The 54,660-nt window shown below is 67.4% G+C and carries 53 protein-coding genes (2 of these 53 only partly in view); 27 read left to right on the forward strand and 26 right to left on the reverse strand.

The annotated features are described in order from the left end of the window. The 3 genes from ilvD to HMPREF1224_RS25685 all read left to right on the forward strand — a co-directional run. On the forward strand, positions 1-881 hold the 3' end of the coding sequence (gene ilvD / locus HMPREF1224_RS25675; protein WP_003084436.1) for a dihydroxy-acid dehydratase. The gene continues 958 nt to the left of window position 1, outside the view; only the last 881 of its 1,839 coding nucleotides appear in the window; its start codon lies beyond the left edge, outside the window; the stop codon is at positions 879-881. 229 nt (positions 882-1,110) lie between these two features. Next, the gene (locus HMPREF1224_RS25680) at positions 1,111-2,496 is read left to right on the forward strand and encodes a nucleobase:cation symporter-2 family protein (RefSeq protein ID WP_003102887.1); all 1,386 of its coding nucleotides are present in this window, start codon (positions 1,111-1,113) and stop codon (positions 2,494-2,496) included. 138 nt (positions 2,497-2,634) lie between these two features. After that, positions 2,635-3,108: a metallophosphoesterase family protein gene (locus HMPREF1224_RS25685; RefSeq protein ID WP_003102894.1), complete on the forward strand. Its 474-nt coding sequence runs from the start codon at positions 2,635-2,637 to the stop codon at positions 3,106-3,108. Positions 3,109-3,123: 15 nt separating this feature from the next. Here the strand turns inward: HMPREF1224_RS25685 and HMPREF1224_RS25690 are convergent, their stop codons facing one another. The 3 genes from HMPREF1224_RS25690 to HMPREF1224_RS25700 all read right to left on the reverse strand — a co-directional run bounded on the left by HMPREF1224_RS25690 (position 3,124) and on the right by HMPREF1224_RS25700 (position 5,844). Continuing rightward, complete coding sequence (locus HMPREF1224_RS25690; protein ID WP_003084430.1) at positions 3,124-3,630, reverse strand: dihydrofolate reductase; 507 nt, start codon at positions 3,628-3,630, stop codon at positions 3,124-3,126. Positions 3,631-3,712: 82 nt separating this feature from the next. Next, positions 3,713-4,753 (reverse strand): hypothetical protein, encoded by a 1,041-nt coding sequence (locus HMPREF1224_RS25695; protein WP_003112968.1) that lies wholly within the window; start codon positions 4,751-4,753, stop codon positions 3,713-3,715. Next, complete coding sequence (locus tag HMPREF1224_RS25700) at positions 4,750-5,844, reverse strand: hypothetical protein (protein WP_003102900.1); 1,095 nt, start codon at positions 5,842-5,844, stop codon at positions 4,750-4,752. The genes HMPREF1224_RS25695 and HMPREF1224_RS25700 overlap by 4 nt, the downstream gene beginning before the upstream one ends. 209 nt (positions 5,845-6,053) lie before the next feature. Between HMPREF1224_RS25700 and HMPREF1224_RS25705 the strand changes: the two genes are divergently transcribed. Then, a complete protein-coding gene (locus HMPREF1224_RS25705) occupies positions 6,054-7,205 on the forward strand; it encodes a glycerophosphodiester phosphodiesterase (protein WP_003102904.1) in 1,152 nt (383 codons plus the stop codon). Between the two features lie 36 nt (positions 7,206-7,241). On the opposite strand, the gene HMPREF1224_RS25710 is transcribed toward HMPREF1224_RS25705, so the two are convergent. Then, positions 7,242-7,604: a hypothetical protein gene (locus HMPREF1224_RS25710; protein ID WP_003102907.1), complete on the reverse strand. Its 363-nt coding sequence runs from the start codon at positions 7,602-7,604 to the stop codon at positions 7,242-7,244. Positions 7,605-7,794: 190 nt separating this feature from the next. Between HMPREF1224_RS25710 and HMPREF1224_RS25715 the strand changes: the two genes are divergently transcribed. Genes HMPREF1224_RS25715 through HMPREF1224_RS25725 form a run of 3 tightly spaced genes read left to right on the forward strand, consistent with a single transcriptional unit; the run spans position 7,795 to position 11,384 of the window. Continuing rightward, positions 7,795-9,180, forward strand: a complete 1,386-nt coding sequence (locus tag HMPREF1224_RS25715) for a DUF2868 domain-containing protein (RefSeq protein WP_003112967.1) — start codon at positions 7,795-7,797, stop codon at positions 9,178-9,180. Continuing rightward, entirely contained in the window at positions 9,173-10,552 is a 1,380-nt protein-coding gene (locus HMPREF1224_RS25720; RefSeq protein WP_010793547.1) for a GTPase/DUF3482 domain-containing protein, read from the forward strand. The genes HMPREF1224_RS25715 and HMPREF1224_RS25720 overlap by 8 nt, the downstream gene beginning before the upstream one ends. A 34-nt stretch (positions 10,553-10,586) precedes the next feature. Then, positions 10,587-11,384, forward strand: coding sequence for an FkbM family methyltransferase (locus tag HMPREF1224_RS25725; RefSeq protein ID WP_003112965.1), 798 nt, complete (start codon positions 10,587-10,589; stop codon positions 11,382-11,384). Between the two features lie 26 nt (positions 11,385-11,410). Here HMPREF1224_RS25725 and HMPREF1224_RS25730 read toward each other — a convergent pair whose 3' ends face one another. From HMPREF1224_RS25730 to HMPREF1224_RS25740, 3 genes are all read right to left on the reverse strand, one after another. Beyond that, positions 11,411-12,205 (reverse strand): thymidylate synthase, encoded by a 795-nt coding sequence (locus tag HMPREF1224_RS25730; protein WP_003110588.1) that lies wholly within the window; start codon positions 12,203-12,205, stop codon positions 11,411-11,413. A gap of 205 nt (positions 12,206-12,410) precedes the next feature. Further along, a complete protein-coding gene (gene lgt / locus HMPREF1224_RS25735) occupies positions 12,411-13,211 on the reverse strand; it encodes a prolipoprotein diacylglyceryl transferase (RefSeq protein ID WP_003112963.1) in 801 nt (266 codons plus the stop codon). Between the two features lie 9 nt (positions 13,212-13,220). Then, positions 13,221-14,024, reverse strand: a complete 804-nt coding sequence (locus tag HMPREF1224_RS25740) for a sulfite exporter TauE/SafE family protein (RefSeq protein WP_003110587.1) — start codon at positions 14,022-14,024, stop codon at positions 13,221-13,223. A 121-nt stretch (positions 14,025-14,145) separates the two neighbouring features. Between HMPREF1224_RS25740 and HMPREF1224_RS25745 the strand changes: the two genes are divergently transcribed. Continuing rightward, positions 14,146-14,901 (forward strand): NRDE family protein, encoded by a 756-nt coding sequence (locus HMPREF1224_RS25745; protein ID WP_003112962.1) that lies wholly within the window; start codon positions 14,146-14,148, stop codon positions 14,899-14,901. Positions 14,902-14,904: 3 nt separating this feature from the next. Here HMPREF1224_RS25745 and HMPREF1224_RS25750 read toward each other — a convergent pair whose 3' ends face one another. From HMPREF1224_RS25750 to HMPREF1224_RS25760, 3 genes are all read right to left on the reverse strand, one after another. Then, a complete protein-coding gene (locus tag HMPREF1224_RS25750) occupies positions 14,905-15,942 on the reverse strand; it encodes a sensor domain-containing diguanylate cyclase (RefSeq protein ID WP_003112961.1) in 1,038 nt (345 codons plus the stop codon). 118 nt (positions 15,943-16,060) lie between these two features. Continuing rightward, positions 16,061-18,340, reverse strand: a complete 2,280-nt coding sequence (gene ptsP, locus HMPREF1224_RS25755; protein WP_010793548.1) for a phosphoenolpyruvate--protein phosphotransferase — start codon at positions 18,338-18,340, stop codon at positions 16,061-16,063. 22 nt (positions 18,341-18,362) lie between these two features. Continuing rightward, positions 18,363-18,842, reverse strand: a complete 480-nt coding sequence (locus HMPREF1224_RS25760) for an RNA pyrophosphohydrolase (protein WP_003084400.1) — start codon at positions 18,840-18,842, stop codon at positions 18,363-18,365. 203 nt (positions 18,843-19,045) lie between these two features. Between HMPREF1224_RS25760 and HMPREF1224_RS25765 the strand changes: the two genes are divergently transcribed. Then, a complete protein-coding gene (locus tag HMPREF1224_RS25765) occupies positions 19,046-19,699 on the forward strand; it encodes a histidinol-phosphatase (RefSeq protein ID WP_003110585.1) in 654 nt (217 codons plus the stop codon). A gap of 49 nt (positions 19,700-19,748) precedes the next feature. Next, a complete protein-coding gene (locus HMPREF1224_RS25770) occupies positions 19,749-20,987 on the forward strand; it encodes an MFS transporter (protein ID WP_003112960.1) in 1,239 nt (412 codons plus the stop codon). Here the strand turns inward: HMPREF1224_RS25770 and HMPREF1224_RS25775 are convergent. From HMPREF1224_RS25775 to ilvA, 4 genes are all read right to left on the reverse strand, one after another. Further along, positions 20,960-21,427: a DUF2269 family protein gene (locus tag HMPREF1224_RS25775; RefSeq protein ID WP_003084393.1), complete on the reverse strand. Its 468-nt coding sequence runs from the start codon at positions 21,425-21,427 to the stop codon at positions 20,960-20,962. The two genes, HMPREF1224_RS25770 and HMPREF1224_RS25775, sit on opposite strands and share 28 nt — an antisense overlap. Beyond that, complete coding sequence (locus tag HMPREF1224_RS25780) at positions 21,424-22,695, reverse strand: SDR family oxidoreductase (RefSeq protein ID WP_010793549.1); 1,272 nt, start codon at positions 22,693-22,695, stop codon at positions 21,424-21,426. The genes HMPREF1224_RS25775 and HMPREF1224_RS25780 overlap by 4 nt, the downstream gene beginning before the upstream one ends. A gap of 50 nt (positions 22,696-22,745) precedes the next feature. After that, positions 22,746-23,213, reverse strand: a complete 468-nt coding sequence (locus HMPREF1224_RS25785; RefSeq protein WP_003112958.1) for a DUF2269 domain-containing protein — start codon at positions 23,211-23,213, stop codon at positions 22,746-22,748. A gap of 119 nt (positions 23,214-23,332) precedes the next feature. Further along, positions 23,333-24,871, reverse strand: a complete 1,539-nt coding sequence (gene ilvA / locus HMPREF1224_RS25790; protein ID WP_017001827.1) for a threonine ammonia-lyase, biosynthetic — start codon at positions 24,869-24,871, stop codon at positions 23,333-23,335. Between the two features lie 234 nt (positions 24,872-25,105). Between ilvA and rpiA the strand changes: the two genes are divergently transcribed. The 3 genes from rpiA to HMPREF1224_RS25805 all read left to right on the forward strand — a co-directional run bounded on the left by rpiA (position 25,106) and on the right by HMPREF1224_RS25805 (position 28,478). After that, the gene (rpiA, locus tag HMPREF1224_RS25795) at positions 25,106-25,777 is read left to right on the forward strand and encodes a ribose-5-phosphate isomerase RpiA (protein WP_003084386.1); all 672 of its coding nucleotides are present in this window, start codon (positions 25,106-25,108) and stop codon (positions 25,775-25,777) included. Between the two features lie 122 nt (positions 25,778-25,899). Further along, complete coding sequence (locus HMPREF1224_RS25800) at positions 25,900-26,232, forward strand: YegP family protein (protein WP_003117874.1); 333 nt, start codon at positions 25,900-25,902, stop codon at positions 26,230-26,232. 302 nt (positions 26,233-26,534) lie between these two features. Beyond that, a complete protein-coding gene (locus HMPREF1224_RS25805) occupies positions 26,535-28,478 on the forward strand; it encodes an autotransporter outer membrane beta-barrel domain-containing protein (RefSeq protein ID WP_019396259.1) in 1,944 nt (647 codons plus the stop codon). A 39-nt stretch (positions 28,479-28,517) separates the two neighbouring features. Here the strand turns inward: HMPREF1224_RS25805 and HMPREF1224_RS25810 are convergent, their stop codons facing one another. Further along, positions 28,518-29,483: an SdiA-regulated domain-containing protein gene (locus HMPREF1224_RS25810; RefSeq protein WP_003118774.1), complete on the reverse strand. Its 966-nt coding sequence runs from the start codon at positions 29,481-29,483 to the stop codon at positions 28,518-28,520. A 327-nt stretch (positions 29,484-29,810) separates the two neighbouring features. Here HMPREF1224_RS25810 and HMPREF1224_RS25815 point away from each other — a divergent pair, with 327 nt between their 5' ends. From HMPREF1224_RS25815 to aphB, 6 genes are all read left to right on the forward strand, one after another. Further along, positions 29,811-30,860, forward strand: coding sequence for an ABC transporter ATP-binding protein (locus tag HMPREF1224_RS25815; protein WP_003112954.1), 1,050 nt, complete (start codon positions 29,811-29,813; stop codon positions 30,858-30,860). After that, on the forward strand, positions 30,857-31,786 hold the full coding sequence (locus HMPREF1224_RS25820; protein WP_003112953.1) for an ABC transporter permease: 930 nt from the start codon (positions 30,857-30,859) through the stop codon (positions 31,784-31,786). The genes HMPREF1224_RS25815 and HMPREF1224_RS25820 overlap by 4 nt, the downstream gene beginning before the upstream one ends. Further along, positions 31,783-32,571 carry an ABC transporter permease gene (locus HMPREF1224_RS25825; protein WP_003112952.1) on the forward strand — a complete coding sequence of 263 codons (789 nt, stop codon included), beginning with the start codon at positions 31,783-31,785 and terminating at the stop codon, positions 32,569-32,571. Before HMPREF1224_RS25820 ends, HMPREF1224_RS25825 begins: the two co-directional genes overlap by 4 nt. Before the next feature lie 47 nt (positions 32,572-32,618). After that, positions 32,619-33,662 (forward strand): ABC transporter substrate-binding protein, encoded by a 1,044-nt coding sequence (locus HMPREF1224_RS25830; RefSeq protein WP_010793551.1) that lies wholly within the window; start codon positions 32,619-32,621, stop codon positions 33,660-33,662. Positions 33,663-34,082: 420 nt separating this feature from the next. After that, entirely contained in the window at positions 34,083-35,477 is a 1,395-nt protein-coding gene (locus HMPREF1224_RS25835; protein WP_003112951.1) for an APC family permease, read from the forward strand. A gap of 15 nt (positions 35,478-35,492) precedes the next feature. Beyond that, positions 35,493-36,527 carry an acetylpolyamine amidohydrolase AphB gene (aphB, locus tag HMPREF1224_RS25840; RefSeq protein WP_003112950.1) on the forward strand — a complete coding sequence of 345 codons (1,035 nt, stop codon included), beginning with the start codon at positions 35,493-35,495 and terminating at the stop codon, positions 36,525-36,527. An 80-nt stretch (positions 36,528-36,607) separates the two neighbouring features. Here the strand turns inward: aphB and HMPREF1224_RS25845 are convergent, their stop codons facing one another. The 4 genes from HMPREF1224_RS25845 to HMPREF1224_RS25860 form a co-directional block, all read right to left on the reverse strand. Beyond that, a complete protein-coding gene (locus HMPREF1224_RS25845) occupies positions 36,608-36,958 on the reverse strand; it encodes a NirD/YgiW/YdeI family stress tolerance protein (protein WP_003084357.1) in 351 nt (116 codons plus the stop codon). A gap of 83 nt (positions 36,959-37,041) precedes the next feature. Continuing rightward, on the reverse strand, positions 37,042-38,031 hold the full coding sequence (locus HMPREF1224_RS25850; protein WP_003121726.1) for an SdiA-regulated domain-containing protein: 990 nt from the start codon (positions 38,029-38,031) through the stop codon (positions 37,042-37,044). A 98-nt stretch (positions 38,032-38,129) separates the two neighbouring features. Beyond that, a complete protein-coding gene (locus tag HMPREF1224_RS25855; protein WP_003110705.1) occupies positions 38,130-38,795 on the reverse strand; it encodes a fumarylacetoacetate hydrolase family protein in 666 nt (221 codons plus the stop codon). 91 nt (positions 38,796-38,886) lie between these two features. Continuing rightward, a complete protein-coding gene (locus HMPREF1224_RS25860) occupies positions 38,887-40,281 on the reverse strand; it encodes an FAD-binding oxidoreductase (RefSeq protein WP_003112948.1) in 1,395 nt (464 codons plus the stop codon). 203 nt (positions 40,282-40,484) lie between these two features. Here HMPREF1224_RS25860 and serA point away from each other — a divergent pair, with 203 nt between their 5' ends. Beyond that, complete coding sequence (gene serA, locus HMPREF1224_RS25865; RefSeq protein WP_003112947.1) at positions 40,485-41,714, forward strand: phosphoglycerate dehydrogenase; 1,230 nt, start codon at positions 40,485-40,487, stop codon at positions 41,712-41,714. A gap of 57 nt (positions 41,715-41,771) precedes the next feature. Here the strand turns inward: serA and HMPREF1224_RS25870 are convergent, their stop codons facing one another. Continuing rightward, positions 41,772-42,209 (reverse strand): DUF4399 domain-containing protein, encoded by a 438-nt coding sequence (locus HMPREF1224_RS25870; protein ID WP_003084345.1) that lies wholly within the window; start codon positions 42,207-42,209, stop codon positions 41,772-41,774. Positions 42,210-42,501: 292 nt separating this feature from the next. On the opposite strand from HMPREF1224_RS25870, the gene HMPREF1224_RS25875 reads away from it, so the two are divergent. Further along, positions 42,502-43,272, forward strand: a complete 771-nt coding sequence (locus HMPREF1224_RS25875) for a cystine ABC transporter substrate-binding protein (protein ID WP_010793552.1) — start codon at positions 42,502-42,504, stop codon at positions 43,270-43,272. A gap of 71 nt (positions 43,273-43,343) precedes the next feature. Beyond that, positions 43,344-44,036: an amino acid ABC transporter permease gene (locus HMPREF1224_RS25880; protein WP_003084339.1), complete on the forward strand. Its 693-nt coding sequence runs from the start codon at positions 43,344-43,346 to the stop codon at positions 44,034-44,036. 2 nt (positions 44,037-44,038) lie between these two features. On the opposite strand, the gene HMPREF1224_RS25885 is transcribed toward HMPREF1224_RS25880, so the two are convergent. After that, complete coding sequence (locus tag HMPREF1224_RS25885; protein WP_003112945.1) at positions 44,039-44,533, reverse strand: 2-thiouracil desulfurase family protein; 495 nt, start codon at positions 44,531-44,533, stop codon at positions 44,039-44,041. A gap of 265 nt (positions 44,534-44,798) precedes the next feature. Here HMPREF1224_RS25885 and HMPREF1224_RS25890 point away from each other — a divergent pair, with 265 nt between their 5' ends. Beyond that, positions 44,799-45,353 (forward strand): DUF6160 family protein, encoded by a 555-nt coding sequence (locus HMPREF1224_RS25890; RefSeq protein ID WP_003162092.1) that lies wholly within the window; start codon positions 44,799-44,801, stop codon positions 45,351-45,353. Positions 45,354-45,374: 21 nt separating this feature from the next. Here HMPREF1224_RS25890 and HMPREF1224_RS25895 read toward each other — a convergent pair whose 3' ends face one another. Next, positions 45,375-46,073 (reverse strand): 2OG-Fe(II) oxygenase, encoded by a 699-nt coding sequence (locus HMPREF1224_RS25895; protein WP_019396258.1) that lies wholly within the window; start codon positions 46,071-46,073, stop codon positions 45,375-45,377. A 48-nt stretch (positions 46,074-46,121) separates the two neighbouring features. Between HMPREF1224_RS25895 and HMPREF1224_RS25900 the strand changes: the two genes are divergently transcribed. Then, positions 46,122-46,874 (forward strand): hypothetical protein, encoded by a 753-nt coding sequence (locus HMPREF1224_RS25900; protein ID WP_003084320.1) that lies wholly within the window; start codon positions 46,122-46,124, stop codon positions 46,872-46,874. Between the two features lie 19 nt (positions 46,875-46,893). On the opposite strand, the gene HMPREF1224_RS25905 is transcribed toward HMPREF1224_RS25900, so the two are convergent. After that, positions 46,894-47,835, reverse strand: a complete 942-nt coding sequence (locus HMPREF1224_RS25905; protein WP_003084318.1) for a phospholipase BipL — start codon at positions 47,833-47,835, stop codon at positions 46,894-46,896. A 76-nt stretch (positions 47,836-47,911) separates the two neighbouring features. Here HMPREF1224_RS25905 and HMPREF1224_RS25910 point away from each other — a divergent pair, with 76 nt between their 5' ends. Together HMPREF1224_RS25910 and HMPREF1224_RS25915 are read left to right on the forward strand one after the other, a co-directional pair. Continuing rightward, the gene (locus HMPREF1224_RS25910; protein WP_010793554.1) at positions 47,912-48,523 is read left to right on the forward strand and encodes a DUF6436 domain-containing protein; all 612 of its coding nucleotides are present in this window, start codon (positions 47,912-47,914) and stop codon (positions 48,521-48,523) included. A 104-nt stretch (positions 48,524-48,627) separates the two neighbouring features. Beyond that, positions 48,628-49,131, forward strand: a complete 504-nt coding sequence (locus HMPREF1224_RS25915) for a hypothetical protein (RefSeq protein WP_010793555.1) — start codon at positions 48,628-48,630, stop codon at positions 49,129-49,131. Here HMPREF1224_RS25915 and HMPREF1224_RS25920 read toward each other — a convergent pair. Continuing rightward, the gene (locus tag HMPREF1224_RS25920) at positions 49,110-50,162 is read right to left on the reverse strand and encodes an AraC family transcriptional regulator (RefSeq protein WP_003112941.1); all 1,053 of its coding nucleotides are present in this window, start codon (positions 50,160-50,162) and stop codon (positions 49,110-49,112) included. The genes HMPREF1224_RS25915 and HMPREF1224_RS25920 overlap by 22 nt on opposite strands. A 110-nt stretch (positions 50,163-50,272) precedes the next feature. Between HMPREF1224_RS25920 and hacB the strand changes: the two genes are divergently transcribed. Then, positions 50,273-52,660: an N-acylhomoserine lactone acylase HacB gene (hacB, locus tag HMPREF1224_RS25925; protein ID WP_010793556.1), complete on the forward strand. Its 2,388-nt coding sequence runs from the start codon at positions 50,273-50,275 to the stop codon at positions 52,658-52,660. 177 nt (positions 52,661-52,837) lie between these two features. On the opposite strand, the gene HMPREF1224_RS25930 is transcribed toward hacB, so the two are convergent. Together HMPREF1224_RS25930 and HMPREF1224_RS25935 are read right to left on the reverse strand one after the other, a co-directional pair. Then, the gene (locus HMPREF1224_RS25930; protein ID WP_003084307.1) at positions 52,838-53,707 is read right to left on the reverse strand and encodes an ABC transporter permease subunit; all 870 of its coding nucleotides are present in this window, start codon (positions 53,705-53,707) and stop codon (positions 52,838-52,840) included. Between the two features lie 82 nt (positions 53,708-53,789). After that, on the reverse strand, positions 53,790-54,660 hold the 3' portion of the coding sequence (locus HMPREF1224_RS25935; protein WP_003121722.1) for an ABC transporter permease subunit. Its footprint extends 11 nt past the window's final position; the window shows 871 of its 882 coding nt (coding positions 12-882); its start codon lies off the right edge, out of view; the stop codon is at positions 53,790-53,792.

The following is a 54,660-nucleotide window of genomic DNA, read 5'->3' on the forward strand; positions in this document are numbered from 1 at the left end:
ACATGGAAGACGTGCATCGCGCCGGCGGCATCTTCTCCATCCTCGGCGAACTGGCCCGCGGTGGCCTGCTGCACACCGACGTCCCCACCGTGCACAGCCCGAGCATGGCCGACGCCATCGCCCAGTGGGACATCACCCAGACCCGCGACGAAGCCGTGCACACCTTCTTCAAGGCCGGTCCGGCGGGCATCCCGACCCAGACCGCGTTCAGCCAGAACACCCGCTGGCCGAGCCTGGACGACGACCGCGCCGAGGGCTGCATCCGCAGCGTCGAGCATGCCTATTCCAAGGAAGGCGGGCTGGCCGTGCTCTACGGCAACATCGCTCTCGACGGCTGCGTGGTGAAGACCGCCGGGGTCGACGAGTCGATCCACGTGTTCGAAGGCAGCGCGAAGATCTTCGAAAGCCAGGACGCCGCGGTGAAAGGCATCCTCGGCGACGAGGTGAAGGCCGGCGACATCGTGATCATCCGCTACGAAGGACCGAAGGGCGGGCCGGGCATGCAGGAAATGCTCTATCCGACCAGCTACCTGAAGTCCAAGGGCCTGGGCAAGCAGTGCGCCCTGCTCACCGACGGACGCTTCTCCGGCGGCACCTCGGGCCTGTCCATCGGCCACGCCTCCCCGGAAGCCGCCGCCGGCGGCGCCATCGGCCTGGTGCAGGACGGCGACAAGGTGCTGATCGACATTCCCAATCGCTCGATCAACCTGCTGGTCAGCGACGAAGAACTCGCCGCACGCCGCGCCGAACAGGACAAGAAGGGCTGGAAGCCGGCCGCGCCGCGTGCCCGCCGCGTCAGCACCGCGCTCAAGGCCTACGCCCTGCTCGCCACCAGCGCCGACAAGGGCGCGGTACGCAACAAGGCGCTGCTGGACGGCTGAATCGTCCAGCGACGAAAAAAGCCCGGTCCCGCGCCGGGCTTTTTCATTCACGCGTACGCGCGCCGAATGGCGGATAATCGCAAGCGGTCATTCGCCCTACCGCTCACCCACGCTCCAACCGCAGGGCGCATACGCCACCGGCGTTATCCGCCGACATGCGGCGCAGCCAGGCCTGGGCGAGACCGTGTTCGCCCAGTAAAATCGCGCTCTTTTTCCCCGGACCGCCACCATGAGTTCCCTGCAAAGCCCGTCGGACGCCAGCGCCCGCAACGACCTGGTCTATGGCCTGGACGACCGTCCCAGCGCTCCCATCGCCCTGCTCGCCGCCCTCCAGCACCTGCTGGCGATCATCGTGCCGATCGTTACCCCCGGCCTGCTGATCTGCCAGGCGCTGGGCGTATCGCCGCGCGACACCAATCTGATCGTGTCGATGTCGCTGGTGATCTCCGGCATCGCCACCTTCGTCCAGTGCAAGCGCTTCGGCCCGTTCGGCGCCGGACTGTTGATCGTCCAGGGCACCAGCTTCAACTTCGTCGGCCCGCTGATCGCCGGCGGGGCGCTGATGGTCAAGCAGGGCACGCCGGTGGAAAGCGTGATGGCGGCGATCTTCGGCGTGGTCATCGCCGGCTCCTTCGTCGAGATGGGCATCTCGCGCATACTGCCGTTCGTCAAGCGGCTGATCACCCCGCTGGTGACCGGCATCGTCGTGCTGATGATCGGCCTGACCCTGATCAAGGTCGGCCTGATCAGCATGGGCGGCGGCTTCTCGGCGATGTCCAACGGCACCTTCGCCAACGGCGAGAACCTGCTGCTGTCCGGCGTGGTGCTGGGCATCATCGTGGTGCTCAACCGCATCCCGGTGGTATGGATGCGCAGTTGCGCCATCGTCATCGCCCTGGCCGTCGGCTACGCGCTGGCCGGCTACCTCGGTCGCCTGGACTTCACCGGCATGCACCAGGCCGAGCTGTTCCAGGTACCGACCCCGCTGCACTTCGGCCTGGACTTCTCCTGGCCGCTGTTCATCCCGATGCTGGTGATCTACCTGGTCACCTCCCTGGAAGCCATCGGCGACGTCACCGCCACCAGCAAGGTGTCGAAGCAACCGGTGGAAGGCCCGCTGTGGATGCAGCGGATCAAGGGCGGCGTGCTGGTCAACGGCGCCAACTCGTTCCTCGCCGGTATCTTCAATACCTTCCCCAGTTCAGTGTTCGCCCAGAACAACGGGGTGATCCAGCTCACCGGCGTGGCCAGCCGCTACGTCGGCCTGTGGATCGCCGCCATGCTGGTCCTGCTCGGCCTGTTCCCGAGCGTCGCCGGGGTCATCCAGGCGGTGCCGGAACCGGTACTGGGCGGCGCGGCGATGGTGATGTTCGGCGCGGTGGCCGCTTCGGGCATCAACATCCTCGCCGGCATCCAGCTGGACCGCCGTGCCCTGCTGATCATCGCCGTATCCCTGGCCCTCGGCCTGGGCGTTTCGCAGGTGCCGGAGTTCCTCGCGCACATGCCCGCGGCGCTGCGCAACGTGCTGGAATCCGGGGTCGCCACCGGCGGCATCTGCGCCCTGCTGCTGAACTGGTTCCTGCCGGAAAGCCCGGTCCAGAAGGCCGGACACTGATAGGGGCGGCGCCACCTCCGGGTGGCGTCGCGGTTTTCGCCGAAGGGTTTTCGTACCCGGCCAATGGTTGGGTATGATCGACGGCATGGCCATGCCCGTCGGCCACCCTCTTCCATCCCGCAACCCGGACCCGCGCCCATGCCCCAGTCCCGCCGCCCGTTGCGCATCGGCCTGATCGCCGACACCCATGGCCTGCTCCGGCCCGAGGCGCTGGAACGGTTGCGCGGCTGCGACCAGTTGATCCATGCCGGCGACATCGGCAAGCCGGAAATCCTCGCCGAGCTGGAACGCCTGGCGCCGCTCTCGGTGGTGCGCGGCAACAACGACACCCAGGACTGGGCGGCGGACATCCCCGAGCGCCTGCTGCTGAAGATCGGCCGGCTGACCCTCTATGTGCTGCACGACCTCAAGCGACTCGACCTCGACCCGGCCGCCGAAGGCATCGACGTGGTGGTCGCCGGACATTCGCACAAGCCGCTGAAGGAAGAGCGCGACGGCGTGCTCTACCTCAACCCGGGCAGCGCCGGGCCGCGGCGCTTCAGCTTGCCGATCGGGATCGGCGTGCTGGAAGTGGCGGGGAAGAAGATCGAGGCGGAGCTGATCACCCTCTGACCCCGCCTGGAACCGTCAGCGGCGCTCCCATACCTCGAAGGCGTAGGCAGGCGCATCGTCAGCCGCGGCGTGTTCGATGCTCGACGCCAGGCGCCAGGCCGCACCATCGATCTCGGGGAAAAAGGCGTCGCCCTCCGGCGCCAGGCCAACCCGGGTCAGGTAGAGACGCGCGGCGCGCGGCAAGGCCTCGGCATAGAGCTGGGCGCCGCCGATCAGCATCAGTTCGTCGGCGTCCTCCGCCTGCGCCCACGCCTCGGCGCGCGCCAGCGCGGCGTCCAGGCTGGCGAACACTTCCGCACCCTCCAGTGCCAGGCCGGCCTGGCGGCTGACCACCAGGTTTAGCCGGCCCGGCAGCGGCCGACCCAGCGAGTCCCAGGTCTTGCGCCCCATGATCACCGGCTTGCCGAGGGTCATCGCCTTGAAATGCTTGAGGTCGGCCGGCAGGCGCCAGGGCAGGCGGTTGTCGATGCCGATCGCGCGGTTCTCGCCAAGGGCGGCGATCATCGCCAGCGGTCGTGCCATGGGGTTACCTCATCGTGGAAGGACAAAGGCGCGAGGATAAACACTCGCGCCGGCGGACTCCAGGCCAACTGTGCGGGCCGGCCTACAAGGGATTGGCATACGGCGGCACCTGCATGAAGAAGGTGCCATCCTCGTTGACCTGGGTGGTGCCGGTCGCCAGCACCTTGCGGTAGTCCTGCAGGTTGAAGGTCAGCACCTGGTCCGGGGTCTCGGTCTTCAGCAGCACCTGGGCGTAGGTGATGAGGATTTCGAAGATCTTCAGGTCGCCCGACTGTAGCCAGAGGAAGGATGGGCCCGCCGCGGCCGGCGGGCTGAACACCGGCGACGGCTGGCCGGGCGCCTGGGAGAAACGCAGGTGCAGCCCCTGGTCGTCGAGCCAGGCCTCCTGTACGTGGCCGTCGATGCCCAGCAGCGGGAAGACCTTGCGGTAGTCCAGGCGCATGGCGCTGCCCACCAGGCTCGCCCCCGGCCGATCGAGGCTGACCAGCGCCGACATCGGCAGGCCGACCAGGCTCATCGCCCCGTACAGCGGCAGACCGATCACCCTCAACTGGTCGGGCCGATAGACCAGCGCGCCGCTGGCCGCGTCCACCTCCACGCCGCCGCCCAGCCGCAGCGGCAGCCAGGGCCCTACGCCGAGCGGACGCACCCGCCCCTCCACCTCCAGGCGTCCCGCCGCACTGCTCATGCGGAAGTCCTTCAACATGGTCCCGTCGTAGGCGAGGATGTGCTCGTTGAACAGGTTGGCCAGTTGCCGCGGGCTGAGCAGCACCTCGCCCTCCATCACCTGGAAATGCATGTCCTGCGGACGGTCGAAGTCCACCGGCTGGCCGGCCCGGTTCGGCACCAGCCAGCCCTTCACCTCGGGCACGTGGAAACCGATGTTGCCGCGCAGGTACATGTCCACGTTGCGCAGCAGTATGCCGACGCCATCCTGGCCGGAATCCGCCGGCCCGGCCGTACGCATGGGCAGCGGCACCGGCGCCGGCGGGACCTGCCGGTACCAGCCCTCGCGCAGCAGGGCCAGTTCGCGCTGCTGCCGGTCGATGGCGCTTTCGGCCTGGGCCGCGCTGGCCGCCAACAGGCAACAGCCAAGCAGTACGCCCCACGGACGCCGGCTCACAGCCGTGCCTCCAGCGGCGCCGGCGCCTTCACCGGCGACACGGCGATCTGCACCATGCCGTCCTCGCGCAGGCGGATCACGCCGTTCTGCAGTTGCCGCCGGTAGTCGTAGAGATTGAACAGCAGCGGCTGCCCCGGGCTGAGGCTGGTGAACAGGGCATAGGCCTTGACCAGCACGGTGCGCGCCATCTTGATATCGCCGCCCTCGATGAACATGTAGCTGTCCGGCGCCCGTAATGCCGGCCATTGCAGGTCGGCCAGGGAGTCGCCGAGGGCGAGTTGCATGCCGCCGTCGGCCAGGGCCAGGCGACTGACGCGGAAGTCCAGGCGCGGCGGCGGGAACAATCCGTCGAGGTCGACGCGGATGCGGTTGCCGACCAGTTCCATGTGCCGGGTCTTCAGCTTCAGCACCTCGGACATCTCGATCGAGGCCGCCGCCAGCGACGAAGTGACCTCGACCCCGTCGACGAAAATCCGCCGGGGTACCAGGGTCACCTCCAGCGGACCGCTCAGCTCGATCTCGGTGAGCATCCGCAGCGGCCGCCAGCGCCCCTTGCGCAACAACTCGCCACGCACTTCCTGGCCGTCCTTGCGGGTGTTCATACTGAGGTTGCGCACGGCCGCGCGGGACGCAGCGAGGTCCTGGTTGAGCAGGGTCGCCAGGGTGGCGTCGCTGACGAATATCTCGCCGGCCTGGATCCGCGCCACCATCGCCGTCGGATCGTCGAGCGACAAGGGCGCGCCGGGACGAGTCGGCTCCATGCGGATCAGCATGCGCTGGATGAAGAAACCGATGTCGTCGTGCAGGCGGAAGTCGGTATCGGCGATCCACAGTCGCGAACTCGCCGATCCCGAGCCGCGGGCGCCGACGCTCGCCTCCAGCGTGCGCGGCGGCACGGCGCTCATCAGGCTGTCCGGCTGGCGTCCCCAGTCATCGGTAGCGGCCGTCGGCACACGCGCTTCGACACGGGCCGGCGGCGCCACGGCCTGGCCGCCGCCGTGGGCATCGAAGGCCAGCCAGGCGCCCAGCAACAGGCAGGCCAGTTGCAACGACAGGCAGGGAAACGCGGAGGCAGGTTGCGCGGAAGCCATCACCGATCCTCTTATTGTTATGCGAGCGCCGTCACCCTATACCCTGCCCCGGCCGTCCGCCCCTTTCGTTGGATTGGCCGGGAAAACGCCGACGTCGTCACGCTGGCGGCGATTGTCACGGGAATGTCGCGAAACGGGCAAAGAAGTATCACCTGGCTGCGTCAATCTGCTGGACTGGAACACTCCCGAACCGCCGACGAGGACCCGTCATGCAACCAGCCTTCCTGCGCCGCCACCTCGGCGCCGCCTGCCTGATGCTCGCCGCTGGCCTGGCCAGCGCCGCCCACGCCGACACCGGCAACGTACAACGCGCCATCGACTGGGCCCAGGGCCAGGCCTCCGTTCGCCACCCGGCCAGCGACGAACGCTCGCCGCTGGTCATCGCCCACCGGGGCGCCAGCGGTTACGTACCGGAACACACCCTGGGCGCCTACGCCCTGGCGGTGATGATGGGCGCCGACTACGTCGAGCCGGACCTGGTGATGACCCGCGACGGCAAGCTGGTCGCCCGCCACGACAACGAACTGGGCCTGACCACCGATGTCGCCCAGCACCCGGAATTCGCCGACCGCAAGCGCACGCAGAAAGTCGACGGAGTGGAACTCACCGGCTGGTTCAGCGAAGACTTCACCCTCGCCGAACTGAAGACCCTGCGCGCCATCGAGCGCATCCCCACGATCCGCCCGGGCAATGCGCGCCTGGACGGCACCTTCGAGATCCCCACCCTGCAGGAGATCATCGACCTGGTGAAAAGCCTGCAGATCAGCCAGCAGCGCACCATCGGCCTGTACCCCGAGATCAAGCACGGCACCCACTTCCAGCGCCTCGGCCTGGCCATGGAACGCCCGCTGGTGAAGACCCTGCACCGCAACGGCTACCTCGGTCCGCGCGCGCCGGTATTCATCCAGTCCTTCGAGGTGAACAACCTGAAGGAACTCAAGCGCCTCACCGGCATCCGCCTGGTGCAGCTCTACGGCAGCGGCCAGCCCTACGACCAGCAGGCTGCCGGCGGCAGCCTGACCTACGCCGAGATGGCCACCGCCAAGGGCCTGCGCCAGGTGGCGCGCTACGCCTACGGGGTCGGTCCGGACAAGAGCTACGTGATTCCCCGCGATGCCAACGGCAACCTCGGCCAGCCGACCCGCTTCGTCGGCGACGCCCACGCCGCCGGGCTGAAGGTGCATCCCTACACCTTCCGCGCGGAAAACAGCTTCCTTCCGGCGGAGTTCCGCAGCGCCGACGGCAACCCGCAGTCGCGCGGCGACCTGGCCGGCGAGATCAGGGCCTACCTCGACGCCGGCATCGACGGCCTGTTCAGCGACCAGCCGGACGTCGCCGTGCGCCTGCGCGAGCAGCGCTGACGCAGCCCGACCGGCGCTCGTACGCGGGCGCCGGCCTCATGGACACTCGATGTAGCCGTCGAAGGGCTGTGCCTTGCCTTTCTCCAGTGCCTGCCGCCTGATGTTCCGGCAGATCCGCCGATCGCGCTCGTGCATGGCGTCGATCGACGGGTTGCCAGTGGGTTCCATGCCCTTGTGGTCCTTGACGCCAAAGGTCACCAAGGGCTGCTCCGGCTCCACCCGGAAGCGCGACGGCGTTTCCTTCTCCTCCTTGCGCGACGGCGGATCCGCCGCCAGGGTCGGCAACTGGTCGGCCTGCACGCCATAGCGTTGCAGCAAGGAGCCATCGGGCAACTCGTCGGCCAGCGCGCCCGCCATCCCCAGCAACAGCGCCAGGGGGTATCGGCGTACTACCTTCATCTCAGTGTTCCTCTCGCTACCGGCGCCGAACGCTTTCGCCACGGCGCCAGTCAAAATCCCACACCCCGCCGCCAGCCGGCTGGCAAGCCAGCATGAGCCGCCGGGGCGCTTTTGCTATGTTTGGCGCTGATCAGACGCCGTTGGCCGGGCACGATTCACGCTCGGCAGGGAAATCGACACAGGAGGTGACTTGAGTCACACGACGCATCCCGGCCTCGACGCCCTCTGGCTGACCGAGGCCGTTCGCCTGCGCGAGGAGCAGGCCGGTCCGCTGGAAGACAGCGAGGCGGTTCGCCAGGCGCTGGCCCAGGGCGGTTCCCTGCCGCGCCGTATTCTCACCCGCGCCCACTGGCTGGGCCGCCGCGAGGGCCTGCTCGACGCCCTGCGGACCTGGCGCCAGGGTTCGCGGCTGGCGCTGGCCCTGCTGCTGGTGCTGGCCCTGGCCAGCGGCGCCGGACTGGCCTTCGCCGCGCTCGGCGATGGCCAGCGCCCGGTCAACGTGTTCTGGGCGCTGGCCAGCCTACTCGGCCTGCACCTGCTGACCCTGCTCGGCTGGGCCCTCGGCCTGCTCGCCGGCGGCGAGGCCGCGGGCGCGCTCGGCCGGCTCTGGCTGTGGCTCAGCGGCAAGCTGGCGCGCGATGCCCGCGCCGCGCACCTGGCGCCGGCGCTATTGGTCCTGCTCGGCCGGCGCCGGCTGGCGCGCTGGGGCCTCGGCGCGCTGGTCCACGGGCTCTGGCTGCTCGGCCTGCTGACCGCGCTGGCCATGCTCCTCGGCCTGCTGGCGACCCGCCGCTACGGTTTCGTCTGGGAAACCACCATTCTCGGCAGCGATACCTTCATCGCCCTTACCCAGGCGCTCGGCGCCCTGCCGGCGTTGCTTGGCTTCCCGTTGCCGGACGCCGAGCTGATCCGCGCCAGCGGCGACGCCGCCCTGGCCAGCGAAGCCGCACGGCACGCCTGGGCCGGCTGGCTGGTAGGCGTACTGCTGGTCTATGGGGTCCTGCCGCGCGCGCTGCTCGGTCTGCTCTGCCTGTGGCGCTGGAAACGCGGCCTGGCCCACCTCGACCTGGACCTCGACGACCCAGGCTACAGCCTGCTGCGCGAACGCTTGATGCCGGCCAGCGAACGCCTCGGCGTCAGCGACGCGGCACCGGACTGGCTGCCGGAGCCGCAGGGCGGCCAGTCCGGCCAGGAAGCCGCCGGAGCGGTGCTGGTGGCGGTGGAGCTGGACGATCGCCGGCCCTGGCCGCCGAAGCTCGCCGAAGGCGTCGCCGACGCCGGCATCCTCGACGACGGCCAGCAGCGCCGTCGCCTGCTCGAACAACTGACCCGCTACCCGCCGGCGCGCCTGGCCATCGCCTGCGACCCGCGTCGCTCGCCGGACCGCGGCACCCTGGCACTGCTCGGCGAACTCGCCCGCTGCGCCGCCAGCACCCGCATCTGGCTGCTCCAGGCTCCGCCCGGCGAAGCGCTCGACAGCGACCGCCTGGGTGACTGGCACGCCGCCCTGGAACGCCTGCAACTGCCGCACGGCGAGACCTCGCCGCTGGCCTGGCTGGAGACCGGCCATGACTGAGCCGCTGATCCTGGCCGTGGTCGGCCACACCAATACCGGCAAGACCTCGCTGCTGCGCACCCTGACCCGCGACCGCGGATTCGGCGAAGTCTCCCATCGCCCCAGCACCACCCGCCACGTCGAGGGCGCCAGGCTGTCGGTGGACGGCGAAGCGCTGCTGGAACTCTACGACACGCCCGGCCTGGAAGACGCCATCGCCCTGCTCGACTACCTGGACGCCCTGGAGCGCCCCGGCGAGCGTCTCGATGGCCCGGAACGCATGGCGCGGTTGCTGGACAGCAACGAAGCGCGCGGGCGTTTCGAACAGGAAGCCAAGGTGGTCCGCCAGTTGCTCGCCTCCGACGCCGGGCTCTACGTGATCGACGCCCGCGAACCGGTGCTGGCCAAGTATCGCGACGAACTGGCGGTGCTCGCCGGCTGCGGCCGGCCGCTGCTGCCGGTGCTGAACTTCGTCGCCAGCCCGCAGCATCGCGAGGAGGAGTGGCGCGCCGCCCTCGCTCGCCTGGGCCTGCACGCCCTGGTGCGTTTCGACAGCGTGGCGCCGCCGCTGGACGGCGAACGGCGCCTCTACGAGAGCCTGGCGCTGCTGCTGGAGCGCGCCCGGCCGCAACTCGACCGGCTGATCGCCGACCATGAGACCCAGGCCGCCGCGCGCCTGCGCGCCGGGCAACGGCTGATCGCCGAATTGCTGGTCGACGTCGCCGCCTGCCGGCGCCTGGTGCCCGGCGGCGAAAGCGCCGTGCAGGAAGCCACCCGCGACCTGCACCAGCAGGTGCGCAAGCGCGAGCAGGCCTGCGTGGAAGCGTTGCTGCGGCTCTACGCCTTCGCCAGGGACGACGCCCGCGCCGCCGACCTGCCGCTGCTCGACGGCCGCTGGGGCGACGATCTGTTCAATCCGGAGACCCTGCGCCAACTCGGTATCCGCCTCGGCGGCGGGGTTGCGGCCGGTGCCGCGGCCGGCGCCGGCATCGACCTGCTGGTGGGCGGCGTCACCCTTGGCGCCGCCGCCGCCCTCGGTGCCCTCGCCGGCGGCGCCTGGCAGACCGTCGGCCACTACGGCTCGCGCCTGCTCGGCAAGCTCAAGGGCGCCCGCGAGCTGACCGTCAACGACGCCGTGCTGCGCTTGCTCGCGCTGCGCCAACGGCAGCTCCTGGCAGCCCTGCAAACGCGCGGCCACGCGGCGGTCGAGGCGATCCGCCTGGAAACCCCGGAGGACAAGCAGTGGCGCGAAGGCAAGCTGCCGGAAGCGCTGCGCAAGGCGCGCGCGCATCCGGAGTGGTCGTCGCTGAACGGCAGGCGGGTGGGCGGCAGCGACCGCCAGGAACAGATCGACGCGCTGGCCGAATTGCTGGAGAGCGGGCGCAGGGAATGACAGACTGGGCGACGATCGCCCAAGAGGTAGGCCCATGCCCTTCGTTTCCTACGCGCAGAACCTGGAAGACGTCCGACTCTGGCGGGCCCTGAAACTCTTCCCCAGGGGGTTCTACATCGACGTCGGCGCCAACCACCCGCGGATCGACTCGGTCACCCTGGCGTTCTACGAGCGCGGCTGGCGCGGCATCAACATCGAACCGCTGCCCCACCTGCACCGCGAGCTGGAGCGGGAACGGCCGGAAGACCTCAACCTGAACCTCGCCATTGGCGAGCGCGAAGGCCGCGCCACGCTCTACGAGATGGCCGCCTCGGGTCTCTCCACCCTGGACCCCGAGCTAGCCCGCCAGCGCCAGGCCGAGGGCTGCACGGCCACCCCGCGCGAAGTGAAGGTCAGCACCCTGGACGCGATCTGCGCGGCCCATGTCGAAGGGCCGATCCACTTCCTCAAGATCGACGTCGAAGGGCTGGAAGGCGCGGTGCTCCGCGGCCTCGACCTGAACCGCTGGCGCCCGTGGCTGATCCTCGCGGAAACTCCATTCGACCACGACCCCGAGTGGAAAGCGCCGCTGCTCGCCGCGGGCTACCGTTTCGTCCACTTCGACGGCCTCAACGGCTATTACCTGGCGGAGGAACAGGCCCGCCTGGAAGGCGCCTTCGCGCTACCGCCGAACCTGCTGGACGACTTCCAGCTCTGCCATGGCCATGCCATGAGCCATCCGGTCGCTCCGCTGGAGCAGGCCCTGGAACAGGCGCTGCAACGCGCAGAAGATGCGGAGCGGGCTTTGCGGGACTGGCGCGCGCTTCCCTGGTACCGTCGCCTGTTCGGTTGAGCGGAGCCGACGGCTCCGCCGAAGGGTCAGACCGCGACCGGTGCCTTGATGTGCGGATGGGCCTCGTAGCCGACCAGCTCGAAGTCCTCGAAGCGAAAGTCGAACAGATCCTTCACCTCGGGATTCAGCTTCATGCTCGGCAACGGCAGCGGCTCGCGGGTCAGCTGCAGGTCGGCCTGCTCCAGGTGGTTGGCGTACAGGTGGCAATCGCCGCCGGTCCAGATGAACTCGCCCGGCTGCAGGCCGGCGACCTGCGCCACCATCAGGGTCAGCAGGGCATAGCTGGCGATATTGAAGGGTACGCCGAGGAAGATGTCCGCCGAACGTTGGTAGAGCTGGCAGCTGAGCTTGCCGTCGGCGACGTAGAACTGGAACAGCGCGTGGCAGGGCGGCAGGGCCATCTCGTCGATCAGCGCCGGGTTCCAGGCGGAGACGATCAGCCGGCGCGAGTCCGGATTCTTCTTCAGCATCGCCATCAGGTTGGCGATCTGGTCGATGTGGCGGCCGTCCGGCGCCGGCCAGGAGCGCCACTGGTAGCCATACACCGGGCCGAGGTCGCCGTTCTCGTCGGCCCATTCGTCCCAGATCGAGACGCCGTGCTCCTTGAGGTAGGCGATATTGGTGGAGCCCTTGAGGAACCACAGCAGCTCGTGGACGATCGACTTGAGGTGGCACTTCTTGGTGGTCACCAGGGGGAAGCCCGCGGCCAGGTCGAAGCGCATCTGGTGGCCGAACACGCTATAGGTGCCGGTGCCGGTGCGGTCGCTCTTGAAGGTGCCGTGCTCGCGCACGTGGCGCATCAGGTCGAGGTACTGTTTCATCGGAGGCTCGGATCGATATCGGTGCGGCGCCGACGTGGCGGCTCCCACCGAGGGATGACAGAAGGATGGCCAAGTCTACGGCGACGGAGCCTGCATCGCCAGTTCGGCGCGACCGGCGCAAGCCATGCACGCCCTGGAGCGGAAAGCCGGCTGCCCGGAGCGGATGACGCCTGCGACGTTATCCGCCCCGGGCACGAAAAGCGGCTCAGGCCGCCTTCGGCTGCGCCGCGTCGCGGCGGTAGGCCCAGACCATCAGGGCAATGCCGGCCAGCACCATCGGTACGCAGAGCACCTGGCCCATGGTCAGCCAACCCCAGGCGAGGTAGCCGAGCTGGGCATCCGGCACGCGGACGAATTCGACGACGAAGCGGAAGATCCCGTAGCACAGCACGAACAGGCCGGAGACCGAGGCGGTCGGCCGTGGCTTGCGGGTGAACAGCCAGAGGATGACGAACAGCGCCACGCCTTCCAGGGCGAACTGGTACAGCTGCGAGGGATGCCGCGGCAGCGGGCCGCCGTTGGGGAAGACCATGGCCCAGGGCACATCGCTGACCTTGCCCCACAGTTCCGAGTTGATGAAGTTGCCGATGCGCCCGGCGCCCAGGCCGATGGGCACCAGCGGGGCGATGAAGTCCATCAGCTGGAAGAAGCTCTTGCCATGGCGCTTGCCGAACCACCAGACCGCCAGCATCACGCCGAGCAGGCCGCCATGGAAGGACATGCCGCCTTTCCAGACCTCGAAGATCAGCGTCGGGTTGGCGATGTACTCGTCCAGGTTGTAGAACAGCACGTAGCCCAGGCGGCCACCGAGGATCACGCCGCAGGCGACCCAGAAGACCAGGTCGGAAAGGCGCTCCTTGGTCCAGGTCGGGTCGAAGCGCTTCATCCGGCGCGACGCCAGCAGCCAGGCGCCGCCGATCCCGATCAGGTACATCAGCCCGTACCAGTGGATCTTCAGCGGGCCGATGGCCAGCGCAACCGGATCGATCTGGGGATACGTCAGCATCGATAACTCCTACGACAGAAAAGCGAGATCGGGGGTCAGGAAACTTATGCCCACGCTGAACAGCAGCAGGGCGAACAGTCGCTTGAGTACGCGCGGCGACAAACGATGCGCCAGGCGCGCGCCGAAGCGGGCGAACAGCATACTGGTGGCGGCGATGCCGACCAACGCCGGCAGATAGACGTAGCCCAGGCTCCACTCCGGCAACTGCGGGTTGTGCCAGCCGACCGCGATGAACGACAGAGCGCCGGAAATGGCGATAGGAAGGCCGCAGGCCGAGGAAGTCGCCACCGCCTGCTGCATCGGCACGCTGCGCCAACTGAGGAAAGGCACGGTCAGCGAACCGCCGCCGATGCCGAAGATCGCCGAGGCCCAGCCGATCACCGCGCCGGCCAGGGTCAGGCCGCCCTTGCCGGGCACCTCGCGGCTACCCTTGGGCTTGAGGTCGAGAACCATCTGCAAAGCGACCAGGATGGCGAACACCCCGATTATCTTCTGCAACAGCGGCCCCTTGATCTGCGCCGCGGTCAGCGCGCCGAGGGCACTGCCGATGAGGATGCCGAGGGTCATCCAGGCGAACACCGGCCAGCGCACCGCGCCGCGCCGATGGTGTTCGAGAATGGAATTGATCGAAGTGAAGACGATGGTCGCCAGGGAGGTGCCGACCGCCATCTGGGTCAGGACGTCGCCGCCGAAACCGTGCGCGGTGAAGCTGAAGACCAGCGCCGGGACGATGATCAGGCCGCCGCCGACGCCGAACAGTCCGGCCAGCACGCCGGCACAGGCGCCCAGCACGATATAGAGGAGAAACTCCATGCACGCCCCCGTTGGAAAGCCGGCATGGTAACGGAATTGCGCGCCGTGCGGCAGGCGTCGTGCTTGAACGGCGATGGCGGATGCCTTTAGCCTGACGGCCAGCCCATCCCAAGGATCGCGCATGTGCCTGATCGTCTTCGCCTGGCAACCGGGGCACGCCCTGCCGCTGCTGGTCGCCGCCAACCGTGACGAATTCTATGCCCGCCCGAGCCTGCCGCTGGCGGCCTGGGAGGACGCCGAGGGGGTATTCGCCGGACGCGACCTGGAGGCCGGCGGCACCTGGCTGGGGCTCGGCCCGGCCGGCCGTTTCGCCGCCCTGACCAACGTCCGCGATCCGTCGCAGGCTCTCGGCAAGCGCTCCCGTGGCGAACTGGTGGCGGACTTCCTGCGCGGCGGCGGCAACCCGGCCGACTACCTGGCGCAGGTCGCCGGGCGCGCCGCGGACTATTCCGGCTTCAACCTGCTCATTGGCGATCGCCATCAGCTCTGGCACTACAACCCCCGCGTAGGGCCACCGCGCCTGCTGCCGGCGGGGATCTACGGGCTGTCCAACGCGGCCCTCGATACGCCCTGGCCGAAGCTGCTCAAGGCTCGCGCCGCCCTCGCCGAGCGGCTTGCCGAGCCGCATCCGCAGGCCCTGCTGGAGCTGCTGGCCGACGCAGCGCCGGCCGCCGACGGCCAGTTGCCGGATACCGGCGTGGGTCTGGCCACGGAACGCCTGCTCTCCAGCGTGTTCATCGCCAGCCCGAGCTACGGCACTCGCGCCAGCAGCGTCGTACGGGTACACGCCGACGGCACGCGGGAGATGATCGAGCGCAGCTTCGGGCCGTCCGGCGCCCGGCTCGGCGAGGTCAGCCTGGTGCTGCCGCCAGGCTGACCTTCAGCAACAGGCCACGCAATCGCGACGCTGCTTGGCCCGATAGAGGGCGTCGTCCACCCGGCACAGCAGCAGGTCGAGGGTCTCGCCATCATTCAGCACGCCGACGCCAAAGCTGGCGGTCAACCGCTCGCCCATCTCGAAGGACTGCGAGCGAACCCGCTGGCGCAGGCGTTCGGCCAAGGCCGCCGCGGCCTCCAGGCCGGTTTCCGGGAGCAGCAGGATGAACTCCTCGCCACCCCAGCGCGCCAGCACGTCGACCTCGCGCAGCTCGCTGGCAACCAGGCGGCCGAAGGCGACCAGCACGCGATCACCGGTGGAGTGGCCGAACAGGTCGTTGATCCGCTTGAAGTGATCGACATCGATCATCACCAGTGCCGTGGCGCGTCCATGGCGCTGCCGGCGCATCCATTCATGGTGCAGGCACTGCTCGAACTTGCGTCGGTTGTACAGCTCGGTGAGCGGATCGATTTCGCTCAGGCGCTGGGCCTCGGCCATCTTCGAGGCCAGCGCCTGGTTGACCCGGTGCAGCGCCTCGGTGCGCTCGGCCACCAGTTCCTCGAGACGCAGGTTCCAGTCGAACAGTTCCTCGTTGCGCTGCTGCAACTCCAGCTCGACCAGCTTGCGCTGATGGATCTCGTGGTGCGCACCGATCATCCGCCGCGGCTCGCCGCGCTCGTCGAACTCGACGAAACGCCCGCGATCGCTGATCCACAGGTAATCCCCGCTGTAGGTGCGGCAGCGGTATTCCTCGCAGTATTCCGGGCTTTCGCCGTCGAGGTAGGCCTGGAAGCTGGCCATCACCCGCGGATAGTCCTCGGGATGGATGATGCTCTTCCAGGTCTCCACGCTCTCCGGCAGGCTATGCGGCGGATAGCCGAGCATCAGGTACCAGCCGGCGCTGCGGCTGACCTGGTTGGTCGCGATGTTCCAGTCCCAGATCCCGTCGCTGACGATCTCCAGGGCATATCGCAGGGTTTTCTCAAGGTCTTCGCGTGACAGCGGAAGAAGACCTGGCGGCTTCGACGCCCGTTCGTCCATTTTGCGGCAATCCCTCGCACGTTCGACTGGCCAGTGGCCTCTACCGAATGGCAGGCAGTCTATACGCTTGCGGGGAAAGCGTAAGCGCCGCACGACGAAGCGTCCGGCGCGCGGGAAATCAGGGCTGGACGGTAGCCGCCGGGTTGATCACGCGACCCAGGCCGAGGTTGCGCAACGCCAGGTGCAGCGAGCTGTGGATGACCTGCGGGTTGTCGAAGGTGAGCAACTGGCCGAGCAGGTCCCGGGCCTTGTCCAGGGTGATCTGGCGCAGCAGCCACTTCACCTTGGGCAGGTTGGTGGCGTTCATCGACAGGCTGTCGAAGCCCATCGCCATCAGCAGCACGGCAGCCGCGGGATCGCCGGCCATCTCGCCGCAGATGCTCACCGGCTTGCCTTCCAGGTGGGCATCGTCGACCACCTTCTTCAACGCATGCAGAACGGCCGGATGCAGGTAGTCGTAGAGGTCGGCGACCCGCGGATTGTTGCGGTCGACCGCCAGCAGGTACTGGGTCAGGTCGTTCGAACCGACCGAAAGGAAGTCGACCTGGCGGGCCAGCTCGCGGGTCTGGTACACGGCGGCGGGAATCTCGACCATCATGCCGATGGGCGGCATGGCGATGTCCACGCCCTCGTCGCGCACCTCGCCCCAGGCGCGGTGGATCAGGTGCAGGGCCTCTTCCAGCTCGTGGGTGCCGGAGATCATCGGCAGCAGGATGCGCAGGTTGTCCAGTCCTTCGCTGGCCTTGAGCATGGCGCGGGTCTGGACCAGGAAGATCTCCGGGTGGTCGAGGGTGACGCGGATGCCGCGCCAGCCGAGGAACGGGTTGTCTTCCTTGATCGGGAAGTAGGACAGCGCCTTGTCGCCGCCGATATCCAGGGTGCGCATGGTCACCGGCAGCGGGTGGAAGGCACTGAGCTGCTCGCGGTAGATCGCCAACTGTTCCTTCTCGCTGGGGAAGCGGTCGTTGATCATGAACGGCACTTCGGTGCGGTACAGGCCCACGCCCTCGGCGCCACGCTCCTGGGCGCGGGCGACATCGGCGAGCAGGCCGGTGTTGACCCAGAGCGGCATGCGGTGGCCGTCGAGGGTCTCGCAGGGCAGCTCGCGCAGGGCCGCCAGGCCCTTGCTCAGCTCGCGCTCCTCGGCGACCACGTCGCTGTACTGGCGCACCAGCTCGGCGGAGGGGTTGGTGTAGACCTCGCCGTGGTAGCCATCGACGATCAGGTCGATGCCGTCGACCTTGGAGTACGGCAGGTCGACCGCCCCCATCACCGTGGGGATGCCCATGGCACGGGCGAGGATCGCCACGTGCGAGTTGCCCGAGCCGAGCACCGAGACCAGGCCGACCAGGCGCCCTTCCGGCACCTCGCCGAGCATCGCCGGCGACAGCTCCTCGCTGACGATGATGGTCTGTTCCGGGTAGGTCAGGTTCTGCTTGCGTTCTTCCTGGAGGTAGGCGAGCAGGCGGCGACCTATGTCCTTGACGTCGGAGGCGCGCTCGCGGAGATAGGCGTCGTCCATCAGCTCGAAGCGCTGCACGTGCTCCATCACCACCTGGCGCAGGGCGCCCTGGGCCCACTGGCCGGTACGGATGATGCGCTTGACCTCGTTGCCGATGGAGGCATCGTCGAGCATCATCAGGTAGACGTCGAACAGCGCGCGTTCTTCCTTGCGCAACTGGCTGGCGAGCTTGCTCGACAGCGCGCGCATGTCGGCGCGAACGCCCTCCAGGGCCTGCTTGAACAGGGCGATCTCGGCGTCGATGTCGTCGACCTGCTTGTCCGGCACCACTTCCAGGTCGGCCGGCGGCAACACCACCACCGCCTTGCCCACCCCGACCCCGGGGGCGCCGGGCACGCCGACGAACTTGGCTTCCTGGATGCCCTTGCCGAGCTTGCCCAGGCCGCGGATCGAACCGGTCGCCTCGGCATGCGCGATGACCCCGGCGAGCTGGGCGCTCATGGTGACGAGGAAGGCCTCCTCGCCTTCGTCGAACTGGCGGCGCTCCTTCTGCTGCACCACCAGCACCCCCATCACCCGCCGATGGTGGATGATCGGCGCGCCGAGGAACGACGCGTAGCGCTCCTCGCCGGTCTCGGCGAAATAGCGGTAGCGCGGGTGGGCGGCGGCGTTCTCCAGGTTGAGCGGCTCCTCGCGGGTGCCGACCAGGCCGACCAGGCCTTCGCTGGGAGCCATGCTGACCTTGCCGATGGAACGCTTGTTGAGGCCTTCGGTGGCCATCAGGACGAAACGCTGGGTCTCGTTGTCGAGCAGGTACACCGAGCAGACCTGGGTACCCATGGCTTCCTTGACCCGCTGCACGATGATGCCCAGCGCCGCCTTCAGATCCTTGGCGGAGTTCACTTCCTGGACGATCTTGCGCAGCGTGTTGAGCATGCTCGGGGCCTTGTCTCCGTGTTCAGTCCCGCGCCAGAAGGCGCGGGGCCAGTTCCTTCAGGGCGCGGCGGTAGACCTCGCGCTTGAAGGTCACCACCTGTCCCAGGGGGTACCAGTAACTCACCCAGCGCCAGCCGTCGAACTCGGGCTTGCTGGTGATATCCATGCGCACGCGCGCCTCGTCGGACATCAGCCGCAGCAGGAACCATTTCTGCTTCTGGCCGATGCACAGCGGCTGGCTGTGGGTCCGCACCAGGCGCTGCGGCAAACGGTAGCGCAGCCAGCCGCGGGTGCAGGCCAGGATGCGCACGTCCCCGGCCTCCAGCCCGACTTCTTCGTTCAACTCGCGATACAGCGCCTCTTCCGGCGTTTCGCGATCATTGATGCCTCCCTGCGGGAACTGCCAGGCTTCCTGATTGATACGCCGCGCCCACAGCACCTGCCCCGCCTCGTTGGCGAGAATGATGCCGACATTCGGGCGAAAACCATCGGAATCGATCACGCTGGGACATCCTCGAAATCGCATGTGCCCGCATTGTTCCATAAAGCTTGTGATAGCGGCAACGCGCGGCTTTGCGACTCGTGCGGGGAGGATACAGGGCCGGCAAAAGCCGGTAGGCTAGGGGCTTTCCCAAGGCCCGGTGGGAGCCTTCGCAAAAGGCTCTCGCGGCCCTTCCGCCACCCGCCAACCGATGGAGTCACCCCGTGCGTCTGGCCCTTTTCGATCTCGATAACACCCTGCTCGCCGGCGACAGCGACCATAGCTGGGGCGAATGGCTGTGCCAGCGCGGCCTGGTCGACGCCGCCGAATACCAGGCGCGCAACGACGCCTTCTATGCCGACTACGTCGCCGGCAAGCTCGACGTCCTTGCCTACCAGGCCTTCACCCAGGCGATCCTCGGTCGCACCGAGATGGCCCAGCTGGAAACCTGGCACCGCCAGTTCATGCAGGAAGTGATCGAGCCGATCGTGCTGGCCAAGGGCGAGGCGCTGCTCGCCGAGCACCGCGCCGCCGGCGACCGGCTGGTGATCATCACCGCCACCAACCGCTTCGTCACCGGCCCGATCGCCGAACGGCTCGGGGTGGAGACCCTGATCGCCACCGAGTGCGAGATGCGCGACGGCCGCTACACCGGGCAGACCTTCGACGTGCCCTGCTTCCAGGGCGGCAAGGTGGTGCGCCTGCAACGCTGGCTCGACGAGAACGGCCTGGACCTGGAAGGCGCCAGCTTCTACAGCGACTCGCTGAACGACCTGCCGCTGCTGGAAAAGGTCAGCCGGCCGGTGGCCGTCGACCCCGATCCGCGCCTACGCGCCGAGGCGGAAAAACGCGGCTGGCCGATCATTTCCCTGCGTTGACCCACTGACAAGCGCGCCGTCCGACGGGCGGCGCCACGGCGGACCCAGGATGCCCCACACCCCCGCTCCCGGCTCGCTGCGGCCGGTCGTGATCGTCGCCCTGGTCACCGCGCTATGCCTGGCCGGCGATTCGATGCTTTATATCGCCCTGCCGATTTACTGGCACGAGGTCGGCCTGGAGGCGCTCTGGCAGGTCGGCGTGCTGCTGTCGATCAACCGCCTGATCCGCCTGCCCTTCAATCCGCTGATCGGCCGCCTGTACAAGCACCTGGCACTGAAGACCGGCCTGCTCCTGGCGGTCGTCATCGGCGTGCTGAGCACCGCCGGCTACGGCCTGGCCAGCGGTTTCCTGGCCTGGGTGCTGCTGCGCGGACTGTGGGGGATCGGCTGGTCGTTCTTCCGCATCGGCGGGCTCTCGGCGGTGGTCTACTGCGCCGCCGACCACCAGCGCGGCCACGCCATGGGCCTGTACAACGGCCTCTACCGCCTGGGCAGCCTGGTCGGCATGCTGCTCGGCGGGCTGCTGGTGCCGGTCCTCGGCCTGCCGGCGCTGGCGCTGTCCTTCGCGCTCCTGGCACTGCTCGGCCTGCCGCTGCTGGCGAAGGGTTTCGACCTGCCGGAGAATCCCGCCGGACATGCGCGGACCTCCGCCGCAACGGCATCCACCAGCGTCGCCAGGCGCCCGCCGCCGCGCGGCCTGGTGATCCTCAGCGGCTTCGCCACCGCGCTCCTGATCCAGGGCGTGCTCGCCGCCACCCTGAGCGCGCTGATCGCCCGCAGCTTCGGCACCGAGGTCAGCCTGCTCGGCCTGGCGCTCAGCGCCGCCGGCCTCTCCGGGATCATCCAGGCCCTGCGCTGGTCCTGGGAGCCCTGGCTGGCCGGGCGCTTCGGCGCCTGGTCGGATGGCCCGCGCGGGCGTCGGCGCTTCTACGTGGCTGCGCTACTGGTCGGCGCAATGGGCTTCGGCCTGCTTTCCAGCAGGCTGCCCATTCTCGCCTGGCTGGCCATCGCCCTGCTGGTGATGCTGGTCGCCACCGCCCTCACCACCCTGACCGACGCCCTCGCCGCCGACGTCGCCCGCGCCGGCGACGTGGTCGGCTTCATGACCCGCTACTCCATCGTCCAGGACCTCGGTGCCGCGCTGGGCCCGGCCCTGGCCTTCCTCCTGCTGGAGCGGCCCGGCGGCTTCGCCTGGTTGTACTGGGGCGGCTCCCTGGCGTTCCTGGTCCTGGCGTTGCTCTGGTTGCGCCGAGCGGACCCTCAGACCGGCTTGTTGACCATCAGGTAGAAGATGACCATGAAGGCGATGAAGGCCGGCCAGCCGAGGATGAACCAGGCGTTCATGTAGCGGTACGCCAGCGGTTCGATGGGCCGCGCCTCGCGCAAGGCCGCCTCGGCCATGTCGCGTACGCGGATCTGCAACCACACCACCGGTAGCCAGCAGAGCCCGGCGAACACGTAGAGGCCCAGGCTCCACAGCAACCAGCCCTGGGCCAGCGACCAGCCGGCGACATGCACCATGGCCAGGCCGCTGAGCGGCTGGAACACCGCGGTGGTGGCGATGAACAGCCAGTCGGCGGTGACCAGGTGGCGGAAGGTCACTGCGATCACCGGCAACTGCCCGCTGCGCCAGGCACGCAGGGCGTAGTAGGCCGACCCCAGGCCGGTGCCGAAGAGAATGGTCGAGGAAAGGATATGCAGGGTCTTCAGCAGCAGGTAAAGGTTCATCCACGGGCCTCCCTGGTTCGAGGTTCGTCGCCCAGCAGCCAGAGCGTGGCCACCATCAGCACGATGTTCTTGCCGACCGCCATGTAGGGGTCGTACCAGTAGTGCGGCAGGATCAGGCTGATCGCCAGGCTGTAGCCAAGCATCAGCCAGAACTGTGCCAGCAGCGCGCGCCGGCGCCAGCGGCGGAGCAGCAGGCCGACGCCGAGCGCGCCGTCGAGCAGGGCCCCGGCGATCACCGCCAGGCTCGCCGGCCAGCCGTGGATGCCGGCCTCGCCGAGGATCCGCAGGCCCCAACCGTAACCCGGCCCCAGGCAGGCGACCAGGGTACCCAGCCAGATCAGCACCAGGGCCGCCAGCATCAGCGGCCGCATCAGCGCCGCCAGGCTGCGTGCCGCCTGCGGCCAGCCGAGCAGGCGACTGGCCAGCGGCGCGCAACGATAGCCGCAGGCCGCATCGAGGAGTGCCGGGTCGGCCAGGTTGTCGTGGCGCACCAGCTTCAGCATCGATGGACTCAGTGTCCGCCAGCCAGCACGCCGGCCAAGCCCGCCCAACGCATCGAGAAGCGCCGCGGGCGGCACCGCATAGCGGCCGCGCGGCCAACCCTGGGCGCGGCGCAGCTCGTCCAGCAGCTCGCCCTGGGTCAGCGCCTGCGGACCCACCAGCGGAATCACCTGCGCCCGCTCCGGCCAGCGGCGCAGCAAGGCCAGCACCGCGCCGACCAGGTCCTCGACATGCAGCGGTTGCAGGCGCGCGCGATTGTCCAGCAAGGGAATCAGCGGTAGCGGCGACAGGCGTTCCAGCCAGGCGCTGCTGGCGCCGCCCGGCCCCAGCAGCAGGGACGGGCGCAGCACCAGCGCCGGGATGCCCAGTTCCAGCAGGTGGCGGTCGGCCGCCGCCTTGCTGGCGAGGAAGGCCACGTCCGGGTGCGCACCGGCGCCCAGCGCGGAAATCTGCAGGACCTTCGCCCCATGGGCTGCAGCGAGGTCGAAGAGTGTTCGCGCGCCGCTGTCCTGGACGCGAGCCATGCTCGCCTCGTCGAGGCTCATGGTGCCGGCGGCATTGATCAGCAGGTCGACCCCGGCGGGCCAGGCGAAGCTGTCCGGCCTTTCCGCAAGCCGCTCCAGGTCGAGCGCCAGCCAGCGTACGCCGGCAGGCGCATCGACCGGCGGGCGGCGCGCGGTGAGGAGCAGTTCGTGTCCGGCGGCGAGCAGCGCCGGGAGCAGGTGCCGCCCGACGAAACCTCCCGCGCCTACCAGCAGAATACGCATGCGTTCCTACAGAACCGGCGAAGGCCGGTGAAGTCCATTTCGTTGGCGTTTCAGAGCGGCTTGCTGACCATCAGTACCGCCACCGCGATGAAGCTGGCCGCACCGAGCAGGGCCATGACCAGGCCCACCTTGATCTCGCGCAGGGTCTGCTCGCCCAGCGCGGCCCCCGCCGTCTCGGCGGCGCCGGCCTGGTGCTGGACCCGCGCCAGGCGGCCGGCGAGGACCAGCCAGAAGATGCAGCCGAGCAGATAGAGGCAGGCGCCGAACAGCAGCCAGCTCTGGCCCAACGGCCAGCCGGCCAGGTGCACCAGCCACCAGCCGCTGACCGGCAGGGCCAGCAGGCTGAGCCCCAGCAGCGGCCAGCCGATCAGGCGGACCCGCTTGAAACCGCGCGCGACCCGAGCCGCGTCGCCCGTCCGCCAGCTGCGCCAGGCGTAGAACGCCAGGCCGAGCAGGCCGCCGAACAGCAGCACGGTGGCGACTCCGTGGAGAATCTTGATCTGGAGAAAATGTTCCATCAGCGCATCCTTGTCCGTGTTCCCGGCCCGTTTGAGGGGCCGGGGGCGGGCTCAGTTCCCGAGGAAGGAGATCACCTGCCCGTGAAGCTTAGCAGCCCGTGTCGGCGAGCCGCCGCGGGTCAGCCGAGGAACAGCTGGTAGGCCGGGTTGGCGGTCTCGTCCCAGTACGGATAGCCGATCGCCTCCAGGGTCTGCGGGATCAGGTGGCGCTCGTCTTCCGGCACCTGCAACCCGGCCACCACCCGGCCGTCGGCCGCGCCATGGTTGCGGTAGTGGAACATCGAGATGTTCCAGCGCCCGCCGAGCTTGGTGAGGAAGTTGAACAGCGCGCCGGGCCGCTCGGGGAATTCGAAGCGGAACACCATCTCGTCGCTGACTTTCACCGCATGGCCGCCGACCATGTGGCGGATGTGCAGCTTGGCCAGTTCGTTGTCGGTCAGGTCGAGGACCGGGAAGCCCTTCTCGCGCAGATAGGCCACCAGCGCCTCGCGCGGGTCGTTCTCCGGGTGGGTCTGCACGCCGACGAAGATGTGCGCCTCGCTGCCGCTGTGGTAGCGATAGTTGAACTCGGTGATCTGGCGCTTGCCGACCGCCTCGCAGAAGGCCTTGAAGCTGCCCGGCCGCTCGGGAATGGTCACCGCGATGATCGCTTCGCGGCGCTCGCCCAGTTCGGCGCGTTCGGCGACATGCCGCAGGCGATCGAAGTTGACGTTGGCGCCGGAGTCGATCGCCACCAGGGTCTGCCCCTCGGCGCGCTCGCGCTCGACGTACTTCTTGATCCCGGCCACCGCCAGCGCGCCGGCCGGCTCGGTGATCGAGCGGGTGTCGTCGTAGATGTCCTTGATCGCCGCACAGATCTCGTCAGTGCTGACGGTGATCACTTCGTCGACGTGGTCCTTGCAGATGTCGAAGGTGTGCTGGCCGATCTGCGCCACCGCCACGCCGTCGGCGAACAGCCCGACCTGGCCCAGCACCACCCGCTCGCCGGCGGCCATGGCCGCCTGCAGGCAGTTCGACTCGTCCGGCTCGACGCCGATCACCTTGATCTCCGGACGCAGGTACTTGACGTAGGCGGCGATGCCGGCGACCAGTCCGCCACCGCCCACCGGGACGAAGATCGCATCGAGGCGGCCGGGCTGCTGGCGGAGAATCTCCATGGCCACGGTGCCCTGGCCGGCGATGGTGTCCGGATCGTCGTAGGGATGGACGAAGGTGTAGCCCTTCTCGTCGACCAGCTTCAGCGCGTGGGCCAGAGCCTCGGGGAAGGCGTCGCCGTGCAGCACCGCCTTGGCGCCATGGGCGCGCACCGCCTGGACCTTGATCTCGGGGGTGGTCTTGGGCATCACGATGACCGCCCTGATCCCCTGCCGCTTGGCCGCCAGGGCCAGGCCCTGGGCGTGGTTGCCGGCCGAGGCGGCGATCACCCCGCGGGCCTTCTCCTCCTCGGTGAGCTGCGCGACCTTGTTGTAGGCGCCGCGGATCTTGAAGGAAAACACCGGCTGCAGGTCCTCGCGCTTGAGCAGGACCTGGTTGCCGAGGCGTTCGGACAACTGGCGGGCGGGTTGCAGGGGCGTTTCCACCGCGACGTCGTAGACGCGCGAGGTGAGGATCTTCTTGACGTATTGTTCGAGCATCGGAGGCGGTTCGGCGGACTTCACGGAAGCCCGGAGTCTACTCCAGGCCCGCCGGGCGGACTACCGGCGCGCCGCAGGAAAACACCGCGACTGCCGGTCATCCGGGGCAAGACCGGAGGACGCCAGGCCGCTATAATTCGTCCCTTCGTATCGCAGCGGCACAGGACGTGCCGGAAACCCGCCGGGCCGCCCCGGCCGCGCGCACCCTCCGCCTGCGCCGCCGGGACGGCCGGCCAGGCAACCAGACAGGCACCCGGGATGAACCAGGATCAGCTCAAGCAGGCAGTGGCACAGGCCGCCGTCGACCACATTCTTCCGCACCTCGACAGCAAGAGCATCGTCGGCGTCGGCACAGGCTCCACCGCCAACTTCTTCATCGATGCCCTGGCCCGCCACAAGGCCGAGTTCGACGGCGCAGTAGCCAGTTCGGAGGCCACCGCCAAACGCCTGAAGGAGCATGGCATCCCGGTCTACGAGCTGAACACGGTCAGCGAGCTGGAGTTCTACGTCGACGGCGCCGACGAAAGCAACGAGCGCCTGGAGCTGATCAAGGGCGGCGGTGCCGCGCTGACCCGCGAGAAGATCGTCGCCGCGGTGGCCAAGACCTTCATCTGCATCGCCGATGCCAGCAAGCTGGTGCCCATCCTCGGCCAGTTCCCGCTGCCGGTGGAGGTCATCCCGATGGCTCGCAGCCACGTCGCCCGCCAACTGGTGAAGCTCGGCGGCGATCCGGTCTACCGCGAAGGCGTGCTGACCGACAACGGCAATATCATCCTCGACGTGCACAACCTGCGCATCGACAGCCCGGTGGAACTGGAAGAGAAGATCAACGCCATCGTCGGCGTGGTCACCAATGGCTTGTTCGCCGCCCGCCCGGCCGACCTGCTGCTACTCGGCACCGCCGACGGCGTCAAGACCCTCAAGGCCTGAGCCCGCTCGCCCCAGGCCGATGACCGGAGCGGGGCGACACTGCAACAAAAGCGGCTACGCTGTGTCTCAGCAGACGGCTGGTCCGTTGCGATCCGCCTCACCCTGTGAACAAGGAGCTAGACATGGCAGCCAAATTCCATCTGAAGAAAGCGAAAGACGGCCAGTTCCACTTCAACCTGCATGCCGCCAACGGCGAGATCATTCTCACCAGCGAACTGTACAAGGCCAAGGACTCGGCGCTCGGCGGCATCGAGTCGGTGCGCAAGAACTCCCAGCGCGACGGTGCCTTCGAGGTCAAGCCGGCCAGCAACGGCAAGTTCCACTTCGTACTCAAGGCCACCAATGGCCAGGTCGTCGGCCAGAGCCAGCTCTATGCCAGCCAGGCCAACGCCGAAGCCGGCGTGCAGTCGGTGAAGCGCGCAGCGCCGGAAGCCGGCCTCAGCGACGAAAGCTGAGGCCCCTGGCGGCGCCTGTGCCGAGGCACAAGCGCCGCCCATCCACCTCTGCATTCCCTTCCGCGGTTACTTCCCGTCCCAGGAGTTGAACGCAGCGCCCCATTTTCAGGCTCGCAAGTAACACTCCCGGCCGCTGCCTCTCTCTGCTTCGCCGTCCAAGCCGCTGCCAGTTACAACGTAGCGACACCGCAGGTCGCCCAGGCGTCAATTCGTGCTCCAGGGACATGAAACGGTCCGCATCCTGCTTTCCGCGGCGCGAGCATCATTCGATGCACCATCGTACCGACACAGAGGAAAGTGCCGTGTTCAAACCATTAGCTGTCGCTGTAGGCCTGGGATGTGCTGCGCTGTCGTTGGGTGCCAACGCCTATCAATACGGGGAATACGCCGGGGAGACCCTGGAGCGCCTGATCACCGACTACCCGGGCCGCTATCGCGGCACCGCCAGCTTCGCCGGCGCCAGCGAACTGATGCAGTCGCGCCTGGGCTTCGGCTACCAGACCAGTCGCCAGGACTTCACCTGGGCCGGCAACCGCAGTTCGCAGAACGTCATCGCCTCGGCGCCCGGCAGCAGCGGGAAGTTCCTGGTACTCGGCGCGCACTACGACACCTACTACGGTCGCCCGACCCTGCAGGGCCTGGACGATAACGCCTCGGGCGCGGCGGTGCTCACCGAGATCGCCCGCAACCTCGGCGGCATCGCCCTGGAGAACGGCCTCGAGGTGGTCGGTTTCGGCGCCGAGGAGGAAGGCCTGCGCGGTTCGCGTGCCTACGTCGAGTCCCTCGACGCCAGCCAGCGCACCAACCTGCTGGGAATGATCAACCTCGACAGCCTGGTCACCGGCGACAAGATGTACGCCCATGCCGGCTCCAACAGCGTGTCCAACCCGGCCCTCGGCGCCTACCGCGAACAGATCCTGCGCATCGCCCGCGAGCTGGACATCCCGCTGTTCACCAACCCCGGCCTGAACGCCGAATACCCGGCGGGTACCGGCTGCTGCAGCGACGGCGAAAGCTTCAACGGGATGGACATCCCGGTGTTGTTCATCGAGGCGACCAACTGGGAACTGGGCGACCTGGACGGCTACGAGCAGACCGACAACCCGGCGATTCCCGGCGGCTCAACCTGGCACGACCCGGCCGAGGACAACAAGGAAGTACTGACCAACGCCCTCGGCCAGGAGCGCATCGAGCAACGCATGCGCGACTTTTCCCGCCTGCTGACGCGCCTGGTGCTGGAGCTGACCAACGCCGACCTGCTGGCCTCCACCGCCTCCGGCGGCGCCCTGGCGCGGCAGATGGAAGACCAGTTGCAGCGCCAGCACCAGGCACTGACCCGCCTGCACGACCGCCGCTGGCTGACCCTGCTCGGCAGCAACCGGCCGGTAGGCAGCTTCGACGGCGAGGTGGGCGCGGAGGGCGAGGTCTCGCCGGACAGCGGTTTCGACATGCCTGGCAATCCGGAGTCCAGGCGCGCCGGCGTGCATCTGCTCGGCGACTACCGCTACAGCGAGGCCCTGACCCTTGGCGGCAGCCTGGCCTTCCAGCGCAGCCGCGACAAGCTGGACCATGGTGGGCGCATCGAGGGCGACACCTGGCAGCTCGGCCTGTTCGGCCTGTACAACGACGGCGGTCCGGAATGGCTGGCCGGCGAGCTGAACCTCGGGCATACCCGCTACGACAGCAAGCGTTCGGTCTACCTCCAGGCTGCCGGCGGGCCGGTGCTGCTCGACCAGCGTCTGTCGGGCGACACCTCGGCCTGGTCCTGGGGCGCCCGGCTGGAAGGCGGCTATGACTTCAGCTTCGGCGAACTGCGGAGCGGGCCGCTGGCCGGCCTCGACTACATGCGCTACCGCATCGACGACTTCCGCGAGGACGAGGCCCTACGTACCGCACTCGGCTACGAGAAGCAGGACTACGACTCGCTGGAGGCGAGTCTCGGCTGGCGCCTGCGCGGCGAGCTGGCGCTGGGCGCGAGGATGCGCCTGCAACCCTACGCCAGCCTGCGCTGGGTCCGCGAGCTGGCGGACGGACGCCTGGACGACATGGACCTGACCAGCCGCGGCGACGGGCGTGTCCGGGTCGCCGACATGGGCGGCGTGGACAAGGATTTCGGCCGCGCCCAGCTTGGCGCGCAACTGGCGATCACCGAGCAGCTCGGGGTCTTCGCCGAAGCCAACAGCCGCTTCGCCCACAGCGAAGGCAACCAAGCGGGCTATTCGCTCGGGGTGAACTGGCAGTTCTGAGCGGGCCAGGGGACGCTCCTGCCGTCCCCGTAGGCCGCGTCAGGGCTGCGCCGGCTCGTCCTTGCTGAAGACGTAGAACAGGTTCGGCTCGCTGACCAGGTAGAGCACGCCACGGTCGTCCATCGCCACGCCCTCGGCCTGCGGCACGCTGCGCTTCAGGCCGTGCATGCCGCGCAGCAGCGACAGGGTGCTGACCGGCTCGCCGTCGGTGTCCAGCTCGACTACCAGACGCGACTCGTCGGACAACGCCAGCAGGTGCCCGGTGCCCTCGTCGAACTGCAGACTGGACAGGTCGCGGACGAACAGGCGCTTGTCGCGCCCGGGGTCGTCCACCACGTGCACGGCGAACGGTTTGTCCGCCTGGGTGTGGGGGAAACCGTGGATCTCGTAGATGCGCACCGGGTCACGCTCCTTGGCGACGAACAGGCGCTTGCCCTCGGCGTCGTAAGCTAGCCCTTCGAAACCCTTGTTGCCGTTGAGGCCGATACCCAGCGAAAGCTGCTGGGCATCGGCAGCGTCGATGAAGCGCGTGTCGTCCTCCAGGCGCACCTTGACCAGGCGTTGCTGGCGCTCGTCGGTGATCACGTAGACGCCGCGGCTGATGTACTCGATGGCCTCGGCGTCGCCGAAGCCGGTCAGCGGGATGGTCCGCAGTACCTTGCCCTGCAAGGACAGCTCGATGATCTGCGCCGGCTGGTTGGTCACGGTGAACAGGGTGCGCCGGTCGGGATCGAAGGTCAGCGCGGAAACGTCGTCGTTCAACCCCTCGATGGGCTGCGCCTCGATCCGCACGCGGTAGTCCGGCAGCCATATCGAGCGCTCTTTCCAGGCATCGGCGTGACGCCACTCCTGGACGGCGAACCAGGCCCGGTCGAAGACCCGGAAGCTCTGGCCGAGAAGGACCAGCGCGGACAGCGCGACCAGCAGGACGGCCAGCAGCAGACGGCGAGGCGTGAAAGCTCGGGACATGGAAAACGGCTCGGGAGTTTGGGCGTGGATAGTCATAGCATAGAGCCTGTACGCTGTATGGAAACGGGCTGCGCCCGACCTTTCCTACGCAAGCTACGGCTCCAGGCTGAAGCCAAGCTTAAAGTCAGCCAGCCGCCCGGGAGACTCGGACAGGTCCGAGTTTCCTGTCCGAAAGAGACGACAAGAGAGCATCCGCAGTCTTCTTCCAGCGCCACCAGATTGGCCTGTTCGATCCCTTATTGGCCGCATCTATCGTTCTGCGCCCGCGGCGCCCCGGTCATTATCGAACCGCAGCAGGTGAAGCGGGCCCCAGAAACCGCAAAACCTCAACAATAACAACTGCTTGACTGCATGGAATTCAGCATGACCAGCGCGATAGCCATCGAGCGGATCTGCATGGAATTCGGTACCCCCGGCCAAGGCCTGAAGGCCCTTGACGATGTGTCCCTGGATATCCACGCCAACGAATTCTTCACCCTCCTCGGCCCTTCCGGCTGCGGCAAGACCACCCTCCTCCGCCTCATCGCCGGCTTCGAACAGCCCAGTTCCGGCAGCATCCGCCTCTATGGCGAACACATGGAAGGCCTGCCGCCGTTCCGCCGCCCGGTCAACACGGTGTTCCAGAGTTATGCGCTGTTCCCGCACATGAGCGTCGCCGACAACATCGGCTTCGGCCTGGAGATGCAGGGCCGCCCGCGCAGCGAGATCGACGCCACCGTGAGCCGCATGCTCGACCTGGTGAAGCTGCCGGAGGTCGGCAAGCGCCGCGCCGACCAGTTGTCCGGTGGCCAGCAGCAACGCATCGCCCTGGCCCGCGCGCTGGCCAGCCGGCCCAAGGTGCTGCTGCTCGACGAGTCGCTGTCGGCGCTGGACCTGAAGCTGCGCAAGGAAATGCAGATCGAGCTGAAGCGCCTGCAGCACGAGACCGGGATCACCTTCATCTTCGTCACCCACGACCAGGAGGAAGCGCTGACCATGTCCGACCGCATCGCGGTGATGAGCAAGGGCAAGGTGTTGCAGGTCGGCACGCCCAGCGACATCTACGAGGCGCCGCTGAACCGGGCGGTCGCCGACTTCATCGGCGAAACCAACTTCCTCGAGGGCCAGGCCGACGCCGACGGCGTGCGCCTGGCGGACGGCCAGCGGCTGGCCGCGACGACCCCGGGCAGCGGCGCTGTGACCTTGGCGATCCGCCCGGAGCGCACCGAACTGGCCGCCGACGGCCAGTTGGAAGGCGTGCTGGAAAACATCGTCTATGTCGGCACCGATACCGTCTACCACCTGAACGTGGCCGGACAGCCGGGCTTCCGCGTGCGCCAGCAGAACCGCGACGGCGCACGCTGCCCGCACAGTCCGGGGGCGAAGGTGCGGGTGCGGATTCCCGCCGCCGCCATCCGGGTGCTCGCCGAATGAGCACCGCCGGCCGACCTACCGCGCAACAGTCGGCCGAACGCCGGCAGCTGCGTCGGCGCCTGCTGCTGAGCAGCCCGGCGATGCTGATGCTGGTGCTGTTCCTGGTGATCCCGCTGGGCATCATGTTCGCCGTGTCGATCCAGCAATCCGGCGACTACGGCGGAGTGAAATGGGGCCAGCACAGCCTGGAGGCCTACCTCAATTTCCTCTGGGAACGCGACCTGGACGACAGCCTGGTGTTCAACGCCGACTACCTGGGCATCTTCCAGCGCTCGTTCTGGCTGTCGCTGCTGACCACCCTCGGCTGCCTGGCGCTCGGCTTCCCCACCGCGCTGTACCTGGCGTTGCAGCCGGAACGCCGGCGCAACCTGCTGCTGTTCCTGGTCACCGTGCCGTTCTGGACCAACCTGCTGGTGCGGGTCTACGCCTGGATCCTGCTGCTGCGCAACGGCGGGCTGGTGGACGCCGGCCTGCAAGGCATCGGCCTGACCGACACCGGGCTGGGGCTGCTCTATACCGACAACGCGGTGATCATCGGCCTCCTTTATACCTACCTGCCGTTCATGGTGCTGCCGATCTACAGCAGCCTGGAAAAGATGGACTGGCGCCTGGTGGAGGCGGCATTCGACCTCGGCGCCAACCGCTGGAAAGCGCTGCGCCGGGTGATCGTGCCGCTGGCGATGCCGGGGATAGTCGCCGGCTGCATCCTGGTATTCATCCCGGCCCTGGGCAGCTACATCATTCCGGAATTGCTCGGCGGCGGTAAGGCGCTGATGATCGGCAACCTGATCCAGCTGCAATTCGGTACCGCGCACAACTGGCCGTTCGGCGCCGCCCTTTCGTTCGCCCTGCTGGCCTTCGTCCTGCTGGCGATGCTGATCTACAACCTGCGCTTCCGGGCCAACGCCGGCGGAGGCCAGCCATGAACGGCCGCAATCCACTCTGGACCTTCAGCGGCGTGCGCCAGGCCGCCTGGCTGTTCTTCGCCTTCCTCTACATCCCGATCCTGGTGCTGGTAGTGCTCAGCTTCAACAGCGGCCAGTCGGCGACGCTCTGGGAGAGCTTCAGCCTGAAATGGTATGCGGTGGTGGCCAACGATCCGGAAATCCTCCGCGCGGCGAAGAACTCGCTGCTCGTCGCCACCCTCGCCACCCTGGCCTCGACCGTCCTGGCCACCCTCGCCGCGCTGGGCATGCGCGGTCGCGCCTTCCGCGGGCAGACCCTGATGAACGGCGTTCTCGGCCTGCCGCTGCTGGTGCCGGAGATCGTCACCGCGGTGGCGACCCTGATGTTCTTCTCCTTCATCGGCCTGAAGCTGTCGTTGTTCACCATCCTCATCGCCCACATCGTGTTCTGCATCCCCTTCGCCTACCTGCCGATCCGCGCCCGCCTGGAGGGCCTGGACCCGCGCCTGGCGGAGGCCGCCGCCGACCTCTACGCCTCGCCGTGGAAGGCCTTCTGGAAAATCACCCTGCCGCTGCTGATGCCCGGCGTGCTGTCCGGGGCGATGCTCGCGTTCATCATCTCGATGGACGATTTCGTCATCACCTATTTCGTCGCCGGCGCCGGCGCAACCACCCTGCCGGTGTACATCTTCAGTTCCATCCGCATGGGCATATCCCCGAAGATCAATGCGATTTCCTCGATCATCCTCATGATTTCCATCGCCTTCGTCGCCCTGTCGTACTACCTCGGCCAACGCCGCCGCTGAGAACCTGCCTCCACGAAGAAAAAACAGAAGATCGCCAGGAGTCCATCATGACCTACCGCACACCGCTCACCCTGCTCTTCGCCGCCGGTCTAGCCCTGGGCGGCCAGGCTCGCGCCGAAGGCACCCTGCACTTCGCCAACTGGTCGGACTACTACCCGCCGGAGTTGCTGAAGAAGTTCGAGAAGGACACCGGGATCAAGGCCACCCTCGACGCCTACGACAGCAACGAGACGCTGCTGGCCAAGCTCAAGGCCGGTGGCGGCGCCTACGACGTGGTGGTGCCGTCGGACAGTTTCATAGAAATATTCGTCAAGGAGGGGCTGCTGCAAAAGCTCGACAAGAGCCAGTTGCCGAGCCTGGGCAATCTGAAGGAAAACTTCCGGACCCTTGGCTTCGATCCCGGCCACGACTACAGCATTCCCTATCTCTGGGGCACCACCGGCTACAGCTACGATACGGCGAAGGTGCCGGGCGGCAGGCTGGAAGAAAGCTGGAAGCCGTTCTTCGAACCACCAGCCGAGCTGAAAGGCAAGGTGGTGGCTCTGAACTCCATCGAGGAACTGTTCATTCCCGCCACCTACTACCTCGGCATCGACGAATGCACCGAGGACGCCAGGGAAGCGCAGAAGGTCCTCGACCTGCTGCTCAGGCAAAAGCCGGCGCTGACCATGTACAACAGCGACGGCACCATCGAGCGCATGGCCGCCGGCGAGGTCGCCATGCACCAGCAGTGGAACGGCGCCTTCCACCGCGCCCACGCCCAACGCGCCAGCCTCGAATACATCTATCCGAAGGAAGGCATCCGGCTGTTCATCGACAACTTCGCGATTCCGCGCGACGCCAGCAACGTCAAGGAAGCCCACGTCTTCATCGACTGGATGATGCGCCCGGAGAACATCGCCGCCGCCTCCAACTTCGCCAAGTACAACAACGCCATCGTCGGCTCGGAGAAACTCATGGAGAAAGCACTGTTCGACGACCCGGCGATCAACACCCCGCAGGACAAGCTCGACCGCCTGAAGCCGTTCAAGCTCTGCTCGCCGAAAGCCCTGGCGTTGCGCAGCAAGGTCTGGACCAAGCTTAAGAAATGATCGACGCGGCGCTGGCGGCCAGCTCGCGCCAGCGCTGGCCGGCCAGCCAGCTTGGCCATCTCGATCCCTTTTTGACCGTCTACAGGGTTCTCCCCGGCGAAACCGGATTGCTAGAGTCGAACCGCGCCCTCCTCGAGGGGTCGCCCGGAGCCGCGGAAACGGCGCCGGCAGAGCCCAAGGGAACCTCGCGACCGCGAGCTAGAAATCCAACAAGAACGCTTCCTGAGAACGCCATGAACACTATCGACGCCCCAACGCCCGTGCCCGCACACGCCGCGCGCCCTCTCGTCACTGCCATTTCCACCGACCCGGCGGAAACCCCAGCGGTTTTCCACTAGCCCGTCCATTCACCCGGCGCAGGAAAGGTCCGCCCAAGCGGCCGCCTGCGGGATCGATACGGCATTTCGCGAGGAGCGGAACATGGCCAGCGAACGCAACAACGGCATCCTCATCGGCGGCAAGCGCCCCGAGTACGTCCACAGCGCCCAGGGCACCGGCCTGCGGCGCATCCTCGGGCTTCCCGCCCTGGTCTTCTTCGGGCTGGTCTACATGGTTCCGCTGACCATGTTCACCACCTACGGGGTAGTCACCGAGATCACCGGCGGTCGTACCGCCAGCGCCTACCTGATCACCCTGGCGGCGATGCTCTTCACCGCCTTTTCCTACAGCTTCATGGTGAAGAAATATCCCATCGCCGGCTCGGCCTATTCCTATACCAGCCTCAGCTTCGGCCCCTGCGTCGGCTTCCTCGCCGGCTGGTCGCTGCTGCTCGACTACCTGTTCCTGCCGATGATCAACTACCTGCTCATCGGCCTGTTCCTCAACATCGCCTTCCCGATGGTGCCGGCCTGGGTCTTCGTGCTCGCGGCGATCGGCCTGGTCACCGTGCTCAACGTGATCGGCATCAGCTCGGTGGCCGGCATGAGCAACGTGATCGTCGGCGCCCAGTTCGTCTTCGCCGTGGTGTTCGTCGCCATGGCGGTCAAGCACCTGGCCGGCATCCCCTCGCTGGACCTGAGCCTGCCCTTCGTCGGCGACGGCAGCCAGCCGGGCTTCGCCCCGTTGATGGCCGGCGCGGCGGTGCTGTGCCTGTCGTTCCTCGGCTTCGACGCGGTCTCGACCCTGGCCGAGGAAACCCGCGACCCGCAACGCGACATCCCGCGCGCCATCGTCATCACCACGGTCGGCGCCGGCCTGCTGTTCACCGTGCTGGCGGTCTTCAGCCAACTGGTGTTCCCCGGCAGCGTATTCCAGGACGCCGAGTCGGCGGCCAACGAAGTGATGCTGGCGGCCGGCGGCAAGTTCCTCGCCAGCTTCTTCACCGCCGCCTACGTCGCCGGCGCCGCCGGCTCGGCGCTGGCCTCGCAGGCCTCGGTGTCGCGCATCCTCTACAGCATGGGCCGCGACGGCATCCTGCCGCGGCGCGTGTTCGGCAGCCTCTCGGAGCGCTTCAAGACGCCAGTGATCGCGATCCTGGTGGTCTCGGTGATTTCCCTGCTGGCGGTGGTCATCGACCTCACCACCCTGGCCTCGATGATCAGCTTCGGCGCGCTGGTGGCGTTCTCCGCGGTGAACCTGGCGGTGATCCGCAGCTACCTGCTGCTCGACGGCCGCCGCGCCCCGCGCGACCTGCTGCGCTACGGGCTGGTGCCGGCCATCGGCCTGGGCCTGACCCTGTGGCTGTGGACCAGCCTCTCGGCGCTGACCCTGGTGATCGGCCTGACCTGGTTCGCCGCCGGCCTCGCCTACCTGGCGTTGCATACCGGCGGTTTCCGCCGCAAGGCGCCGACCGTGACCTTCTCCGAACAGAACTGAGCCCGGGAGCCCGACATGCTGACCATCTACAGCGACGACCATCGCCTGCACCACGGCCGGCACGAACTGATCGGCGGCCAGTTCACCCCCTGCTTCGAAAAACCCAGCCGCGCCGACATGGTCCTCGACCGCGTGAAGGCCGTCGGCCTCGGCGAAGTCCGCGCACCGCGCGACTTCGGCCTGGAACCGATCCGCCGGGTGCACAGCGAGGGTTTCGTGCGTTTCCTGCAGAACGCCTGGCAGGACTGGCTGGCCACCGGCCGCAGCCACGACATGCTGCCGATCGCCTGGCCGACCCGGCGCCTGCGGCAGACGGAGCCGGACAACATCGACGGTCGCCTCGGCTACTACTCCTTCGACGCCGGCGCGCCGATCACCGCCGGGACCTGGCAGGCGATCACCAGTTCGGCCAACGTCGCCCTCAGCGGCCAGTCCGAACTCGCCAACGGCGCGCGCTCGGTATTTTCGCTCTGTCGCCCGCCGGGCCACCACGCCGCGGCCGACTACATGGGCGGCTATTGCTTCTTCAACAATGCCGCCATCGCCGCCCAGGCCTTCCTCGACCGGGGCGCCGGGCGGGTGGCGATCCTCGACGTCGACTACCACCATGGCAACGGCACCCAGGACATCTTCTACGACCGCGCCGATGTGCTGTTCACCTCGATCCACGGCGATCCGCGCTTCGAATACCCCTATTTCCTCGGCTACGCCGACGAGAAGGGCAACGGCGTCGGCACCGGCTACAACTTCAACTACCCACTGGCGGCCGGCAGCGACTGGGCGACCTGGAGCCAGGCGCTGCAGGCGGCGATCCGGCAGATCCAGGCCTATGCGGCGGACGCCCTGATCGTTTCCCTGGGGGTGGATACCTTCAAGGAGGACCCGATTTCCCAGTTCCGCCTGGACAGCCCCGACTACCTGCGCATGGGCGAAGCCATCGGCAAGCTCGGCCTGGCCACGCTGTTCGTGATGGAGGGAGGCTACGCGGTGGAGGAAATCGGGATCAACGCAGTGAACGTGCTACAGGGTTTCGAAGGGGTTCACCGGTAAGCCCGCCCGCAACTTCACCCGGTCGGAACGCGAAACGGCCCGCCTCTCTTCCGGGAGGCGGGCCGTTTCGATTCAGGGCCTTACTTGATCACTTCGACGAACTCGACGTCGATCTCGCGGCCGACCAGGTCGCGGTCGACTTCGCCGGTCAGCTTGACCCGGGTCTTGTCGTTGATTTCCATCGGCGGGAAGTCTTCGTCGTCGATCTCCACCTTCATGCTGCCGGTGGCATCGCGGAACTCGTAGATGTCGCCCTTGATGCGCTTGACGATGGTGCCCTGGAGGACCACCGGGGTGTCGTCGGCGGCTTCCAGCGCGGCCTTCACCGTGGTGGTGGTCGGGGTAGCGCCCGGGCCGGTATAGCCGGCGGCCAGGGTGACGGTGGAGAACAGGCCGATGGCAGCGATGAGGGGCAGGTGACGAAGTTTCATGGGTAACGCCTCGTAGTTGGTTTCGATGGGTCCAGGCTACGAAGCCTTGCTGAAACCAGGCTTAATCGGCGCTTAAGCGAAGCTTAATCGGCGTCGCTGGTGGCCAGGCGCTCGCCGCTCTTCTTGCGGAACACGTAGAACAGGTTCGGCTCGCTGACCATGTAGATGGTGCCCTCGTCGTCGATGGCCACCCCTTCGGCGCGCGGGATCTTGCTGTCCAGGCCGTTGAAGCCGCCGAGCAGGCTGATGAAGCTGACCGGCTCGCCCTTCTCGTCCAGCTCCAGCAGCAGATGCGATTCGGCCGACAGCACCAGGGTATGGCCGGTACGCGGGTCGACGCTGAGGGCCGAGACGTTGCGCATGTACAGGTCGTCGCTCGGTAGCGCGGTCATCGCCCCGCTCAGGCTCGGCCCGCCGTCGCTCTTCCAGCTGAACAGGGTCATCGGATCGCGCTCCTTGCTCAGCAACAGACGCTGCTGGCGCGGATCCCAGGCGATGCCCTCGAAGCCCTTGTTCTTCTTGCCGATATTGCCCAGCGGGAATTCGGCCAGGCTCTTGGTGCTCAGCTCGGCGGTCTGCGGGTCGACATGGAAGATGGTCAGGGTATTGCGGCGCTCGTCGGTCACCGCGACGTTGCCGTTCTCCAGCACCGCCACGCCTTCGGGATTGCTCAGGCCGAGCAGCGGGATGGTGCGCAGCACGTCGCCGGTGAGCGACAGCTCCACCAGCAGCGGCCGCTTGCCGGTAACGGTGAACAGGGTCCTGGTTGCCGGGTTGTAGGCCAGGTCCGAGGTTTCTTCCTCCTCCAGGCCCTGCAACGGCTTGGCGTCGATCACCACCCGATAGCCCGGCAGCCAGATGCTTTCGTCGCGCTGCTGCTGGCTGGCCTGGCTTTCCTTCCACCAAAGGCCGGCGCGATCGTCCCAATGCATGACGATGGTCAGCACCACGCCGACGAGCACGACGAACGCCGGCAGCAGCCAGCGGAAACGGGGAAGCTTGGAGGCAAGGGACATGGGCGAGGCTCGACTGTTTGGCCAGGTGTTTTCTTGGGCGTCGCCATGAAAGGGCATTGCCCCCGGCCTGTCAATCGAAGCGTCGGCCAGCCGACCGACAGTCGTTTCCGCTGCCGGCGCTAGGGAGGCCGGCCGCACCCGGCGGCCGCAGCGGTTCAGAGCACGCGGGTCTCGAAACGGCTGGCGCCCGGCAATTCGAGCAGCAACTCGTCGCCGCTGTTCAGCGGCCCGACCCCGGACGGCGTGCCGGTCAGCACCACATCGCCGGCCTGTAGCGAGAAATGCCCGGCGATGTGCTGGATCAGCGGCACGATCGGATTGAGCATGTCGCGGCTGTTGCCGTCCTGGCGCACCTCGCCGTTGATGGTCAGGCGGATGCCGATGTCGGTCGGGTCGGGAAACTGGTCGGCGTTCACGAACGGCGACAGCACGCCGGCGCCATCGAAGCTCTTTGCCAGCTCCCAGGGCAGGCCCTTTTCCTTCAGTTTCGCCTGGACCTCGCGCAAGGTCAGGTCCAGCGCCGGCGCATAGCCGGAGATCGCGTCGAGGACCTCCTCGCGGTTCGGCTTGCGCGACAGCGGCTTGCCGATCAGCACGGCGATTTCCGCCTCGTAGTGTACCGAGCCGCGCTCCTGCGGCAGGCTCAGCCCGCCGCTCACCGGCACCACGCAGGAGCCGGGCTTGATGAACAGCAGCGGCTCGGTGGGAACCGGGTTGTTCAGTTCCTTGGCGTGTTCGGCGTAGTTGCGCCCGACGCAGACCAGCTTGCCCAGGGGGAAGTGGATCGGGGTGCCGTCGATATATTGATGCTGGTAACTCATTTACCGACTCCTGAACGGGTGGAAAGGCATCCGTGGCGCCCGCCACAGACGAGAAGGGCCGGATGACCGGCCCTCTGCGTTGCGACACCTGCTACTCGGCGAAGATCTTGCCGGGATTCATGATCCCGTTGGGGTCGAACACCGCCTTCAGTGCCTTCATATAGGCAATTTCGGTTTCCGAGCGGGTGTAGGTCAAGTAGTCGCGCTTGGTCATGCCCACGCCATGCTCGGCGGAAATCGAGCCGTTGTACTTCTCGACGGTCTCGAACACCCACTTGTTGACGGTCGCGCACTTGGCGAAGAACTCGTCCTTGCCGAGGTTTTCCGGCTTGAGGATGTTCAGGTGCAGGTTGCCGTCGCCGATGTGGCCGAACCACACCACCTCGAAGTCCGGGTAGTTGGCCTCGACGATGGCGTCGATGTCCTTGAGGAAGGCGGGCACCCGGGAAACCGTGACCGAGATGTCGTTCTTGTACGGCGTCCAGTGGGAGATGGTCTCGGAGATGTACTCGCGCAGCTTCCACAGGTTCTGCAACTGCTGCTCGCTCTGGCTCATCACCCCGTCCAGCACCCAGCCCTGCTCGACGCAGTGCTCGAAGGTGGCCAGCGCCTCGTTGGCGACTTCCTCGGTGGTCGCCTCGAACTCCAGCAGGGCGTAGAACGGGCAGTCGGTCTCGAACGCCCGCGGTACGTCGCCACGGGCCAGGACCTTGGCCAGGGCCTTGTCGGAGAAGAACTCGAAGGCGGTCAGGTCGAGCTTGCTCTGGAAGGCATGCAGCACCGGCATGATCGAGTCGAAGTCGGGCGTGCCGAGGACCATAGCGGTGAGGTTCTTCGGCGTGCGCTCCAGACGCATGGTCGCCTCGACCACGAAGCCCAGGGTGCCTTCGGCGCCGATGAACAGCTGGCGCATGTCGTAGCCGGTGGCGTTCTTGATCAGGTCCTTGTTCAGCTCGAGCAGGTCGCCCTTGCCGGTGACGACCTTCATCCCGGCCACCCAGTTACGGGTCATGCCGTAGCGAATGACCTTGATCCCGCCGGCATTGGTGCCGATATTGCCGCCGATCTGGCTGGAACCGGAAGAAGCGAAGTCAACCGGGTAGTACAGGCCGTTTTCCTCGGCGAAGGTCTGCAGTTGCTTGGTAACCACGCCCGGCTGGCAGACTACGGTGCGGTCGAAGGCATTGAAGTCGAGTATCCGGTTCATGTAGTCGAAGGCCACCACGACTTCGCCGTTGGCCGCCACGGCCGCGGCGGAGAGCCCGGTACGACCGCCCGACGGGACCAGACCGACCTTGTGCTGGTTGGCCCAGCGGACGATCGCCTGGACCTGCTCGACGCTCTTGGGGAACACGATGGCCAGCGGCGCAGGGGCGAAATGCTTGGTCCAGTCCTTGCCGTAGGCGTCCAGGGAGGCGGCGTCGTCGAGCAGCTTGCCAGGCTCGACCAGGGGCTTGAGCGATTCGATCAGGGCTTCGCGGGTCATTCGGGAACTCTCAAATGATTCATGGTCGTCCTGAGAACAACTCAGGTCGCAACCGGGCAAGGAAAAGGGAGAACATGCTAGCATACGCCCCCCGCGCTTAGTGCCTCTGGGCGCCGAGTTGCGGGTGCCGGCCAGCGCCGGCCGGACCCGCTTCGCGCAGTTCGCTTTCCAGCCACTTCCTCCGGGACAACAGGTTTACGCAGATGAGCAAGACCTCTCTCGACAAGAGCAAGATCAAGTTCCTTCTTCTCGAAGGTGTCCACCAGAACGCCGTGGACACGCTGAAGGCCGCCGGCTACACCAACATCGAGTACCTCAAGACCGCGCTTTCCGGCGACGAGCTGAAGGAAAGGATCGCCGATGCGCACTTCATCGGCATTCGCTCCCGCACCCAGCTGACCGAAGAGGTCTTCGACTGCGCGAAGAAACTGATCGCGGTCGGCTGCTTCTGCATCGGCACCAACCAGGTCGACCTCAACGCCGCCCGCGAACGCGGTATCGCCGTGTTCAACGCGCCCTACTCGAACACCCGCTCTGTGGCTGAGCTGGTACTGGCCGAGGCGATCCTGCTGCTGCGCGGCATCCCGGAAAAGAACGCCTCCTGCCATCGCGGCGGCTGGATCAAGAGCGCGGCGAATTCCTTCGAGATCCGTGGCAAGAAGCTCGGCATCGTCGGCTACGGCTCGATCGGCACCCAGCTCTCGGTACTCGCCGAGGCCCTGGGCATGCAGGTGTTCTTCTACGACACCGTGACCAAGCTGCCGCTGGGCAACGCGGTGCAGATCGGCAGCCTGCACGAGCTGCTGGGCATGTCCGACATCGTCTCGCTGCACGTTCCCGAACTGCCCTCCACCCAGTGGATGATCGGCGAGAAGGAAATCCGCGCGATGAAGAAGGGCGGCATCCTGATCAACGCCGCGCGCGGCACAGTGGTCGAGCTGGACCACCTGGCCGCCGCGATCAAGGACGAGCACCTGATCGGCGCCGCCATCGACGTGTTCCCGGTCGAGCCGAAATCCAACGACGAGGAATTCGCCAGCCCGCTGCGTGGCCTGGACCGGGTGATCCTGACCCCGCACATCGGCGGCTCCACCGCCGAGGCACAGGCCAACATCGGCCTGGAAGTGGCGGAGAAGCTGGTCAAGTACAGCGACAACGGCACCTCGGTGTCCTCGGTCAACTTCCCCGAAGTGGCCCTGCCGTCGCACCCGGGCAAGCACCGCCTGCTGCACATCCACGCCAACATCCCCGGCGTGATGAGCGAGATCAACAAGGTCTTCGCCGACAACGGCATCAACGTTTCCGGCCAGTACCTGCAAACCAACGAGAAGGTCGGCTACGTAGTGATCGACGTCGATGCCGAGTACTCGGACCTGGCCCTGGAGAAACTCCAGCAGGTCAACGGTACCATCCGTAGCCGCGTGCTGTTCTAAGGCAGCGTCCGGCGGAAAGGAAAAAGGAGGCCCAGCGGCCTCCTTTTTTCGTTTCCGTCACTTGACGGTAACGGTGATCTTCTCCGACTCCACGGTCGGCTCCAGCGGCACGTGGTTCTTGTCGCCCACCAGCAGTTGCAGGGTGTGCTTGCCCGGCGGCAGGGTGATCTCGGTTTCGGTCTGGCCCTTGCCGAAGTGGCGGATGTTGTCGGTCATCGGCAGCGGCAGGTTCATCGCCGGCTGCTCCTTCAGGTCCACCAACAGGTGATGGTGGCCGGTATCCGGCATGTCGACGCCGGCCGGCGCCACGCCCATGCCTTTCAGGCCGAATTTCACGGTGAAGGTCTTGTCGACGGTTGCACCATCGGCCGGCGTGATGAAATACACTTTCGCCCCTTCGGGCGCCTTCGTCCGAGGCAGGTCGGCAGCCATCAGGCTGGCGGATGCGCCGAACATCAGGGCGGCTAGACCGAGGCAAGGCAATGTCACTCTCATGGGAGTCTCCTGTTTTCACTTCCGTTAGCACCCGGGAAACGCCACTGGACGGAATTTCCCCGGCACTCTTCGTGCCTTCCGAATCAGGGAAAGGCATCGCTGGCACAGCGATTTCCACTGCGAAGCCCGTGGTAGAGCGGCGCTCGCGCACATAATCCGGGTCAATGCCCGCAACCCCTGGAAAGACCGCATGCAACCCAGTAGGTTCGCGATTGTCCAGGACGCGGGCCCGGCTAAGCTGAACGAACAGCATAGGCCCGACCGACGTTCATTCCCACCCGAGGAGTACTACATGCGATTTCTGCCCCGCCTGCTGATGCTGGTATCCCTGGCCGCCCCGCTGGCCCATGCCGAGCTGCTCGACGACGTCCACCAGCGCGGCGCCCTGCGCATCGCCCTGGAGGGCACCTATCCGCCGTTCAACTTCAAGCAGGGTGGCAAGCTCACCGGCTTCGAGACCGAACTGGGCGAACTGCTGGCCGCCGAGCTGGAGGTCAAGCCGGAATTCGTCACCACCGAATGGAGCGGCATCCTCGCCGGCCTGCAGAGCGGCAAGTACGACATCGCGCTGAACCAGGTCTCGGTGAACGAGCAGCGGCGCAAGGTCTTCGACTTCAGCGAGCCGTACACCATCTCCAGCGCCCAGTTGATCGTGCGCGCCGACGACACCCGCCAGTTCAGGTCGCTGGAAGACCTCAAGGGCCTCAAGCTCGGCGTCGGCCAGGGCACCAACTACGCCGACCTGGCGAAGTCGGTGGCCGGGATCAACGTGCGCACCTATCCGGGCGCCCCGGAATACCTGCAGGACCTGGCCAGCAAGCGTATCGACGCGGCGCTCAACGACCGCCTGCTGATCCCCTTCGCCATCCGCGAGGCCAAGCTCCCGGTCAAGCCCGGCGCGGCGGTGGGACCGGTGGCGAACATGGCGATTCCCTACCGGAAGAACAACCCGAAGTTCGGCGAGGCGCTGAACGCGGCGCTGGAGAAGATCAAGGCCGACGGCCGCTTCGCCAAGCTCTCGGAAAAGTGGTTCGGCCTGGACGTCAGCCAGCCGCCGAAGTGAGTTCCCGCCCGAACGGGGGAAGCGGCCGCGTCCGAGGGACGCGGCCGTCGTGTTTGTCGATGGAGTGTTGAATGAATTCGCTGCAGAAATTGCTCGAATGGCTCGCCAACCTGGTCGAGCTGCTCGGGATGGCCTGGCCCTTCCTGCTCCAGGGCGCGATGTATACCGTGCTGTTCGCCGCGGTATCGATGGTCCTGGGCCTGATCCTCGGCTTCAGCGTCGCGGTGGTCCGGGTGACCAAGGTGCCGGTGGTCTCGCAGATCGCCGCGGTCTACGTCAGCGCCTTCCGCGGGACGCCACTGCTGGTGCAGATCTTCGTCCTGTACTACGGGCTGCCGAGCGTCGGCATCGAGTTCACCCCGGTCACCGCGGGCATCCTGGCGCTGACCCTGAATGTCGCGGCCTATCTCTCGGAGTCCATGCGCGGGGCGATCCTCGGCATCGACAAGGGACAATGGGAAGCCGGGCTCTCGGTCGGCCTGACCTGGGGCCAGACCCTGTGGAACATCATCACTCCGCAGGCCCTGCGCCTGGCGGTGCCGAGCCTGTCGAACAGCCTGATCAGCCTGATCAAGGACACCTCGCTGATCTCCGTGATCACCGTGACCGAACTGATGCTGGCGACCAAGGAGGTCATCGCCGAGACCTTCCAGCCGCTGCCGCTCTATCTCGCCGCCGCCGGGATCTACTGGCTGCTTTCGGCACTCTTCGAGCGTGTGCAGAAAGCCCTGGAGAACCGCCTGACCGCGCCGCTGCGGCGCTGAGTTCAGCCGCCGGCGTCGAGGCCGGCCAGGCAGACCGCGGCGCGGTCCAGTTCATCCTCGTTGAATACCAGCACGCCCATGCGCTTGAGGGCGGCGGCGGTAACGCCCTCGCCGGCGACCCGGTTGCCGTTGAAGCGCCCGTCGTAGTTCTCCAGGTTGCCGCAGGAAGGACTGCGCGCCTTGAGCACGGCCATCCGGATGTCATGGCGGCGGACCAGCTCCACTGCCGCCTCCGCACCCAGCAGGAATGCTTCGCTGACATCCTCGCCGTCGACGGTGAAGACCCGGTTCAGCCGGTCCAGCACTTCGCCGCCCTGGCCGCCGGGGATCTCCGCTGGCGGGCGGGGCGTCGGCAGGCCTCCGGCGACCTCCGGGCAAAGGGCGACGATCCGCCCCTGCGCATGCCAGCGCGAGAGCAGGTCGAACGGGCCATGGCTGCCACCGTCGTAGCGCACCAGGTGGCCCAGCAGGCAACGGCTGACCAGAACCTTCTGCATGGATGCTCCACCCCTTTGACAGGCACACAGAGTAGCCCGCCGCTCGCCGATGGTCACGCCCGGTAACAGTAGCCGGGAAACACCGGGGAAACCCGCCCTCGACCCAACCGGAGTTAGGCCTCGCGGTAGCGCTCCAGCGCCCGTATGGCGGGGACCAGGGCTATTTCTTGCCGATCCTTAGGATAGAACTGCGGGCGGCCCATGGCGAACCTCCGCCGCCCCGAGCAGACTGGCTTCCCGCGCAACCGCGAAGGACCCGCCCGTCATGCTCCCGACCCGCTCGCTTCTACCGTTTTTCCTGGCCCCCGCGTTGCTCGCCAGCGCTGCCAGCCAGGCGGCCATGGAGGCCCTGGACAACGACAGTCTCAGCCAGGTCACCGGCCAGGCCGGCATCAGCCTGCGCCTGGACCTGCGCGCCGGCGCGGCCAGGGTCGCCTGGGTGGACGACGGCGGCAGCCTCTCGCTGCGCAACCTGGTGATCGACAACGGCTGCGTGAAGGCCGGCGACTGCCCGGACGGGCGCGGCGGCAACATCCCCCTGGGCGCCGCCCAGCTCGGCCTGAGCTTGCCGATCTTCGGCGTCGAGCAGCCGACCCTGGCACTGGACGTGACCACCGGCAGCGGCGGCGGGCAGCAACTGGCGATCAGCCTGCCGGACCTCGCCACCATCAACGACCAGTTGATCGCCAGCGGCCTGCCGGCGCAGCGCATCCGCCTGCGGGTGGCCAGCGACCTGTACATCGGCGACAACTCGATCGGCCGCATCGAACTGCGCGACATCACCGACCTGCGCGGCACGATCAGGGTCTGGGGTCACTGAGGCGGCGACGCCGCCGAGGGTTCAGGAAAGTTGCAGGAGGGATTCGTTGCGCCGGCGGAACCAGCCGGTCAGCGACAGCCGGTCGCGGCTGGCGGGCAGGACTTCGTGCTCGGTGCCGGCGGACATGAACACCACCAGGCTACCGCCCGTCGGCTGGATGTCCACCTGCCGCTGCGGCAGGTGCAGGCGCAGCGCGCCGCCATGCTCGGGCAACCAGGCATCGTTGAGGTAGAGAACCGCGGAGACGGTGCGTGCGTCGTCGTCGCGGAAACGATCGACATGCTTCTGGTAATAGGCGCCCGGCGGGTACAGCGCGAAGTGGCACTCGAAATCCTCGAGGCCGAGGAACAGCGAGGCGTTGAACGCCTGGCGCAAGCTGTCCATCACCCCCAGGTATTCGTCGCAGGCCTCGGATTCTCCGGGCTCCAGCCATTGCGTGAGGTCGCCGCGGATGCCTTCGCGGATCACCTGGCCGTCGCCGCGGCCGATCGCCGCCGGGGTCAGGTCGCCCGCGACCGCACGGGTGCGGCACTCTTCGGCCAATCTGGTGGTCAGACGCTCAGGCATGAAGATGCTCTGGTGCGACCAGCCCTGGTCGACCAGTTCATCGACGATGCGATGCAGGAGTGGATGATTGACGTTGATGTGCATTGTCCATTGTAGCGTGCCGCCCCGGTGTCTCGACAAGCGGTCCGCCGCATGTCGACAATAGCGCCCCATGGACGGCACCACCCGAACGACGAGGCTTTCGCCGCCAAAGGAGTATCAATGCGCGCTTTGCTCGCCTTCGCTTTACTGCTGGTTGGTCTGCCCGCCCTGGCCGACCCTTATCAACGCCTGTACCAGGCCGCTGGCTGGCCCGACCAGCGCGCGCATTTCAGCGATGCCCTGGACGCGGCGCAGAAGCGCTACCAGGACAAGCTGCCGCCCGCGCTCTACCAGACCCTGGTGGACAACAGCAATCGCCGCTTCGCCCCGGCCGAAGTCGACCAGCGCGCCCTCAACGGCCTGCGCGAGAACCTGCCGGACAGCGCCAGCCCGCTGAATTTCTTCGAGTCGCCGCTGGGGCGCAAGGTGGTCGCCGCCGAGGTGCTCGCCACCCGCCGCGACCAGTTGCTCCAGCACAGCAACGGCCTGCCGCGGCAGACCGCCAGCGAGCCACGCCGGGCCCTGGTCAAGCGCCTGGCCCAGGTCCTTCCGGCCCGAGAGGCCGGCGCGGAAGTCAGCCTGGCCCTGGCCGGGGTCGCCGCCGACAGCCTCAGCCAGATGCTTCCGGGCCTCCCCGGCCTGCTTGGCGGCGGACAGACCGGCCAGTTGCTGGAAGGCCAGCGCCAGCGCCTGGTGCAGCAGATCGGCGCGGACCTGGAGAACACCCTGCTGTATGTCTACCGCGATCTCTCCGATGCGGAACTCACCCAGTACGTGAACTTCGCCGAGTCGCCGGCCGGCCGCAGCTACTACCAGGCGGCCCTGGCCGCGCTGAAAGCCGGCCTGGCGGTGGACCAGGCGGTCGCCCCCTGATCGCCGCGGGGCCTGGAACTCAGGCCCCCAGCGCGTCGCTCAGGAAATCGAAATAGCGCCGCCGCAGCCCCTCGCTTTCGTTCGCCAGGTGATGGCGCGCCTCTTCCAGCAACAGTATCCGCGGCTCGTCGAATTTCTCCCGCAGCACCTTCAGGCCATGGCGCCAGTCCACCGTCTCGTCGGACTCGCCCTGCACCACCAGGGGGCTCAGGGCACGCCGAGGTGCCCGCTCGATGCGCGGCACCCAGCGGGTCAGCGCGCCGACCCAGGCGGTCGGCAGGGTGCGTGGCTGCAACGGATCGTGCTCGCGGAGGAAGTCGAGGAACTGCGGATCGCTGGAGTTCTCCGAGAAGCGCCGCGGGATCGAGTCGACGAAGGGGCTCAGCAGGCGGTAGCTGAGCTTCGACCAGCCCCAGGCGCGCGGGCGCACCAGCGGCGCCAGGAGAATCGTCTCGCCCAGCTCGGGACGTTCGCCGCCGTGCAGCAGGTAGTCCAGCAGGATCGCCCCCCCGGTGCTTTGTCCGCAGAGGTGCCAGGGCGCCGCCAGGTCGAGTTCGGCAGCCTGGCCCAGCAGGCCCTTGAACACCGCCTGGTATTCGGCGAAGTCGCGGATGCTGGCCCGCTCGCCTTCGGACAGGCCATGCCCCGGCAGGTCGCAGGCGAGCACCGAGAAGCCCATGCCCAGCGCCCAGTCGACCACGTGCCGATACAGTCCCATGTGGTCGTAATAGCCATGCATCAGCAACAGGCTGCCGCGCGCTTCCGGCAGCAGCCAGGCCTGCACCGCCAGGCGGCGCCCGTCGACCGCCATGCTGCCGAGCCGCGCTTGCAGGCGCGGATGGCGGGAGCGCAGGTCCAGGCCGTAGTAGGCCTGGTAGGCGAGGACGGCGGCGTCCGCCTCGGCCGCGGCCAAGGGTCGCAGGTGCTGGCGCAGGTAATCGGGGTTGAAGGCTTCTGACATCGGCGGTTCCGGGCTGCAATCGATTCGTGGCCGGGCCACGGGCGAAACCCAGGGATATTCAGCTGCGCGCGAACACATGGCAAGCTTGGCACCCGTTTTCCGTGTGAATGCCATGACTCCCCGCCGCAAGACGCTCCTCGTCAGCCTGGTCGGCCTGCTCTGGGCCGGCGGCCTGCTCGCCGCCTACTGGTGGTTCGAGATCCGCTACATCCGCCCGTTCAGCGAGCAGACCACCCTGTTCTCCGGCGACAGCCTGCGCCTGCCGGCCGAGCTGGCCGGGCCGGGGGCGATCCGCCTGGTGCATTTCTGGGACCCGGCCTGCCCCTGCAACGTCGGCAACCAGCAGCACCTCGGCGAGCTGATCGAACGCTTCGCCGGCAAGGGCGTGGAGTTCCATGTCCTGCAGAAGCCTGGCAGCCAGGGCCGCCTGCCGGACAACCTGGCCGCCCTGCGCCCCCTCGCCGGTCTGCCCGGTTCCGAGCAGTTGCCGGCCAGCCCGGCCGTGGCGATCTGGGACCGCGACGGCCGCCTGGCCTACTTCGGCCCCTATAGCGAGGGCGCGGTATGCACTTCCAGCAACAGCTTCATCGAACCGATCCTCGAAGCGCTGCTGCAGGGACGTCCGGTGGATGCCACCCATACCCTCGCCGTGGGTTGCTACTGCCCCTGGACCCCGGGAAAAGGCTGACCTGGCTCAACACCGGGCCTTCCGGAGGGGGCGCCGGAAGGCGTAGCGGCTACACTGCCCGGGTCGGCCCACGAGGGGCCGTTGCCGAACCAAGGAGTCGCTGCATGTCCCTACGTCCCACCCTCGCCCTGCTCGCCCTCGTCAGCCTGCCGCTGATGGCCGCCCAGAACGACCCTCAGCCCAGCAGCAAGGAACTGATGAAGGAGCACCAGGCGCAGATCCAGAACGACCTGGCCGACGTCGACTACAAGCGCAAGCGCATCGTCGAGGCCAACATGAACCTCACCGACCAGGAAGGCGAGAAGTTCTGGCCGATCTACAACACCTACCGCACCGAGTCGGACAAGCTCAGCAAGGAAACCCTCAAGCTCCTGCTCGACTACGCCCAGGCCTACAACAGCGGCAACGTCAGCGACGACCAGGCGAGCGAGCTGATCGAGCGTGTCGACGACCTCCAGGAGGACCGTCTGGAACTGCGCGACAAGTACGTCAAGCGCATCGCCAAGAACGTCTCGCCCAAGCGCGCCATGCGCTTCCTGCAGATCGAGATCCAGCTCGACGCCATCGCCACCCTGGAGATCGGCCGTCAGGTACCGCTGGTCGAGTAACCCTCTTCCCGCTTCGCCAGCCGCGCCCTGTATTGCTCCGGGGGCGCGGCGTGCCAGCGGCGAAAGGCCCGGTAGAACGGCGACAGCTCGGCGAACCCGCAAGCCTTGGCCACCTCGCGGATGGCGCGACCGGCCAACAGCATCTCGCTCGCCCGCTGCCGGCGAACCTCATCGCGAACCTGCCGGAAACTCGCTCCCCCAGCGGCCAGCGCACGCTGCAAGGCACCGCTGCCAAGGCCCAGCTCCGCCGCGCACTGGCGCAAGCCATAGCCCTCCCCGAGGCGCAGCTCGATCAGGTAGCGCACGCGATTGAGCAAGCGGTTCTCGCTGAGTTCGCGGGACTGTTCTTCCGCGTGGCGGGTCAGCACGTCATGCATGTCCGGATTGGCGTTGCGCGAAGGACGCCGCAGCAAGGCGGCGGAAAACACCAGGGCATCGTGCGGCCGCGAGAACAGCGGCAGCCTGCCGAACAACCGGCGGTGTTCGCCCAGCCGCGGCGGGGCTCGGTGGCGGAACTCGATGCGCTCGGCGACGAACTCGTCGTCGCTGATCAGCGCCAGCAGCTTGAGGAACAGCAGCATCAGGCATTCGATCTGCTGGCGCAGCGAGGCATAGCCCAGGTAGTTGATGTCGAGGATCAGCCTTGCCGTTTCCCCTTCGACCTCGAGGCGCGCGGCGAAACCGCCGGAGAGAATGTGCTGGAAACGCACGAAGCTGCGCAGCGCCTCCTCCAGGTCGCGCGCGGACAGCAGCAGGTAGCCGACCACATCGAGCAGGCGCGGCTTCATTGCCTCGCCCAGGTGCAGGCCGATGTCGGCATCGCCGGTCACCGCCGCCAGCTCGGTCCAGAACAACGGGGCGTTGTCATGCACCAGGCGGCCGCCCAGGGTCGGCGGCGGCAGCGGGATACGCCGGTAGACGCTGCGGTAGACGCGGGTGGGGTCGAGCCCGAGGGCGTCCAGGGCTTCATACAACAGACGCCGCAACGTGGCGGAATGGGTCAGGGGGCTGGTAGACGGGTCGTCCTGCATGGCGGCTCCTCGCGATTGACCAAAGACTTCCAGGGTCCGAGCATTCGGTCAATGCCGCGGGCCGGCGGCATCCGCAGAATGCTCGGCACTACAACAAGGAGAAAGGATCGATGAAACGCACCCTGACCGTGATCGCCGTGGCGGTCGCCGCCGCGGCTGCCGGCGGCGCCTGGTACCTCCATGCCAAGCAGCCGCTCCGCAACGGCTCGCTCGCCGTGGCCCACCTGCAGGCGCCGGTCGACGTGCGCTACGACGAGCGCGGGGTTCCGCACCTGTATGCGCAGAACCAGACCGACCTCTACCGCGCCCTCGGCTACGTGCACGCCCAGGACCGCCTGTTCCAGATGGAAATGCTGCGGCGCCTGGCGCGCGGCGAGCTGGCCGAAGTGCTCGGACCCAAGCTGGTGGATACCGACCGTCTGTTCCGCACCCTGCGCATCCGCGACCACGCCGCCGAATACAGCGCCCGCCAGGACAAGCAGTCGCAGCCCTGGAAAGTGCTGGAGGCCTACCTGGACGGGGTCAACCAGTTCCAGGAAAACAACCCGACGCCGCTCGAATTCGATCTGCTGGGCATACCCAGGCGTCCCTTCACCCCCGAAGATACCCTGAGCATCGCCGGCTACATGGCCTACAGCTTCGCCGCCGCCTTCCGCACCGAGCCGGTGCTGACCTACATCCGCGACGAACTGGGCAGCGACTACCTGCGCATCTTCGATCTCGACTGGCATCCGCAGGGCGTGCTGACGCCCTCCGGCGCACTGGGCGCCGGCGACTGGAAGGACCTTGGCGCCCTCGCCCGTATCAGCCAGCAGGCCCTGGAGGACGCCGGCCTGCCGCAGTTCGAGGGCAGCAACGCCTGGGTCGTCGCCGGCAGCCGCACCGCCAGCGGCAAGCCCCTGCTGGCCGGCGACCCGCATATCCGCTTCGCCGCGCCGGCGGTATGGTACGAGGCCCAGCTGAGCGCGCCCGGCTTCGAACTCTATGGCCACCACCAGGCGCTCAACCCCTTCGCCTCGCTGGGCCACAACCGCGCGTTCGGCTGGAGCCTGACGATGTTCCAGAACGATGACCTCGACCTGGTCGCCGAGAAGGTCAACCCGGACAACCCCAACCAGGTCTGGTACCAGGGCAAATGGGTCGACCTGCAGAGCGAGGAGCAGGAAATCGCGGTCAAGGGCGCCGCCCCAGTGAAGCTCACCCTGCGCCGCTCGCCCCACGGTCCGATCGTCAACGACGCGCTCGGCGCCAGCTCCGGCAAGACCCCGATCGCCATGTGGTGGGCTTTCCTCGAGACCGAGAACCCGGTGCTCGACGCCTTCTACCAGCTGAATCGCGCCGATACCCTGGCCAAGGCCCGCGCGGCGGCCTCGAAGATCCACTCGCCAGGACTCAACCTGGTCTGGGCCAATGCCGCCGGCGATATCGGCTGGTGGGCCTCGGCGGCCCTGCCGAAGCGGCCGGAGGGAGTGAACCCGAGCTTCATCCTCGACGGCAGCAAGGGCGAGGCGGACAAGTCCGGCTTCTATCCGTTCGCCGACAACCCGCAGGAGGAAAACCCGGCGCGCGGCTACATCGTCTCCGCCAACTTCCAGCCGGTCCCGGCCAATGGCCGGCCGATTCCTGGCTACTACAACCTGGCGGACCGCGGCCAGTGGCTGGATACCCAACTGGCCGACCGCGGCACCAAATGGAACCTGGACAACAGCCGCGCGCTGCAACTCGGCAATCGCACCGGCTACGCGCCACGCCTGCTCGCACCCTTGCTGCCGGTCCTGCGCGAGGTGGTCGACGACGCCGAAGGCAAGCGCCTGGTCGAGCAACTGGCGGCCTGGAAGGGCGACTACCCGGTCGACTCGACCGCCGCCACGCTGTTCAACCAGTTGCTGTTCCAGATTGCCGAGGGCGCCTTGCACGACGAACTGGGCGATGCCTTCTTCGACAGCCTGATCGCCACCCGCGCCATCGACAGCGCGCTGCCTCGGCTGGCTGCCGACGCCAACTCGCCCTGGTGGGACGACCGCCGCACAGAGCGCCGGGAAACCCGCGCGGATATCGTCAGGGCCGCCTGGAACGCCTCCCTCGCGCATCTGCGCGGCACCCTCGGCAACGACACGTCCGGCTGGCTGTGGGGCAAGGCGCATACCCTGACCCACGAGCACGCCCTGGGCCAGCAAGCGCTGCTCAGGCGCCTTCTCAACGTCGGTCCGTTCGCCGCCCCCGGCACCCACGAGGTACCGAACAACCTGTCGGCGAAGATCGGCCCGGCCCCCTGGGCGGTCACCTACGGTCCATCGACCCGGCGCCTGGTGGACTTCGCCGACCCGACCCACAGCCTCGGCATCAACCCGGTCGGGCAGAGCGGTGTGCCCTTCGACGGCCACTACGACGACCAGGCCGAGGCCTACATCGAGGGCCACTACCTGCCGCAGCACTACGAGGAAAACGAGGTGAAGGCGAACAGCAAGAGCGTGCTGGTGCTGGAGCCGAAGCGCTGAGCCGGCCGGCGTGGGGTTGGGCGAGTAGCCGCATGGTGGTTGTCCGCCGGATACAACGGGGTATCGGCGGATAACGCCTCGGGCGTCGCCCTACGGAGCGTAGCCAGGCATTTCCCGCCACCGACGCGCCAATGAAAAAGGCCACCCGCAGGTGGCCTTTTCTTTTCGGCGGAGGGCTCAGGCCGGGGTCGGCGAGCCTTTCTGCCAGTCGGTCGCGGTCTCTTCCATCGCCTGCTGGATCGCCCGGCGACGCCGCTCCTCGGCCTGGCGGGTGAAGTACCAGGCGAAGAAGGTGAACAGCGAAACGCTCAGCAGGATCAGGCTGGCCACCGCGTTGATCTCCGGCTTCACGCCCAGGCGTACCGCCGAGAACACTTCCATCGGCAAGGTGGTCGAGCCGGGTCCGGAGACGAAGCTGGCCAGTACCAGGTCGTCCAGCGACAGGGCGAAGGACATCATGCCGCCCGCCGCCAGCGAGGGCGCGATCATCGGGATGGTGATCAGCAGGAACACCTTCCAGGGCTTGGCGCCCAGGTCCATCGCCGCTTCCTCGATCGACAGGTCGAGTTCACGCAGGCGCGCCGACACCACCACCGCCACGTAGGACGAGCAGAAGCTGGTGTGGGCGATCCAGATGGTCACGATACCCCGTTCCTGCGGCCAGCCGATCAGTTGCGCCATGGCCACGAACAACAGCAGCAGCGACAGGCCGGTGATCACTTCCGGCATCACCAGCGGCGCGGTGACCATGCCGCCGAACAGCGTACGACCGCGGAAGCGCGGGATGCGGGTGAGGACGAAGGCCGCCAGGGTGCCGAGGAGCACCGAGGAGAACGCCGTATAGAAGGCGATCTCCAGGGAGCGTCCGACCGAACTGACCAGTTGGGTGTTGTCCAGCAGGCCGACGTACCACTTCACCGACCAGCCGCCCCACACCGTCACCAGCTTGGAGGCGTTGAACGAATAGATCACCAGGATCAGCATCGGCAGGTAGATGAAGAGCAGGCCGACGATCAGCATGACGTTGGAGAAATTCCAGCGCTTCATACCTTGCCCTCCAGTTCTTTGGCCACGCTTCTGGATGGAGAGCCTGTTGAACGGGATACGGAGCGGGATACGCTGTGCTGGCTCATACCTTGCCCTCCAGTTCTTTGGCCTGGTTCTTGTTGAACAGGATGATCGGGATGATCAGGATCGCCAGCATCACCACCGCCAGGGCGGACGCCACCGGCCAGTCGCGGTTGTTGAAGAACTCCTGCCAGAGCACCTTGCCGATCATCAGGGTCTCGGGGCCGCCGAGCAGTTCCGGGATGACGAACTCGCCCACCGCCGGGATGAACACCAGCATGCAGCCGGCGATGATGCCGTTCTTCGACAGCGGCACGGTGATCTTCCAGAAGCTGGTGAAGTTACGCGCGCCCAGGTCGGAAGCGGCCTCCAGCAGGCTCGGGTCGTGCTTCACCAGGTTGGCGTAGAGCGGCAGGATCATGAACGGCAGGTAGGAATAGACGATGCCGATGTACACCGCGATGTTGGTATTGAGGATGGTCAGCGGCTCGCTGATGAGCCCCAGCCCCATCAGTACGCTGTTGAGCAGGCCGTTGTTGGAAAGGATGCCCATCCAGGCATAGACCCGGATCAGGATCGCCGTCCAGGTCGGCATCATGATCAGCAGCAGCAGGACGGTCTGCGAGGACTGGCTGGAGCGGGCGATGGCATAGGCCATCGGGTAGCCCACCAGCAGGCAGATCAGGGTACTGATGAAGGCCATCTTCAGCGAGCCGAGGTAGGCATCGATGTAGAGCGGGTCATCGGTCAGCATCAGGTAGTTGCCGAGGTTGAGGAGCACCTGCAACTGCTGGTCCGCGTAGGCGAAGATCTCGGTGTAGGGCGGGATGGCCACGTCCGCTTCCGCCAGGCTGATCTTCAGCACGATGGCGAAGGGCAGCAGGAAGAACAGGAAGAGCCACAGGAACGGCACCCCGATGACCGCATGCCGC

The organism is Pseudomonas sp. P179 (genome assembly GCF_000478485.2).
Lineage (GTDB): Bacteria > Pseudomonadota > Gammaproteobacteria > Pseudomonadales > Pseudomonadaceae > Pseudomonas > Pseudomonas aeruginosa.

Coding starts and splice junctions, on each gene's coding strand:
- HMPREF1224_RS25825 (WP_003112952.1), top strand. CDS start 31,783: ATGAACGGCCGCAATCCACTCTGGACCTTCAGCGGCGTGCGCCAGGCC.
- HMPREF1224_RS25855 (WP_003110705.1), bottom strand. CDS start 38,795: ATGAGTTACCAGCATCAATATATCGACGGCACCCCGATCCACTTCCCC.
- HMPREF1224_RS25820 (WP_003112953.1), top strand. CDS start 30,857: ATGAGCACCGCCGGCCGACCTACCGCGCAACAGTCGGCCGAACGCCGG.
- HMPREF1224_RS25810 (WP_003118774.1), bottom strand. CDS start 29,483: ATGACTATCCACGCCCAAACTCCCGAGCCGTTTTCCATGTCCCGAGCT.
- HMPREF1224_RS25930 (WP_003084307.1), bottom strand. CDS start 53,707: ATGAAGCGCTGGAATTTCTCCAACGTCATGCTGATCGTCGGCCTGCTC.
- aphB (WP_003112950.1), top strand. CDS start 35,493: ATGCTGACCATCTACAGCGACGACCATCGCCTGCACCACGGCCGGCAC.
- HMPREF1224_RS25740 (WP_003110587.1), bottom strand. CDS start 14,024: ATGGAGTTTCTCCTCTATATCGTGCTGGGCGCCTGTGCCGGCGTGCTG.
- ptsP (WP_010793548.1), bottom strand. CDS start 18,340: ATGCTCAACACGCTGCGCAAGATCGTCCAGGAAGTGAACTCCGCCAAG.
- HMPREF1224_RS25890 (WP_003162092.1), top strand. CDS start 44,799: ATGCTCCCGACCCGCTCGCTTCTACCGTTTTTCCTGGCCCCCGCGTTG.
- HMPREF1224_RS25850 (WP_003121726.1), bottom strand. CDS start 38,031: ATGCCCTTTCATGGCGACGCCCAAGAAAACACCTGGCCAAACAGTCGA.
- HMPREF1224_RS25705 (WP_003102904.1), top strand. CDS start 6,054: ATGCAACCAGCCTTCCTGCGCCGCCACCTCGGCGCCGCCTGCCTGATG.
- lgt (WP_003112963.1), bottom strand. CDS start 13,211: ATGCTGACGTATCCCCAGATCGATCCGGTTGCGCTGGCCATCGGCCCG.
- HMPREF1224_RS25700 (WP_003102900.1), bottom strand. CDS start 5,844: ATGGCTTCCGCGCAACCTGCCTCCGCGTTTCCCTGCCTGTCGTTGCAA.
- HMPREF1224_RS25880 (WP_003084339.1), top strand. CDS start 43,344: ATGAATTCGCTGCAGAAATTGCTCGAATGGCTCGCCAACCTGGTCGAG.
- HMPREF1224_RS25780 (WP_010793549.1), bottom strand. CDS start 22,695: ATGCGTATTCTGCTGGTAGGCGCGGGAGGTTTCGTCGGGCGGCACCTG.
- HMPREF1224_RS25920 (WP_003112941.1), bottom strand. CDS start 50,162: ATGCAGGACGACCCGTCTACCAGCCCCCTGACCCATTCCGCCACGTTG.
- serA (WP_003112947.1), top strand. CDS start 40,485: ATGAGCAAGACCTCTCTCGACAAGAGCAAGATCAAGTTCCTTCTTCTC.
- HMPREF1224_RS25745 (WP_003112962.1), top strand. CDS start 14,146: ATGTGCCTGATCGTCTTCGCCTGGCAACCGGGGCACGCCCTGCCGCTG.
- HMPREF1224_RS25870 (WP_003084345.1), bottom strand. CDS start 42,209: ATGAGAGTGACATTGCCTTGCCTCGGTCTAGCCGCCCTGATGTTCGGC.
- HMPREF1224_RS25720 (WP_010793547.1), top strand. CDS start 9,173: ATGACTGAGCCGCTGATCCTGGCCGTGGTCGGCCACACCAATACCGGC.
- HMPREF1224_RS25875 (WP_010793552.1), top strand. CDS start 42,502: ATGCGATTTCTGCCCCGCCTGCTGATGCTGGTATCCCTGGCCGCCCCG.
- HMPREF1224_RS25835 (WP_003112951.1), top strand. CDS start 34,083: ATGGCCAGCGAACGCAACAACGGCATCCTCATCGGCGGCAAGCGCCCC.
- HMPREF1224_RS25785 (WP_003112958.1), bottom strand. CDS start 23,213: ATGGAACATTTTCTCCAGATCAAGATTCTCCACGGAGTCGCCACCGTG.
- HMPREF1224_RS25680 (WP_003102887.1), top strand. CDS start 1,111: ATGAGTTCCCTGCAAAGCCCGTCGGACGCCAGCGCCCGCAACGACCTG.
- HMPREF1224_RS25905 (WP_003084318.1), bottom strand. CDS start 47,835: ATGTCAGAAGCCTTCAACCCCGATTACCTGCGCCAGCACCTGCGACCC.
- HMPREF1224_RS25685 (WP_003102894.1), top strand. CDS start 2,635: ATGCCCCAGTCCCGCCGCCCGTTGCGCATCGGCCTGATCGCCGACACC.
- HMPREF1224_RS25910 (WP_010793554.1), top strand. CDS start 47,912: ATGGCAAGCTTGGCACCCGTTTTCCGTGTGAATGCCATGACTCCCCGC.
- HMPREF1224_RS25800 (WP_003117874.1), top strand. CDS start 25,900: ATGGCAGCCAAATTCCATCTGAAGAAAGCGAAAGACGGCCAGTTCCAC.
- HMPREF1224_RS25690 (WP_003084430.1), bottom strand. CDS start 3,630: ATGGCACGACCGCTGGCGATGATCGCCGCCCTTGGCGAGAACCGCGCG.
- HMPREF1224_RS25915 (WP_010793555.1), top strand. CDS start 48,628: ATGTCCCTACGTCCCACCCTCGCCCTGCTCGCCCTCGTCAGCCTGCCG.
- HMPREF1224_RS25815 (WP_003112954.1), top strand. CDS start 29,811: ATGACCAGCGCGATAGCCATCGAGCGGATCTGCATGGAATTCGGTACC.
- HMPREF1224_RS25725 (WP_003112965.1), top strand. CDS start 10,587: ATGCCCTTCGTTTCCTACGCGCAGAACCTGGAAGACGTCCGACTCTGG.
- HMPREF1224_RS25750 (WP_003112961.1), bottom strand. CDS start 15,942: ATGGACGAACGGGCGTCGAAGCCGCCAGGTCTTCTTCCGCTGTCACGC.
- hacB (WP_010793556.1), top strand. CDS start 50,273: ATGAAACGCACCCTGACCGTGATCGCCGTGGCGGTCGCCGCCGCGGCT.
- HMPREF1224_RS25775 (WP_003084393.1), bottom strand. CDS start 21,427: ATGAACCTTTACCTGCTGCTGAAGACCCTGCATATCCTTTCCTCGACC.
- HMPREF1224_RS25770 (WP_003112960.1), top strand. CDS start 19,749: ATGCCCCACACCCCCGCTCCCGGCTCGCTGCGGCCGGTCGTGATCGTC.
- HMPREF1224_RS25885 (WP_003112945.1), bottom strand. CDS start 44,533: ATGCAGAAGGTTCTGGTCAGCCGTTGCCTGCTGGGCCACCTGGTGCGC.
- HMPREF1224_RS25900 (WP_003084320.1), top strand. CDS start 46,122: ATGCGCGCTTTGCTCGCCTTCGCTTTACTGCTGGTTGGTCTGCCCGCC.
- HMPREF1224_RS25730 (WP_003110588.1), bottom strand. CDS start 12,205: ATGAAACAGTACCTCGACCTGATGCGCCACGTGCGCGAGCACGGCACC.
- HMPREF1224_RS25845 (WP_003084357.1), bottom strand. CDS start 36,958: ATGAAACTTCGTCACCTGCCCCTCATCGCTGCCATCGGCCTGTTCTCC.
- rpiA (WP_003084386.1), top strand. CDS start 25,106: ATGAACCAGGATCAGCTCAAGCAGGCAGTGGCACAGGCCGCCGTCGAC.
- HMPREF1224_RS25895 (WP_019396258.1), bottom strand. CDS start 46,073: ATGGGGCGCTATTGTCGACATGCGGCGGACCGCTTGTCGAGACACCGG.
- HMPREF1224_RS25860 (WP_003112948.1), bottom strand. CDS start 40,281: ATGACCCGCGAAGCCCTGATCGAATCGCTCAAGCCCCTGGTCGAGCCT.
- HMPREF1224_RS25830 (WP_010793551.1), top strand. CDS start 32,619: ATGACCTACCGCACACCGCTCACCCTGCTCTTCGCCGCCGGTCTAGCC.
- HMPREF1224_RS25710 (WP_003102907.1), bottom strand. CDS start 7,604: ATGAAGGTAGTACGCCGATACCCCCTGGCGCTGTTGCTGGGGATGGCG.